Below are 57671 nucleotides of genomic sequence, written 5' to 3'. Positions count from 1 at the left end.
GCGGGCCTCGTCGGCGTGGCCGCGCTGCTGATCGGCATCCGCCTCGTCGCGGGCGGGCGTGGCGCCGCCACCGCCGCTGCGGCGGGCATCGTCGCGACCGTGGCCGTGCTCGCGCTGCCGGGCCCCGGCGGATCGGTGCTCGTGGCCGACGGCGTGGTCGGGATGGTGTGGGCGATCGGGCCGGCGATCATTTCCGTATTGGTCGTCGCGTGGCCCTCGCTGCCGACGCGCGACGCGCGCCGCGCATAGACTGGCAGTCCAGCATCACCGAAGGGACACCGACCCACCGTGACCTATGTCATCGCCCTGCCGTGCGTCGATGTGAAGGACCGTGCCTGCATCGACGAGTGCCCCGTCGACTGCATCTACGAGGGTGAGCGGTCGCTCTACATCCACCCCGACGAGTGCGTCGACTGCGGCGCCTGCGAGCCGGTGTGCCCGGTCGAGGCGATCTACTACGAGGACGACCTCCCCGACGAGTGGGCCGACTACTACAAGGCGAACGTCGAGTTCTTCGACGAGGTCGGCTCGCCCGGCGGCGCCGCGAAGGTCGGCGTCATCCCGAAGGACCACCCGCTGATCGCCGCGCTGCCCCCGCAGGGTCACTGACCATGGCGCTCGGGGCCCTGCCCGAGTACCCCTGGGACCTCATGGTCCCGTATCGCGATCGCGCCGCAGCGCATCGCGACGGCATCGTCGACCTGTCGATCGGCTCGCCGATCGATCCGACGCCGCAGCTCGTGCGCGAGGCCCTCGCTGCGGCGACGGATGCGCACTCCTACCCGACCACGGTCGGAACGACCGCGTTGCGCCGGGCGATCGTCGAGTGGTTCGCACGACGCCGCGGCGTCGAGGGCCTCGAGACGGATGGCGTGCTGCCGACGATCGGCTCCAAGGAACTCGTCGCGCTGCTCCCGTTCTTCCTCGGGGTGGGGGCCGGCGACGCGGTCGTGCACCCACGGGCGGCCTACCCGACGTACGAGATGGGCGCGATCTTCGCGGGCGCCGAGGCCGTGGCATCCGACGACCCGGCCGACTGGCCCGCGAACACCCGTCTCGTCTGGCTGAACTCGCCCGGCAATCCCGATGGTCGCGTGCTCGACGTCTCCGAGCTGCGCCGCGCGGTGGAGCGCGCTCGCGAGCTCGGCGCGGTCGTCGTGGGGGACGAGTGCTACGCGGAGCTCGGCTGGGAGTCGCCCTGGGAGGAGGGCGCCGTGCCGAGCGTGCTGCACCCCGAGGTCACGGGCGGCGACGCGCGCGGCGTGCTCGCGATCTACTCGCTCTCGAAGCAGTCGAACATGGCCGGCTACCGTGCGGCGTTCGTCGGCGGCGACGCCGACCTCATCGCACGGCTGACGACCGCCCGCAAGCACGCCGGGCTCATGGTCCCCGCGCCGCTCCAGGCGGCGATGACGGTCGCCCTCGCCGACGAGGCGCACGTGGCGGAGCAGAAGGCGCGCTACCGCGCGCGCCGCGAACTGTTGAAGCCCGCGCTCGAGGACGCGGGCTTCCGCATCGACCACAGCGAGGCGGGCCTCTACCTCTGGGCGACCGAGGGGCGCGACGCATGGGCGTCGATCGAGCGGCTCGCCGATCTCGGGATCCTCGCCGGCCCCGGGTACTTCTACGGGCCGCACTTCCCGGAGCACGTGCGGCTCTCGCTCACCGCGACCGACGAGCGCATCCGGCAGGCGGCGGCGCGGCTGCGCGCGACGGCGGTGCGCTGACCCGCCGATCGTGGCCGGATCGCAACCAGTTCTGTGGCATCGGGCCAAGTGATCCTGCGATCCGTTGGCGGATGCGACAGTGGCCGCCCGACCCGTCTAGGCTGTAGTCGGGCCGCGCGCGCCGACCGGTGCCGGGCTGGAGAGCAGGGAATCGCGAGACAGTGACGATCACAGGAGACGCCGTGAGCAACGCCGTGAACGAATCGACCGGGATCGACCCCGACACGGCGACGCTGGACTTCCCGGGTGGAACGGCCGAGTTCCCGATCCACCGCGCCGCACAGGGCTCCTCGAGCATCGACCTGTCGACGCTGACGCGGCAGACCGGTCTCACGGCACTCGACTACGGCTTCGTCAACACCGCATCGACCCGCTCCTCGATCACCTACATCGACGGCGAGCAGGGCATCCTCCGCTACCGGGGGTACCCGATCGAGCAGCTGGCCGAGCACTCGACCTACCTCGAGGTCGCCTGGCTCCTGATGTACGGCGAACTGCCCACTGCCGACCAGCTCGGCGAGTTCGACGAGAAGATCCGTCGCCACACGCTGCTGCATGAAGACCTCAAGCGCTTCTTCTCAGCACTGCCGCACACGGCGCACCCGATGGCCGTGCTCTCGAGCGCCGTCGCCGCGCTCTCGACCTACTACGAGGACTCGTCCGACCCGCACGATCCCGACCACGTCGAGCTCACCACCATCCGCCTGCTGGCGAAGCTGCCGGTGATCGCCGCGTACGCGCACAAGAAGAGCATCGGCCAGGCGTTCCTCTACCCGGACAACTCGCTGAACTTCGTCGAGAATTTCCTCCGCCTGAACTTCGGCAACATGGCGGAGCCGTACGAGATCGATCCGACGCTCGCCAAGGCGCTGGACCGCCTGCTGATCCTGCACGAGGACCACGAGCAGAACGCCTCGACCTCGACCGTCCGCCTCGTCGGCTCGACCGGCGCCAACCTGTACGCGTCGATCTCCGCCGGCATCCAAGCGCTCTCCGGGCCGCTGCACGGCGGCGCGAACGAGGCCGTCCTGCAGATGCTCGCGCAGATCCGCGACTCGGGCGAGGGCGTCGCCAAGTTCGTCGAGCGCGTCAAGCGCAAGGAGGACGGCGTCAAGCTGATGGGATTCGGCCACCGGGTCTACAAGAACTACGACCCGCGCGCGAAGATCGTGAAGACGAGTGCCGACGCCGTGCTCGAGGGCCTCGGCGTGAACGACCCGCTGCTCGACATCGCGAAGGAGCTCGAGCAGTTCGCGCTCGAGGACGACTACTTCAAGCAGCGCCGCCTGTACCCGAACGTCGACTTCTACACCGGCGTCATCTACAAGGCGATGGGCTTCCCGACCCGCATGTTCACCGTCCTCTTCGCGATCGGCCGCCTGCCCGGCTGGATCGCGCACTGGCGCGAGATGAACCTCGACCCCGCCACCAAGATCGGTCGCCCGCAGCAGCTGTACACCGGGTCGCACGAGCGCCACTACCCGGCGCGCTGAGCGCGTCGCAGCCCGGCGCGTCGCGCCCCGCGAAGGGCCCGTCCTCGGACGGGCCCTTCGTCGTCGGTGGATGCCGCTGCGCGTGTCAGAGCGCGGCGATCTCGTCGGCCGCGGCGTCGTCGACGGGCGCCGCGCGGTGCTCGACGAGTCCGGGGCGCGGGTCGAGGTGCACGCCCGCGAGCATGCAGCGCACCGATCCGCCCGCGAGCTCGATGGTCGGCACGTCGAGCGGGAGGAGGCGAGCGGAGCGCGCGATGCGCGCCCGCTGGTCGACGGTGAGCGCGTCGAAGGCGGTGCGCGAGAGGGCGAGCACGCGTCCCTGCGAGCCCCAGAGCTCGAGGGCGTTGCCGGCGAACGCATCGACCTGCGCGTTGTCGAGCGCGATGACGTCGCGCCGTCCGCGGGCCGCGAGTCGGTCGAGCACCTCCTGACGGCGTGCGGGGGAGACGAACATGTCGGCGGCGACGAGCGCGAACTCGGTCGCGATGCTCAGGATGACGTTCGTGTGGTAGACCGCGATCCCGCGGCCGTCGACGGCGTCGAAGACCATGGGCTCGTAGCCGAAGTTCGTGCAGAAGCGCTCGAGCGCGATCGGGTCGGCTCGATTCGACCGCGCGGCGTATGCGATGCGCGCCTCGTGGTCGAGCACCATGGCGCCCGTGCCCTCGAGGAACACGTCGTCGTACTCCAGGCCGGAGTAGTCGATGACGTCCTGCACGCGATACGTGGTCTTCAGCAGCTCCACGATGTCACTGCGTCGCTCGGTGCGCCGGTTCGGCGTGAACATCGGGAAGAGCGCGATGTGGCCGCCCGAGTGCGTCGAGATCCAGTTGTTCGGGAAGACGCTGTCCGGTCGGTGCGCGGTCTCGTCCTCGAAGAGGTGCACCGTGACGCCCGCCGTCTCGAGCTCGGCCGCGGCGCGCGTGACCTCGTCGTATGCGGACGCCGCGAGCCGCTCGGGGTCGAGGCCGTCGGATGCGGGCTGGAATCCGTTGTCGGCGAGCGTGTGCGGGTTGGGCGCGAAGTGGTGCGGTCGGACCATGACGACCGCTGATGGGGATTGCACCGACATCCGCTCAGCCCACCGGTGAGAACGCGCCGACGAGGCCGAAGAGGTCCTTCGGGTCGTCGGGATCCGCGACGAGATCGATCCGCTGCTCGAACCGCGTGCCGGCGACCTGGTCGCGCACGTACCGCAGTGCCGAGAAGTCCTCGATCGCGAACCCGACCGAGTCGAAGACCGTGATGGCGTCGGCGTCGGCGCGTCCGGGCTTCCGGTGGGTGAGCACCTCCCAGAGCTCCGTGACGGGGAAGTCGGCGGGCTTCGCCTGGATCTCGCCCTCGATGCGCGTCTGCGGGGTGTACTCGACGAAGACGTCGGCGCGGTCGAGGATCTCCGGGTCGAGCTCGGTCTTGCCGGGGCAGTCGCCGCCGATGGCGTTCAGGTGCATGCCGGGGCGGACCCATTCGTCGGCGACGACGGTCGCGCGCGCCTTGTCGGCCGTGCACGTCGTCACGATGTCGGCGCCGTCGAGTGCTTCGGCGGCGCTGCCGGCCACCTCGATCTCGAAGCCGAGCGGGAGCATGTTGCGGACGAACTTCGCGATCGCGTCGGGGTCGACGTCGTAGACGCGCAGCGACGTGATGCCGAACGCGTGACGGAACGCGAGCGCCTGGAACTCGGCCTGGCTGCCGGTGCCGATCATCGCCATGACCCGCGAGTCGGGTCGGGCGAGCAGCTTGGCGGCGAACGCGGACGTCGCGGCGGTCCGGAGCGCGGTGAGCACGGTCATCTCGGCGAGGAACGTGGGGTAGCCGTTGTGCACGTCGGCGAGGACGCCGAACGCGGTGACGGTCTGGTAGCCGCGCGCGGGGTTCGACGGGTGGCCGTTGACGTACTTGAAAGCGTAGGACTCGTGGTCGCTCGTCGGCATGAGCTCGATGACGCCGAACGGCGTGTGGCTGGCGACGCGCGGCGTCTTGTCGAAGCTCTCCCACCGCGCGATGTCCTGCTCGAGGTACTCCATGATCCCGGCGATGATGTGCTCGGGTCCGGTCCCGGCGACCCAGCCGACCATGTTGCGTACGTCGACGAAGCTCGTCATCTTCTTCCCTTCAGTTCGGTGATTCGAGCGTACGAGCCGTCGATATGCAACAGCAACGACCGCTCTGCTCACGGAATGTCGGCGAGGTGCGCAGTCTGACAAGTGCGACGGTACGATATGCGCATGGATGCCCTCGACGACCTCGACCGCCGCCTCCTGGCCCTCCTCCGCGAGGACGGACGCACCCCCGTGGCCGTGCTCTCGCGCCGCCTCGGGGTGGCTCGCGCGACCGTCACGGGGCGCATCGACCGGCTCGTGGCATCCGGCGTCATCGTCGGATTCTCGGTCCGCGTCCGCGACGAGACCGACCCGCTCGCGATCCACGCGATCTCGTTCATCGAGGTCGAGGGGCGCACGACCGACGACGTCATCCGACGGCTCCGCGGGTTCCCGGAGATCACGGCGCTGCACACGACGAACGGCGGCTGGGACCTCGTCGCCGAGCTTCGCACGGACACGCTCGGGGAGTTCGATCGCGTGCTCGGACGCATCCGATCGATCGACGGCGTCGTCAACAGCGAGACCAGCCTGCTGCTGAGCTCCGTCCTGCGCTAGCTCCCCGGCTGGAGGACGAGCGCATCGGTCGCCGCCCTCCGCACCGCCTCGATGCTGAACGGCCACTCGCGCGTCTCGCCGTGCTGCCAGAGCTCGGCCTGATCGTCGTAGTGGGGGTGGAACGCGTGCCCGGAGGCGCCGGTGAGGTTCACCCAGGTGGAGTCGTTGAAGTCCTCGAGGTCGACGACCATGCGCATCGACGGCACCCAGTTCACCTCGTAGCCGAGGGTCGCGTCCCACCCGTTCGCGTTCACGATCGCCGAGCCGCCGCCCGTCTCGTACGGTCCGCGATTGAAGAGCCACTCGATCGGCCCGATGCCCGACTCCCCGAACGTCTGGTTCGTCAGGGTCAGCGTGTGCAGGCCGCCCCAGCGCCAGTCGGCGGGGTCGTCGCCCATGAGCTCGGATGCCTCGGCCCACGCCGCCTCGAGCGCGGCCCCGAGCACCGCGTCGCGTCCGGTCGCGCCGGAGGCCCGGTCGGCCCACCACGGGTCCTCGGGCTGGCCGAGCAGCGACCCGACGACCGAGAACCAGCGGTCACCCCCGACCGGTCGGGTGGACTCGGGCAGTGCGCCGAACATGCCGTCGAGCAGGTTGCGCCAGAACACCGCGAAGTACGCCGCCTGGGCGCTGTCGACGTCGGCTGCCGCATCCCAGTCGGCGAGGAGCCGGGCGCCGCGTGCGGCGTCGCCGTCGAGGTCGAGTTCGGCGATCACGGGCAGGAACGCCTCGGCGTTCGCGTCGCGCGTGTCGAACTGGATGTCGCTCATGTGCTCGGCGGTGATCGGCTCGCCCGCCGCGATGAGCTCGCCGAGGCGCCGCTCGATGCCCTCGGCGCGGTACCCGAGGTCCCAGTCGCGGGTGAGCATGGGGCCGTCCCGCTCGACGGCGTTGTTCGCGGTCACGATGTAGCCGCGCTCGGGGTTCTCGACGGACGGCAGCTCGTCGTACGGCACGGTGCCGATCCATCCGTTCTCGCTCGTCCATCCCGGGAGCGGCACGGTGCCGTCGCCTGCGGCGCGGACGGGGATGCGCCCGGGCGCCTGGTAGCCGATGTTGCCGTCGACGTCGGCGTAGACGAGGTTCTGCGATGGCACCTCGAAGCGCTCGGCGGCCGCGCGGAACTCCGGCCAGTCCGCGGCCCGGTTCATCGCGAAGATCGCCTGCGGGGTGCGTCCCGGCTGCAGCGCGGTCCACTGCAGCGACACCTCGAGCTCGGCCGCGTCGCCCTCGGCCGCCGCCTCGCCCTCGGCGGGCTCCTCCGCAGACTCGGCGGCGCCCTCGGCGACGGCGGCGAAGTCCGACCCGATGCCGGTCACGATCGGCCCCCGGGCGGTCGCGCGGACGGAGATGGTCACGGCGTCGCCGCCGGCGACCTCGATGACCTCCTCGCGCGTCGTGAGCGGCACGAGTGCGCCGTCGAGCTCGTACGAGTCGTCGGTGACGCGCTCGAGGTAGAGGTCGGCGACATCGGGCCCGAGGTTCGTGAAGCCCCACGCGATGCGCTCGTTGTGGCCGATGATGATGCCGGGCAGCCCCGAGAAGCCGTACCCGGCGACGTCGAAGGTGCACGTCGAGTCGAGCTCCGCGCAGTGCAGCCCCATCTGCACCCAGATCGACGGCATCGCCGGCCCGAGGTGGGGGTCGTTCGCGAGCAGCGGCATGCCGGTGTCGGTGAGCGCCCCGGAGACGACCCACGAGTTCGACCCCAGGTCGCCGTCCTCCGGGCCGAGGAGCTGTGGCAGCGCGTCGAGGCTCGCGGCGAGCGATCCGTACAGGTCGGCGATGCCCGGGGCGACGGATGCCGCGGCCGCCGGGTCCTCCGGGGTCGCGGCCGCCGCCTCGACGGGCCGCGCTCCGAGACCGGCCGGAGCCGCCGGTGCGGGTCCGCCGACGATGGTCGGCTTCGCCGACCACGGGAAGTCCGGATGGAGCTGCGCGACCTGCTCGCTCGTGAGCCCCGAGGCGAGCAGGAGCGCGCGGTCGATCTCGTCGCCGAGGTTCGACCTGAGGTCCCACGCCATGGCCTTGAGCCAGGCGATGGAGTCGATCGGCGTCCACCGTTCGGGCTCGTAGCCCGGGTTCTGCAGGGCGAGCACGCCGTACTCCAGCGAGAGCTCGACGCCCGAGCGCTCCGCGAGGTACGCGTTCACGCCGTCGGCGTAGGCCTCGTAGAGCGCGCGGGACTCCTCGTCGAGCCCCTCGAACTCCTGCTCGGCGATGCCGCGCCAGTCGAGGGTCCGGATGAAGGCGTCGGTCGCGACCTGCGACTCGCCGAAGAGCTCGGCCACGCGGCCGGCCGTGACGTGGCGGCGGAAGTCCATCTCCCAGAAGCGGTCCTGCGCGTGCACGTAGCCCTGCGCGAACAGGAGGTCGTGGTCGGTCTCCGCGACGAGCTGCGGGATGCCCGCGTCGTCGCGGTACACCGTGACGGGGCTGTCGAGGCCGGCGACGCTGATGCGTCCCGACTCCGTCGGGAACGAGCGGTGGACGGTCCACCAGCCGAAGCCGACCGCGGCCACGCCGAGCACGAGCACGGTGACCAGGGCGCCGACGAGGAACTTCGCCCAGCCGTTCCGTCGGGTCCTCGGCGCGTCGGTTCCCACGTCACTCCTTCGTGTCGGCGCATGGCCGGGGCCGCCCGTCCGAGCGGCCCCGGGTCAACACTGTACCCCGGCCCCGTGGGTCGGGCGGGGTGCGGGGTCGGAGCTGTGGGATCAGGCGTGCAGGGCGGCGTTCAGCGCGATGCCCTCACCCGAACGGGAGAGCACCTCGACGCGACCGTCGAGCGAGTTGCGCCGGAAGAGCAGGTTCGGAAGCCCCGACAGCTCGACCGCCTTCACGATGCGGTCGCGCTCGCCGACGCCGCCGCGCAGGACCACCTTCGTGCCCGCCGTGACGTACAGCCCGGCCTCGACGACCGAGTCGTCGCCGATCGAGATGCCGATGCCCGAGTTCGCGCCGAGCAGCGCGCGCTCGCCGATGGCGACGCGCTGGGTGCCGCCGCCCGAGAGCGTGCCCATGATCGAGGCGCCGCCTCCGATGTCGCTCCCGTCGCCGACGACGACGCCCTGCGAGATGCGGCCCTCCACCATCGATGACCCGAGCGTGCCGGCGTTGAAGTTCACGAAGCCCTCGTGCATGACGGTCGTGCCCGGTGCCAGGTGCGCGCCGAGGCGGACCCGCGAGGCGTCGGCGACGCGCACGCGCTCGGGGATCACGTAGTCGAGCAGGCGCGGGAACTTGTCGAGGCCCGTCACGTGGATCCCCGCTCGCTGGAGGACCGGTCGCAGCCGGTCGAGGTCGTCGGGGTGGACGGGACCGGCGTTGGTCCAGGCGACGTTCGGCAGGTGGGCGAAGATCCCGTCGAGGTTCAGCCCGTTGGGCCGGACGAGGAGGTGCGACAGGAGGTGGAGGCGCAGGTACGCGTCCGACGTGCTCGCCGGGGCGTCCTCGAGGCGGATGGCGGTGCGCACCGCCTCGACGCGGACCCCGCGCCGGTCGTCCGGACCGACCGCTCCGGCCGGCGGCTCCCAGGCCGGTGCGTCGGCGGGCACGTCGCCGAGCCGCGGCGCCGGGTACCACGTGTCGAGGACCGTGCCGTCGCCGGCGATCGTGGCGAGGCCGTCGCCCCAGGCGGTGGCTGGCGCGGTCGGGTTCGGCGATTCGGCGGGCATGCCTCAAGGGTACCGAGCGCGACGCGAGGGCGACGGCGGATGACGCGGGGCGCGGGCCCGCGGCATCCGCCCCTCGTAGACTCGGGGACATGGCTGCACCCGCCGCACCCACGGCCGCGCTCGACCTGTCCGCCGACGTCGTCGCCATCACGCAGGCGATCTGCGACGTCCCGAGCGTCTCGGGCGAGGAGCGCCGGCTCGCCGACCTCGTGGTCGGTGCGCTGGAGGGTGCGGCGCACCTCGAGCTGTTCCGTGACGGCGACACCGTCGTGGCGCGCACGAACCTCGGTCGCGAGCGCCGCGTCGTGATCGCCGGGCACCTCGACACCGTGCCGATCAACGGCAACGTGCCGACTCGGTTCGAGGTCGACGGCGGGCGCACCGTGCTCTGGGGGCGCGGCACCGTCGACATGAAGGCCGGCGTCGCGGTGCAGCTGAAGCTCGCGCGCGAACTCGTCGCGCCCATCGTCGATGTGACCTGGATGTGGTACGACCACGAGGAGGTCGCGGCCGACCTGAACGGGCTGGGCCGCGTGCTCCGTGCGCGCCCCGACCTGTTCGAGGCCGACTTCGCGATCCTCGGCGAGCCGACGCGCGGCGAGGTCGAGGGCGGGTGCAACGGCACGCTCAGGGTCGAGCTGCGCGCGACGGGTCGCCGCGCGCACTCGGCGCGCAGCTGGGTCGGGGTGAACGCGATCCACCGGCTCGCGCCCGCGCTCGAGCGTCTCGCGAGCCATCATGCCGAGACGGTGCGGGTCGACGGGCTCGACTACCGGGAGGGCCTCAATGCCGTCTTCGTGCACGGCGGCATCGCGGGCAACGTGATCCCCGACGAGGCCGTGCTCACGCTGAACTACCGCTTCGCGCCGAGCCGGTCGGTCGCCGAGGCGACCGACCGCGTGCGGGCGCTCTTCCCCGAGTACGAGATCGCCGTCACCGATGCCTCCGAGGGCGCCCGGCCCGGCCTCGACGACCCGCTCGCGCAGGAGTTCGTGCGCGCCGTCGGCGCCGACGCGCAGCCCAAGTACGGCTGGACCGACGTGGCGCGCTTCAGCGCGCTCGGCATCCCCGCGGTGAACTTCGGGCCGGGCGACCCGCTGCTTGCGCATGCCGACGACGAGCGCGTGGACTGCGACGAGATCCTCGCGTGCGAGCGCGCGCTGCGCGACTGGCTGAGCGGAGCCGTGCGCTGAGCCGCGCCGTGGACGCCGAGGCCGAGGCGGCGCACCCGGAACCGCGGCGACCCGACCCGCACCGCGTCGAGCGGTGGTCGCCGCGCGTCCGCTGGCGTCTGCTGCCGTGGTGGGGCCGCGTGCTGCTCGTCTACCTCGCGGCCCGCGCGATCTCGATCGTCATCGTCCTGCAGTTCGCGCGCGAGCAGGCCGCCAGCGCGTGGACGGACGCCCGCCCCGGCTACCTCGAGTACGCCAACATCTGGGACGGCCGCTGGTACGAGTTCATCGCCGCCGCCGGGTACCCGACCGAGCTCCCGCTGACCGACGACGGCCACGTCGCCGAGAACGCGTGGGCGTTCCTGCCGGTCTTCCCCGGCATCGTGCGCATCCTCACCGTCGTCGGCGTCCCGTGGGACGCGGCATCCGTCCTCGTCGCGCTCGTGGCCGGCCTCGCGGCCGCGCTCGCCATGCACCGCCTGATGTCGCGGTTCCTCGACCCCGACCAGGCGCTGTTCGCCGTCGTGCTCTTCTGCGTCGCCCCGGTCTCGCCGATCATGGGGTTCGCCTACGCCGAGTCGCTCGGCTTCCTCTGGCTGGCCCTCGCGCTCCTCCTCCTCGTCGACCGGCGATACGGATGGCTCGTTCCCGTGATCGGCATCTGGGCCTTCACCCGGCCGGGCGCGCTGGCCTTCGCCCTGACGCTCGGACTGCACTGGATCGTGCGGTGGTTCACGCGCTCGCGCGACCCGTTCCCCGTGCGGGAGCGCGTGGTCGCGGCATCCGTCGCCCTGTTCGCCGGGCTCGTCGGGCTGGCCTGGCCGGCGATCGCGTGGGCCGCGACGGGGGAGCCGGCCGCGTACACCGACACGGAGCTCGCCTGGCGCGCGCCGTACATCGGCTATGCCGAGCTGGTGCCGCTGACGCCCTGGTTCCAGTCCGGCGACTGGTGGCTCGGGCAGCCGATGGGCACGATCCTGCCGATCGCGCTCGCCGCGGGCTTCGGGGTGCTGCTGTTCACGCCGTGGGTGCGCCGGCTCGGGGTCGACATCCGGCTGTGGCTCGCGAGCTACGCGCTCTACCTGTTCGCGGTGTTCTTCCCGCAGTCGAGCACGTTCCGGCTGCTCGCGCCGCTCTTCCCGATCGCGGGCGCGCTCGCGGTGCCGCGCTCGCGGTGGTGGCGCGGCGGGCTCGTCATCGCCTCGATCGCGCTGCAGGTCGTGTGGCTCCGGGTCGGCTGGTTCATCGACGGGTACGACTGGACGCCGCCCTGATCCGCCGCCGACGCCCGACGGTATCGCGCCCGGTGATCGGCGGGTGCACGGGCCGGGACCGGAGCGTGAACGACCGGCCTCGTCGTCCACAAACGGGGCCTCGTGTCCCGTTGCGTCGCGTGCATACGGGATAATGGAGATTCAGCCACGAAAGGGGTAGCTCAATGGCGGCCATGAAGCCACGCACTGGAGACGGACCGATGGAGGCTGTGAAGGAGGGGCGCCTCATCATCGTGCGCGTGCCCCTCGAGGGTGGCGGTCGCCTCGTCGTCTCGGTGAACGACGCTGAGGCCAAGGAGCTCTACGACGTCCTCGGCGGCGTCGTCAACGCAGCCTAGTCAGGCGCCCAGCTTCACGATCTGCAGCAGGCCGTCCCCGGCCGGCGAGATGGCGGTCACGACGGCGGACGATGCCGCGAGTTCCGAGATGAGCCCGCGGAAGGCCGTCGCCACGTCGTCTCGCCGGGCGGGGTCGGCCACTCGTCCCTTCCAGAGGGCACGCGCCACGAGCACGCTCCCGCCGGGCTTGGCCAGGCGCAGCCCGTGCTCGACGTACTCGATGACCGATGCGGCGTCCGCATCGACGACGACGACGTCGTACGACCGCTCGTTCATCCGTGGCAGCACCTCGCCGGCACGACCCGCGATGAGCCGGACCCGCGCCGGGGCGATCCCCGCGTCGGCGAAGTGCTCGCGCGCGTGCTGCTGGTACTCGGTCTCGGCGTCGATCGAGGTCAGGTGCGCCGAACGCGCGGCCTGCAGCATCCACAGGCCCGACACGCCGACGCCGGTGCCGACCTCGATGATCGCGCGTGCGTCGCATGCCGCGGCGATGACCGCGAGCTGGGCGCCGACCGCGGGGGAGACGGGCTCGATGCCGAGCTCGAGGGACTGCTGACGGGCCTTCGCGATCGATTCCGATTCGACGACGGATTCGTCGACGTACTTCCAGTTCAGGTCGTGTTCGGACACGTGGCGGCTCCCGGGGACTCTGTCGACCCCCAAGCCTAGGGGTCTGCTGAACGGTCGATCGAACGCCTCGCCGCCGACTATCCTTGAGCGCATGGGCGGCCTCACCTTCGACAAACTCCTCATCATCGGGGTGATCGCCGTCTTCGTGCTCGGCCCGGAGCGGCTCCCGCACTACGCGGCGCAGCTCGGCCGCTTCGTGCGCTCGTTGCGCGACATGGCGAACGGCGCGAAGGACCGCGTGCGCGAGGAGATGGGGCCCGACTTCGACGACGTCGACTGGCGCAAGCTCGACCCGCGCCAGTACGACCCGCGGCGGATCGTCCGCGAGGCGTTGAGCGAGGTCGACCCGTTCGCCGAGCCCGCGAAGCCGGTCGTCGCCCGGGCCGCGGTGAACGAGAACTCGGCCTACCTGCAGCGCAAGCGCCGGCTCGAGTCGATCGCGGCGGGCGAGCCCGCGCCGTTCGACTCCGAGGCGACCTGACCCGGATCTCGAAGCACTCCGGCGGTTGATCGCCGCCGGTCGCGGCGTGCGCCGGGTCGGTGCGCACCCTGTCCGTGCGTCCGGCCCGTGGGCCGTCGGCGTCGTCAGGCGCGGCGGATGGCGCGCAGCGCCCGCGCGAGCAGGACGAGCACGCCGCTCAGCCTCGCGTACTCGCGCCCGGTGTGCGGGAGCGGGATGACCCGCGTGTTCACCGACACCGTCACCGGGTCGACGAACCGCAGGAGGCCCTCGCGACCGTTGCGCCTGCCGATGCCGGACGCCTTGAGCCCGCCCATGGGCGCGTCGACCGAGCCGAAGCTGCCCCGGTAGCCCTCGTTGACGTTCACGCTGCCCGCGTCGAGCTGGTCGGCGACGCGGAGCGCACGACGGGTCGAACCCGAGAGCACCGACGCGTTGAGGCCGTACTCCGACGCGTTCGCGGCGAACACCGCCTCGAGCTCGTCGTCGACGACGTGGAGCGACGCGATCGCGCCGAACGTCTCCTCGTCGAGCACGCGCATGCCGGGGGCGACCTCGGTGAGCACCGTGGGTTCGAAGGCCCAGGGGCCGATCTCGGGCCGTGGGCGGCCGCCCACGAGGACCCTCGCGCCCTTGGCGAGCGCGTCGTCGAGGTGACCGCGGACGCGCTCCAGCTGCGCGGCCGTCGCGAGGCTGCCGTAGTCGGCGTCGTGGTCGAGGCCCGAGCCGATGCGCGGATCGGCGAGGCGAGCCGCGAGCGCCGCGGTGAACGCGTCGGCGACGCGCCGGTGCACGTAGATGCGCTCGACCGACACGCACAGCTGGCCCATCGACGAGAAGCACGCGTGCGCGGCATCCGCCGCCGCCTGCTCGACGTCGACGTCGTCGAGGACGATGAGGGCGTTCTTCCCGCCGAGCTCGAGCGAGGCGCCGACGAGGCGGCGGCCGGCCTTCTCGGCGATCCGGCGGCCGGTCGCGGTCGAGCCGGTGAAGCAGATGTAGTCGGCCTCGTCGGTCACGGCCTCGCCGACCTCGGCCGGATCGCCGGCGACGACGGCCCACAGCGCTTCCGGAAGCCCGGCGTCGATGAACGCGCGCCGCAGCGCGAGGACCGAGAGCGCGCCCTGGTCGTCGGCCTTCTGCACGACGGCGCAGCCGGCGGCGAGCGCCGGGATCACGTCCATCGCGGCGAGGCTGATCGCGTAGTTCCACGGCGTGATGACGCCGACGACGCCCTTGGAGCGGTAGCGGATGCGGGTCGAGAGCACGACCGGGATGCCGGCGCGGCGGCGACCGCCGCGGAGCACGTTCTGCGCCTTGAGCGCGTTCCACCGGGTCACCGACAGCGCCTGGAAGACCTCCTCGAAGGCCTGGCCCCGGGTCTTGCCGCTCTCGAGCTGCGTCAGGTCGAGGAGCTCCTCGCGACGGGCGACGATGAGGTCGTGCGCGCGGAGCAGGATGCGGCGACGGGCCGCGAAGCCGGCGCGGGCCCAGGCGACCTGCGCCAGGCGCGCGCGCGAGACCGCACCGCGCACGTCGTCGGCGCTCGACCGCGGGAGGTCGACGAGCGTCTCGCCCGTCGCCGGGGTGGGGATCGCCGCGGTCCGGCCGGTCGTGGCGATCAGGTCGCCGACGAGGGCGTCGCGTGCGGGGCTCTGGGGGACGGCCGCGGTTCGGGGAGCGGCCTGAGTTCGGGTGGCGGCGTTGGACACCCGGCCAGTCTAGGCGGGTGAGGACCGGGGGAGCCTGTCCGGATCGGCCTCCTCGAATGGGTATGCTTCCCCGCATGACTTCCCCGGAGCGACGGCTCCCGCGCGGCATCGTGGCCCGCTACGCCGTCGGATCGATCGGCACGGGCGGCTTCGCGACGCTGCCCGGTCTCGTGCTCGTCTTCTACCTCACCGACACCCTCGGGGTGACCGCGCTGCTCGCAGGCCTCGTCGTGACCGCGGCCAAGGTGTGGGACGTGCTCATCGATCCGTGGATCGGCGATCGCAGCGATCACGCCCTCGCCGTCTCGGGCACGCGCCGCACCTGGATGCGGATCGGCGCGCTCGCGCTCCCGGTCGCGTTCGTCGTCACGTTCGCAGCGCCGGCCGGGCTGGGCCCGCTCGTCGCCGGGGCCTGGGTCATGCTCGCGTTCCTCGCCACCGCGACCGCGTTCAGCCTGTTCCAGGTGCCCTACATCGCGCTGCCCGCCGAGCTCACCGACGACTACGACGCTCGCACGCGACTCCTGACCTGGCGCGTCGTCGTGCTGAGCCTCGCGATCCTGCTGTTCGGCGCCGGCGGGCCCGTGCTCCGTCGCGTCGGCGGCGACGACGAGGCGCTCGGCTACCTCGTCATGGCCGTCGTCGCCGGACTCGTGATCGGTCTCGGCATGCTCGTGGCCACGACGACCGCACCGACCGGCATGCTCGTCGAGGAGCGCGAGCGACGCAGCCTCGCCGCCGGCTACGCGGAGGGGCTCGGCGCGCTGCGCCGCAGCCGCCCGTTCCGCCTGCTGCTCTCGGGCTTCCTGCTGCAGGGACTCGCGACCGGCGTCATGCTCGCGGGGGCGAACTACGTGGCGGTCTGGGTGCTCGACTCCGAGGACGCGCTCACGTTCCTGTTCGTCGCGCTCATCGGTCCGGCGATCCTCTGCGCACCGCTCTGGGGCCGGCTCGCCCACCGGATCGGCAAGGAGCGTTCGTACGTCATCGCGAGCGCCCTGTTCGCCGTGGCATCCGCCGCCCTCGTCGGCATGCTCTGGGTGCCGGGCGCCTGGGTCTACGCGCCGGTCGCGATCGCGGGCGCCGCGTACGCGGGCATGCAGTCGCTGCCCATGGCGATGCTGCCGGACGTCGTCGCCCATGACGCCCGCACGAACGGGCCCGGCCGCGCCGGCACCTTCGGCGGTGTCTGGACCGCGGGGGAGACGACCGGCATGGCGCTCGGTGCGACGCTGCTCACGATCGTGCTCGCCGCGACCGGGTACCTCGAGTCGGTCGGGTCCGCGGTCGTCGCCCAGCCGGATGCCGCCGTCTCCGGCATCGCGCTGAGCTTCAGCCTGCTGCCCGCCGCGCTCGTGCTGGTGAGCCTGGTGCCGCTGCTGCGCTACCCGCTCCGGCGGGCCGATATCGACACCCCTGCCACCGCCGAGGAGATCGCCCGATGAACGCCTTCGCACGCGAGCCCGACGAGGTGCTCGCCGAGCTCGCCGCGCTGCGAGCGGGCGACGCGCCCACGCACGGCGGTCGCGTGCTCTCGTACGTGTACGACTCGGGGCTCGCCGAGCTCGACGACCTCGCGGCTCGCGCGGCGCGCCTCGTGCAGCCCGTGAACGGCCTGGATCCGACCACCTTCACCTCGGTCGCCGCGATGGAGGCCGGCGTCGTCGGCTTCGCGCGGCGCGTGTTCCACGGCGAGTCGCGAGGCGCGGCGGACGCGGACGCGGCCGAGGTCGTCGGGTCGGTCACCTCGGGCGGCACCGAGAGCTGCCTGCTCGCGGTGAAGACCGCGCGCGACGCGTGGCGCGCGGCGAACCCGGCCGATGGGCGGATGCCGCGGCTCGTCGCCCCGACGACCGTGCACGCCGCATTCCACAAGGCCGCGCACTACTTCGGGCTCGCGCTCGACCTCGTCCCCGTGTCCCCGGAGAGCGGCGCGCCCGACGTGGCCGAGGTCGTCGCACGCCTCGGCGACGACGTGGCCCTCGTCGTGGTGAGTGCGCCGTCGTACCCGTTCGCGACGCTCGACCCCGTCGCCGAGGTCGCGGCCGCGACCGCCGAGCGCGGGATCGCGCTGCACGTCGACGCGTGCATCGGCGGCTTCGCGCTCGCCTTCCAGCAGGGCCTGCCCGAGTGGGACTTCCGCGTGCCGGGCGTCACGAGCCTGTCGGCCGACCTGCACAAGTACGGCTACGCGCCGAAGGGCGTGTCGGTGCTCCTCCAGCGCGGCCGCGACCGGCAGCGCCGCCAGTACTTCGCGACGACCGCGTGGCCGGGCTACCCGGTCGTGAACCCGACGATGGCCGGCTCGAAGCCCGCCGGTCCGCTCGCCGCGGCGTGGGCGATCGTGCAGGTGCTCGGCGAGTCGGGCTTCGCCGACCTCACGGCCCGTGCGACGACCGCCGCGGCGACCCTCCGCGAGGCGATCGACCGCATCGAGGGCCTCGCCGTGGTGGGCGAACCGGTCGGGCCGCTGCTCGCGGTCCGCGCCGACGACACGGTGCCGGCCGGACGACGCGTCGACCCGCACCACTGGGCGGATGCCGCGCGCGGCGCCGGCTGGTACCTGCAGCTGCAGCCGGGCATGGTCCAGGCCGACGGCACCGCACTGCCGCACACGACCCACCTCACCGTCACGCCCGTCACCGACCACGTCGTCGGCGAGCTCGTGCCGGCGCTCGAGGCCGCGGCCGACGCGGTTCGCGGCGTGCCCGCGGTCGACGGCGGCGAGCTCGTCGCCGGGCTGGCGCAGCAGCTTCCCGGCGGCGCCGGCGCGCTCGCCGCGGCATCCGCCGGCTTCGACTCGGACACCGCCGCCGGCCTGCTCGGCGCGTTCGGGCTGCTCGGCGGCGAGGGCGCCGGCGGTGCCCTGCCCGACCGGATGGCGCCGGTCCTCGCCCTCGTCGAGGCGCTCCCCGGGCCGCTCACCGAGCGTCTGCTCGTGGAACTGCTCGCCAGGGTCGTCGAGCCGCGCGCCTGAGCCGGAGTCGCGTGAGGGTCCGCCTACAGCCCGCAGCGCTCCGCGTAGTAGGCGTAGAGGTCGGCCTTGAGCTCGGGGCCCGACGCGATCTCGAGCCGCCCCGCGCGGCCGTCGCCGGTCGCCACCGTGAACGGCAGGATGGTGCCGCGCTTGTCGTCGGCGAGCGCGTGCGCGTCGCACCGCGCGGGGCGCACCGCGAGCGGCACGTCGACCGGAGCGCCGCCCGCGGCGACCTCGATGCCGAGCGGCCAGTCCTGGCCGTCCTCGTTGCCGATGAGCGTCGTGGCCGACACGCCGTCGATCTCGAGCGTTCCGTCGCCGGATGCCACGGGCGCGACCGTCACGTCGATCCACGCGCGCTGATCGGTGCCGGTCCCGGTCGTGCGCAGGCGTTCCGGCAGTTCGATCGCGGCGACGGCGGCGACCGACTCGGCGAGGCAGTCGGCGTCGGCGATGCGCTGCATCGTGCCGAACGGGTCCTCGGGTGCGAGCGTGCCCTCGTGTTCCGCGCCGTCGGCGGTCGTCGCGCGCACGTCGATGCCGACCTCCGTGGGGTCGCCGTCGCAGACGCTGCCGGTGAGGTCGAGCCGGATGTCGATGGCGTCGTCCTCGTCGAGGTCGAACGGGCGGTCGCGGTCCATGCCCGGCTCGAGCGCGGGCGAGTCGACCGAGAGCGCGGTCACGGTCACCGGTTCGCCCGAGTTCTCGAAGTGCAGCACGAGCCGACCCTGCGGGACGTCCATCCGGCCCTGCTGGACCGTGACGGACAGCCCGTCGGGCAGTCCGTCACCGGACGCGCCGGCGTCGGTCCTGTCGGCCGCCGCGCACGACGCGAGCGCCCCGGCTGCGAGCGCCGCCACGACGAGGCACGCGGGTGCGAGCACCGCGGACCGGACGCGGCAGCGAGCGGGACGCGGCATCCGTCTCACCGCACCGAGACGTCGAGCCGTCGACCGGCGAGCGAGCGCGGTCGCCCGGCGAGGAAGTCGGCCGCCTGCTCGATGGCGCGCGCCGCGGGGTCGTCGGGTTCGGAGAGCACCACCGGGAGCCCGTCGTCGCCGCCGCGCCGCAGCGCGACGCTGAGCGGCACCGCGGCGACGAGCGGCACCGCGTCGGCGACGCCATCGGAGAGCCGCCGGGCGACCTCGTCGCCGCCGCCGGAGCCGAAGAGGTCGAGCAGCGACCCGTCGGGCTGTGCCAGCCCGGCCATGTTCTCGATCACGCCGACGACGCGCTGGCCGGTCTGGCGGGCGACGAGGCCCGAGCGCTCGGCGACGTCGGCGGCCGCCGGCTGCGGGGTCGTGACGACCACGACCTCGGCGTTCGGGAGCAGCTGGCCGAGCGAGATGGCGACGTCGCCGGTGCCCGGAGGCAGGTCGACGAGCAGCACGTCGAGGTCGCCGAAGTACACGTCGGTGAGGAACTGCTGGAGCGTCCGGTGCAGCATCGGCCCGCGCCAGGCGACCGCGACCGACGAGCCGCGCCCGCCGGGCTCGGTCGGCTCGACGAACATGCCGATCGAGATGACCTTCACGCCGTGCGCGACGGGCGGCAGGATCATCTCGTCGACGCGGGTCGGGCGCACCGCGGTGCCGTGCTCGTCGACGAGGCCGAGCAGGCCCGGGATCGAGAACCCGTGCACGTCGGCGTCGACGAGCCCGACGGAGAGCCCGCGTGCCGCGAGCGCGACCGCGAGGTTCGCCGTGAGCGTCGACTTGCCGACGCCGCCCTTGCCGCTCGTGACCGCGATGACGCGCGTGAGCGTGCCCGGACCGAACGGGTTGCCGCGTGCGGCCCGGCCGCCGCGCAGCCGCTCGGTGAGGGCGGCGCGCTGCTCGGGCGTCATGACGCCGAGCTCGACGACGGCGTTGCCCGTGCCGACGACCTGCTCGGCCGCCGCGCGCACGTCGCGTTCGATGCGATCGGACGCCGGGCAGCCGACGATCGTGAGGCGAACCCCGACCTCGACTCCGGCGTCGGTCGCCGTCACCCGCTCGACCATGTCGAGCTCGGTGATGGGCTTCCGGATCTCCGGGTCGATGACGCCCGCGAGCGCGGAGTGGACGGCGCGCTCGACCTCGTCCGCGTCAGGACGGGGCATTCGCGTCATCCTCCTCGTCGCGACGGTCGAGCTCCTCGAGCACCTGCCGCAGCTCCTGGCGGATGAACTCCTTCGACGCGAGGTCGCGCACCGCGAGCCGGAGCGCGACGACCTCGCGCGCGAGGTACTCGGTGTCGGCCAGGTTGCGCTCGGCGCGCTGACGGTCCTGCTCGATCTGCACGCGGTCGCGGTCGTCCTGGCGGTTCTGCGCGAGCAGGATCAGGGGCGCGGCGTAGGACGCCTGCAGCGAGAGCACGAGGGTCAGCGCGATGAAGCCGAGCTCGACCGAGTCGAATCGCCACGCCTCCGGCGCGAGCGTGTTCCAGAGGATCCAGAACGTGACGAAGAGCGTGAGGCCGAGGAGGAACCACGGCGTGCCCATGTTGCGCGCGACCCACTCGGTGAAGCGGCCGAAGCGATCGCGGTCGCCGGAGCGGCGCAGGGGGGCGGCGGATCGGCGGATGCCCTTCGGGGTGTCGAACCGACGGTCGTCGGCGTCAGTGCGTGCCATCTCCTGCCCTCCTTCCGGGTGCGATCGGGATGCTGCCGGTGGCCAGCTGGGCGCGGGCCGTGGCGCGTCTGCTCACCTCCGCCTCGTCGTCGGGATGACTCCTCCAGTCGTCCGGGAGCAGGTAGTCCAGCACGTCGTCGATCGTGACGACGCCGACGAGGCGATGCTTCTCGTCGACCACCGGGACGGACACGAGATCGTAGCTGGCCAGGATGCGGCTCACCTCGGCGGCCGACGTGTCGGCCTTCACGGGTTCCAGCCCCTGGTCGATGAGCGAGCCGAGGCGCTCGTGCGGCGGGTAGCGCAGCATCCGCTGGAAGTGCACGATGCCGAGGAAGCGGCCGGTCGGCGGCTCGTACGGCGGCAGCGTGACGCACACCGCGGCGCCGAGCGCGGGCGGGAGGTCGTGGCGGCGGATGAGGGCGAGGCCCTCGGCCACCGTGGCGTCCGCCGACACGATGATCGGCTCGGTCGTCATGAGTCCGCCCGCGGTGTCCGGACCGTAGGAGAGCAGGAACCGGACGTCCTCCGCCTCCTCGGGCTCCATGAGCTCGAGCAGGTGCTCGCCGCGCTCCTCGGGCAGTTGCGCGATGAGGTCGGCGGCGTCGTCGGGCGACATGTGGTCGAGCACGTCGGCCGCGCGGTCGTCGCCGAGCTTGGCGAGGATCTCGACCTGGTCGATCTCGGGCATCTCCTCGAGCACGTCCGCGAGGCGGTCGTCGGGGAGCTCGGCCGCGACCTCCTGCCTGCGCTGCGGCGGCAGGTCGAGCAGCGTGTTCGCGAGGTCGGCGGGCTTCAGCTCGGAGTAGGTCGCGATGAGCTGCTCGGCCGACTGGGCCTCGCCGGCCGCGGTGGTCTCGCGCACCTCGCGCCACGTGACGTACGCCGACGGCCCCTTCGCGAACGGCGACGCGCTCGTCTTCGGGCGGCGCACGAAGAGCTGGTCGACCTCCCACTCGCCGGGCTCGCGCTCCTCGATCGCGACGTCCTCGATGGTCGCCGAACCCGATCCGTCGTTGAACTCGACCTTGCGGCCGAGCATCTCGGCGATCACGCGCACCTCGCCGCCGCGCTGCTCGAAGCGGCGCAGGTTGATGAGCCCGGTCGTGATGATCTGGCCGCCGCCGATCGAGGTCACGCGCCCGATCGAGACGAACACCCGGCGCTTGCCGGGGATCTCGACGATGAGGCCGACGACGCGCGGAGGGTCGTCCTTGCGGTACACGACGAGCACGTCGCGCACCTTCCCGACGCGATCGCCCGCGGGGTCGAACACGGGGCACCCGGCGAGTCGGGCGACGAAGACTCTCGTGGCGCTCACGCCTCCCAACTTACCCCGCGCGGCCGGCTTCGGGCCGGGCGGGCGGGCGGCGTGGAAGAATGGCGGGGTGAGCTCCCAGTCGCCGTTCGGCGGTCGCATCGGCCGCACCTTCCCGACCCTGCCCAAGGGGGAGACGGTCGCGAGCTACGAGACCTACCAGGAGGCGCAGGCCGCGGTCGACCAGCTCGCCAAGGCCGAGTTCCCGGTCAAGGAACTCTCGATCGTCGGGCACGACCTCACGAGCGTCGAGCGCATCACGGGCACGCTGAGCTGGGGCCGTACGGCCGCGGCGGGTGCGCTCTCCGGGGCGTGGTTCGGCACCTTCCTGGGCCTGCTGTTCTTCATCTTCTCGCCGTCGGGCACGTCGCTCGGCATCCTCGGCGCCGCGATCCTCATCGGTGCGGGCTTCGGGATGATCTTCAGCCTCGTCTCGTACTCGGTGAACCGCCGCCGCCGCGACTTCACGTCGGTGATGCAGGTGCTCGCCACCCGCTACGCGATCATCGCCGAGCCCGCGCACGTCGTGCGTGCGCGTCAGGTGCTGGGGGTGACGGATGCCGCGGCGCCGCCGTCGCCCGCTGCGACGACGGTCGCGAGCCCACCCCCCGCACCCGCGCCCGCGCCCGAGCGACCGTCGGATGCCGCGGGCGCGGCGCCCTCGTCCGAGGGCGCGCCCGAGGAGGAGGCGCGGACGATCGACCCGTCGCGTCCGCTCACCTACGGCGAGGCGCAGGACGCCGCCCGCCGTGCCGCGCGGGAGCGCGGCGAGCAGTAGCCGCGCCGGTTCCGGCCGTCGTCGCGCTCACCCGGTGCGCGGGTCGGCCGGACGGCTCGGCACTCCGGCGACTCCCAGCGTGAGTGCCTACGGTGGCGTCATGTCCAGCGACCTCCGCCGTGAACCCGGCCGGCCGCCGAACGCGCACACGCGCCCCGAGCGGATGTCGGCCCAGCCGCCGACGGCAGAGCAGACCCCGCTCGAGCGCACCGTGCGTGCCGAGATCGTCGCGGCCGAGCGCCCCGACCGGCCGGTCCGCCGGTGGCTGCGCGGCATTCGCAGCTGGATCGACCGTCACCCGCGCCTGCGGTTCGCCTACCGGTTCGGCGTGGCGGTGCTCGGCGGCGTGATCGCGGTCGCCGGGCTCGCGCTCGTGCCGCTGCCCGGGCCGGGGTGGCTCGTCGTCTTCCTCGGTCTCGCGATCCTCGGCACCGAGTTCGCGTGGGCGCGGCGGCTCGCGGGATGGGTCAAGCGCCTGCTCGACCGCTTCTGGGCCTGGTGGAAGGCGCGCCGTGCGGCGCGCGGGGTCGGCTCGGAGAGCTGAATCCGCCGATTCGGGCGACGCGCCGGGACGACGCATCCGCCCCGGCACGCCCTCGGCTCAGCGGTGTGCGCCGCGGACCCAGGCCTCGACCTCATCGGCCGTGCGCGGGATGCCGGCGGAGAGGTTCTCGGCGCCGTCGGCGGTGACGAGGATGTCGTCCTCGATGCGAACACCGATGCCTCGGAACTCCTCGGGTACCGTGAGGTCGTCGGCCTGGAAGTAGAGGCCCGGCTCGATCGTGAAGACCATGCCCGCTTCGAGCACGCCGTCCATGTACATCGAGCGACGCGCCTGCGCGCAGTCGTGCACGTCGAGGCCGAGGTGGTGGCTCGTGCCGTGCACCATGTACCGGCGGTGGAACTGGTTCTCGGGCTGCAGCGACTCCTCGGCCGAGACGGGGAGGAATCCCCACTCGGCGGTGCGCTTCGCGATGACCTCCATCGCGGCGGCGTGGATCTCGCGGAAGACGATGCCGGGTCGCACGATGCGGAACGCGGCATCCGCGGCCTCGAGCACGGCCTCGTACACCTGGCGCTGCACGGGCGAGAAGGTGCCGTTCACCGGGAACGTCCGCGTGATGTCGGCCGTGTAGTAGCTGTCCATCTCCACGCCCGCATCGAGCAGCACGAGGTCGCCGGGCACGACCGGACCGTCGTTGCGCGTCCAGTGCAGGATGGTCGCGTGCGGGCCTGCCGCGGCGATCGAGGCGTAGCCGACGTCGTTGCCGTCGAGGCGCGCGCGGGTGGCGAACACGCCCTCGATGACGCGCTCGCCGCGAACCTCGCTCGTGATCCGGGGCAGCTCGGCGAGCACCTCGGCGAAGCCGCGCTCGGTCGCGTCGACCGCGGCGCGGAGCTCGGCGACCTCGAAGTCGTCCTTGACGAGCCGAAGCTCGGAGAGCACGCGCGCGAGCTCGGCGTCGGGCTCGTGCTCGGCGTTCACCTCGAGGCTGAACGGCGCGTCCGACGCGTTGGTCGACAGCGCCTCCTCGGCGGCGAAGCGCAGGCGCGCGTGGTCGATGCGCTCCGTGATCGCGGCGTCGGCCTCGCGCACGACGAGCGTCGCCGTGTCGACGGCGTTCACGACCGCGTCGAAGTCGGCGATGCCGCGCGTGCCGAGCTGCAGGTCGGCCGCGACGTGCGCGAGCGACGGCCGCGGTCCGATCCAGAACTCGCCGATCGCGGGGTTGGCGTAGAACTCCTCGCTGTCGCGCCCCGCGCGCTCGCGGAAGTAGACGGTCGCCTCGTGCCCGGCGTCGCCGGCCGGCTCCAGCACGAGCACCGCGCCGGGCTCGGAGTCCGAGCCCCAGCCGGTGAGGTGCGCGAAGGCGGAGTGCGCCCGGAACGGGTAGTCGGTGTCGTTCGCGCGCTGCTTCATGTCGCCCGCGGGGATCACGAGCCGCTGGCCGGGGAACTCGGCGGAGACCTTCGCACGTCGGGCCGCCGCGTGGGCGGCCTGCGGACGCGCGTCGGGCAGGCGCTCGTCGCGCTCGGCCCAACCGCCGCCGATGAAGTCCTTGAAGCCCTGCGATTCGGGAGTGGTCGAACGGTTCGCGTTCCGGCCGGTCTCCTCTGCGGTGGTCTCGTCGGTCGCGGCCTCATGGGCCGTCACGGTCGCGTCGCCGGTGTTCGTCATGGGCTCCATTCTCGCACCGGGCCGGCGGTGCCGGGAGCGACGGGGGATCAGCCCCCGGCGCGGGAGAGCGTCGCGACGATCGGACGGTGGTCGCTGCCCGAGTCGTCGAGCGCGTCGAGCACGCGGAACGACTCCACCGCCCAGGACGGGGTCGCGAGCACGTGGTCGATGGGGCTGCCGAAGAGCTCCGGAAGCGTGGTCGGCCAGGTGCCGAGCCCGCCCGCGCCGCCGGCGACCGCGGCATCCGCGCACCGGCCGAGGTCGCCGCCGTCGACGCCGCGCCCGGCGAAGTGGTCGACCGTGGCGTTGAAGTCGCCCGCCATGATGACGTCGTCGGCCGCGCACTGCTCGGCGAGCCAGTCGAGGTCGCTCCGCCAGTTGCGCAGCTCCCACCGGATCGGCGCGACCGCGTGCACCGCCACGATCCGGGGGCCGTCGCCGTCGACCGGTTCGGCGACGACGCTCGGCAGCGTGTTGGTGTTGCCCGGCGGGCCGGGCCACGGGTCGTTCACGACCTCGTAGTCGCCCAGGTCGGGAGAGATGAGGATCGTCGTCGAGCGCGCCTTGGCGATCTCGTCGAAGAGCTGCGTGTGCACCCACATCGGCCGGCCGCCCTCGCGCATCGCGATCGCGACCTCCTCGCCGAGCGGGGCGGTCGTCTCGGGCAGCGCGACCACGTCAGCCCCCTGCTCGAGTGCGAGGCTCGCGATCGTCGATGCGTCGGGCACCTCGCCGAGCGTGTTCCACGAGAGGACCGTGACCGATTCGGACGTCGCTGCGGACTCGCTCCCGGCGAGGCCGCGGGTCGCGAGGATGCCGAGGTTGCCCACGGCGAACAGCACGAGGACGGCGGCGAGCGCGCCGATCAGCCGGCGCCCGGGACCGAGCAGCAGCCCGATCGCGAGGAGGGCCGCGAGCAGCCCCGCGCCGGCGGCGGCCACGCCCCGCAGCGCGACGACGTGCGCCGCGATCCACTGGTTCTGCAGGCCGAACGCCTGCGGCCACAGCAGGATCGCCGCGAGCGCTGCGGTGCCGAGCACGACGGCCCAGCCGAGGATGCGGGGGAGCACCCGACCCAGCGTAGGCGAGCACGTGCGGCTCGGGCATCGCATCCACAGGGCGTCTGCTGGGAGTCCGCGGGGAACCGGCTGATCGCGCCCGCCTACGATGGGGTCATGGCCGACGCTCCGTTCGCCGTCGCAGCTGACCTGCACGCGCACACCACGGTCTCCGACGGCACGGACGCGCCCGCGGAGCTCGTGGCCGCGGCATCCGCTGCCGGCCTCGCGGCGCTCGCGATCACCGACCACGACTCGACCGCCGGCTGGCCGGAGGCGATCGAGACCGCACGTCGGCTCGGCATCGGACTGATCCCGGGCATCGAGCTGTCGACGCGCGAGCAGTTCACCAGCGTGCACGTGCTCGGCTACCTCATCGACCCGACCGACGCGGCGCTGCTGGCCGAGACCGCGCGCATCCGCGACTCCCGCCTCACCCGTGCCGAGGCGATCGTGCGTCGCATCGCCGCCGACTACGACCTCACGTGGGACGACGTGCTCGCGCAGACCAGCGACGGTGCCACGATCGGCCGCCCGCACATCGCCGACGCGCTCGTCGCGCGCGGGCACGCCACGACGCGTTCCGACGCGTTCGCCGGGATCCTCCACTGGCGCTCGGGGTACGCGCAGCCGCACTACGCGCCCGATCCGCTGACGGGCATCCGACTGATCCGCTCCGCGGGCGGCGTGCCGGTGCTCGCGCACCCCGGCACGCGCGGCGCGGAGGACGTCGTGCCCGACCGGCGCCTCGGGAGGTTCGCCGACGCCGGCCTCTTCGGCCTCGAGGTCGACCACCCCGAGAACACGGATGCCGCGAAGCCGCGCCTGCGCGAACTCGCAGGCCGCCACGGGCTCGCCATCACGGGATCGAGCGACTACCACGGGCGCGGCAAGGTCAACCGCCTCGGCCAGTACACGACCTCGCCGGAGATCGTGGCGCGCATCGTCGCCGAGGGCCGGGGGAGCGAGCCGGTCCCGCCGGCCGGCTGAGCCGGGCGGCGGACGCGGAACGGGCCGGATGCCACGCGGCATCCGGCCCGTTCGCGCGTCGTCGTGCGACTCGCGACGCGACGCGTCAGGCGGTGGGCGCCGTCGACGGCGCACCCGTGGCGCTGCCGCCCGAGCGGCCGCCGCGGCGGCGGCGCCGGCGGCGCGGGGCCGCGTTGCCGTCGTGGTGCTCCTTGCCCCTGCCGTCGTGCGTGCCCGCCCCCGGTTCCTTCTCGTGCGGCTCGTCCGAGCCCCCGGCGACGGCCTCGGTCGCCGCGGCGCCCTCGCCGACCGGCCTGCCGGCCCGCGTACGACGGCGCGGGCGCGTGCCGCGATCGCCGGAGGCATCCGCCCGCCCATCGCCCTCGTGACGGCCGGCGGTGCTGGACCGCGACGGCGCAGCGGTCGGCGCGGCCGGCTTCAGGCGGCCCTTCGTGCCCGCGGGGATGTCGAGGTCGGTGAACAGGTGCGGGCTCGACGAGTAGGTCTCGACGGGCTCGGGCTGGCCGAACTCGAGCGCGCGGTTGATGAGCGCCCACTTGTGCAGGTCGTCCCAGTCGACGAAGGTCACGGCGATGCCGGTCTTGCCGGCGCGGCCCGTGCGGCCCGCGCGGTGGAGGTACGCCTTGTCGTCGTCGGGGATGGTGTGGTTGATGACGTGCGTCACGTCGTCGACGTCGATGCCGCGCGCGGCGACATCCGTGGCGATCAGGACGTCCTTCTTGCCGGCCTTGAACGCGGCCATGGCGCGCTCGCGCTGGTCCTGGTTCAGGTCGCCGTGCACGGCCGCGGCGTTGAAGCCGCGGTCGTTGAGCTCCTCCACGAGCTTCGCGGCGGCGCGCTTCGTGCGCGTGAAGATCACGGTCTTGCCGCGGCCCTCGGCCTGCAGGATCCGGGCGATCACCTCGTCCTTGTCGAGCGAGTGCGCACGGTAGACGAGGTGCTTGATGTTCGCCTGCGTGAGCCCCTCGTCGGGATCGGTCGCGCGGATGTGGATGGGTCGGGTCATGAAGCGACGCGCCAGCGCCACGATCGGGCCCGGCATGGTGGCCGAGAACAACATCGTGTGGCGGGTCGGCGGGGTCTGCGAGAACAGCTTCTCGATGTCGGCGAGGAAGCCGAGGTCGAGCATCTTGTCGGCCTCGTCGAGCACCATCTCGGTGACGTTCTTGAGCGAGAGCAGGCGCTGCGAGGCGAGGTCCAGGAGCCGCCCCGGGGTGCCGACGACGATCTGGGCGCCGGCCTTGATCTGCTCGATCTGCCCCTCGTAGGCCTTGCCGCCGTAGATCGAGACGATCTTGGTGGGGCGATTCGAGGTGGCGAGCTCGAGGTCCTCGGTCACCTGCACGCACAGCTCGCGCGTGGGGACCACGACGAGCACCTTGACTCCGGGCTCGGGGTCGTCGCCGAGCCGCTGGATGATCGGCAGGCCGAACCCGAAGGTCTTGCCGGTGCCGGTCTTGGCCTGGCCGATGATGTCCTGCCCCGTGAGGGCGAGGGGGATGGTCTGCTCCTGGATGGGGAAGGCATCGATGATGCCCTTCCCGGCGAGGGCCTCGACGATGTCGGGCGCGATGCCGAGTTCGGTGAACGTGGTCAAATGTCTGCCTGTCCGTGATGCGGATTCCGGGTGCGCCCTGCTCCGATCGACAGGCGCACGGCCGCGGTTCCATCGCCCGCGGCGGCTCCCAGCCTATCCGAGCGCGCTGAGAGGCCCCGGATATGCTGTGCTCGTGGTCAATTGGTCGATGTCGCGCCGTGCCCGCCCGGAGACCCCGAGGCTGCGGCCGAGGGTCGCGCCGACCGACCTCACCCGCATCGACTTCACCGAGTTCACGCCCGAGCCGGTCCCGTTCCTCGGCCAGGCCGCGTACATCCAGCTCGAGTTCTTCGAGAGCCTCGCGAAGGCCGTCGCCACCGCCCCCGACCTCGCCGCGAAGGAGGGGCTGAGCGCCGCGGCCGGTGTCGCGCTGCGCAAGCACCACGAGCTCATCGCCGAACTGCGACGCCTCGGTGCCGAGCCCGCCGAGGTCATGGCGCCGTTCGCGCCCGCCGCCGACCGGTTCCGCCAGGCGACGTCCGGTGCGGACTGGTACGAACTGCTGCTCGGCATCCACATCACGTCGGGGATGCTCGACGACTACTTCATCCGCCTGGCGGCGGGGCTGCCCCACGAGGTCGGCGCGCGCGTGCGCGGCATCCTCGGCGAGTCGCGGTCGGCCGAGGTCATCGAGCGCGAGCTCGAGCAGGCCATCGCGGCCGACCCGACGCTCGACGACCGGCTCGCGCTGTGGGGCCGCAGCCTCGTCGGCGACACGCTCCTCATCGCGCGCTCGGCGGTCCGGCAGGCCGGGTCGGGCGAGCACGGGCCCGACGTCGAGCCGGTCTTCACCGAGCTCATCGCGGCGCACACGCGCCGGATGGACGCGCTCGGCCTCACGGCCTGAGTCGCGGGCGGCGGCCGTCAGCCGCGGGCGAGACCGAACTTCGCGAGGTGGGCGAACGTGCGGGCGTCGTCCTCTTCGCGCCGCCGGCCGATGAGCCAGGCGACGGCGGCAGCGGCCGCGCCGGATGCGACGAGCGCGATCACCCAGATCCACCCGCCGTCCCACGCCATGCCGAGCCACGTGAGGGCGACCCAGACGACGGCGGCGACAGCCGCGCCGACGGCGGGCACGAGCACGACGCCGCGGAACTCGCGCCGCGGAGCGGCGTAGTGCGCCGCGAGGCCGAGGATGGCGCCGCCGAGCGTGATGAAGAGGAGCTCCATCAGCCGACGAAGCCGATCTTGCGCGACTCCTCCGTGCCGATCTCGACATACGCGAGGGCGGCGGAGGGCACCACGTAGACCGTGCCCTTCGAGTCGGTCAGGCGCAGCACGGGCGACTGCCCGCTGAGCGCCGCCGAGACGGCCTGCTCGACCTCCGCCGCCGTCAGCGAGGTGTCGAAACCGAGCTCGCGGGGGGAGTTCTGGATGCCGATGCGAAGGTCCACGGTGCGCCTTTCTGTCGTTGACTCGACCCTACGACACGCGGGGGTGCGGGCCGGACGCGTTCACTGTCGGCGGACACGGATACCGTGGGCCGCATGCCCCGCTCCGCGACCACCGCACCCGCCGTCGTCGACCCGGTGCCGGCGCTCGCGGGGGGCGGCCATTCCGCCGTGTTCGGGGCACCGGGGTCGGGCAAGACGCGGCTCGCGATCGAGCTCGTCGCGCACCGGGTCGAGCACGGGCTCGACCCGGCCGAGGTCCTCGTGCTGTCGGCGACCCGTCGCACCGCGGCGGCCATGCGCGACGCGATCGCGATCCGGCTCGACCGCACGACGCGCGGCGCGCTCGCGCGCACCGCCAGCGCCGTCGCCTACGACCTCGTGCGAGCGCGCACCGGTCGATCGGTGACGCTGCTCACCGGGGCCGAGCACGACCAGGTCATCGGCGAGCTGCTCGAGGCGCAGGCGATCGACGGCGGCGGACCGGAGTGGCCCGAGGCGCTCGCACCCGACGTCCGCGAACTGCGCGGGTTCCGGTCCGAGCTGCGCGACCTCCTGATGCGCGCCGTCGAGCAGGGCATCGGGCCGGAGCAGCTCGCGCACCTCGGCGAGGCGGCGTCGCGTCCGGAGTGGAGCGCGGCCGCGGCGTTCCTCGCCGAGTACGCGGAGGTGAAGGAGCAGCTGCGGCCCACGCAGTTCGACTCGGCCGAGCTCGGCGCGTTCGCCGCGTCGATCGTGCGGCGGAGCCGTCACGACCCCGACGACGCCCTGGCCCTCGGCGCCCTGGCCGGGCTGCGCCTCATCGTGGTCGACGACGCGCAGGAGGCGACCGAGGCGACCGCGGGACTGCTCGGCGCGTTCGCTGCGCGCGGGGTCGAGATCGTGGCCCTCGGCGATCCGGATGTCGCGAGCAACGGGTTCCGCGGCGGTCGCGCCGACCTGCTGGGCTCGCTCGGGCAGGTGCTCGGCGGAGCCGAGGTCCGACGTGTCGTGCTCCCCGTCGTGCACCGCGGCCGGCCGGCGCACCGCGAGCTCCTGGGCCAGGTCACGGCGCACATCGGCGCGGCGCTCGGCGGCAGCCACCGCGCAGCCCGGATCGCCCGCGATCCGGCCGACGGCGCCACGGACGACGACCCGCTCGAGGCGGTCGTCGGCATCGAGGCGGCCTCGCCGGGGGCGGAGGGCGCGCAGATCGCAGGGCTGCTCCGCGAACGGCACCTGCTCGACGGCATCCCGTGGTCGGCGATGGCCGTCGTCGCGCGATCGGGTTCGGAGCTGCCGTCGCTCGCGCGGGCGCTCGCCGCGGCCGAGGTGCCCGTCTCTGGCGGCATCGTGCGGACGGCGCTCCGCGACGCTCCCGGCTCGGCGGCGCTCCTCGCGGCAGCCGCCGTCGTGCTCGACCTCCGCCCGCTCGATGCCGAGGCCGCGACCGCGCTGCTGACCGGTCCGCTCGGCCGTCTCGATCGGGTCGGTCTGCGTCGGCTCCGCCTGACCCTGCGCCACGAGGAGCTCGCGTCCGGGGGAGTGCGCAGCGCCGACGAACTGGTCGTCGAGGCGCTCGGCGCAGCCGGCGGGTTCGCGACGATCGACGCGCCGTCCGGTCGCCGCGCCTCGCGCCTCGCGCGACTGCTCGATGCGGCGCGACGCTCGACCGAGCGCGGCGCCACGGTCGAGGAGCTGCTCTGGCTGCTGTGGCACGACAGCGGGCTCGAGGCGGAGTGGGGGGCGCAGGCCGCGGGTTCCGGGGTGCTCGCCGACGAGGCGAATCGCTCGCTCGACGCGGTCGTCGCGCTCTTCGCCGCGGCGCGGCGCTTCGTCGAGCGCGAGCCTGGGGCGCCGGCTCGGCGGTTCGTCGACGAGGTGCTCCAGAACGCGCTGCCCGAGGACTCGCTGGCGCCCGAGCGAGGGTCGGAGGCGGTCGTGCTGGCGACCCCGCCGGCGCTCATCGGGCGGCAGTTCGACGTCGTCGTCGTGGCGGGCCTGCAGGACGGCGTCTGGCCGAACCTCCGGCCGCGCGGCACCCTGCTGCACGCCGGGGAGCTCGCCCGAGCGGCCGAGGCGGCGCGTTCGGGCCGGGCGGTCGGCGAGACCGAGCCGCCCGCCGCGGTGCGCGCCGCGGTGCGGGCCGACGAGCTGCGACTGTTCGCACTCGCGGTCTCGCGCGCGGCACGACAGGTGGTGCTGACCTGCACGTCGAACGACGACGAGCAGCCCTCGGTGCTCATGGGCCTCGCGCCGGCGCGCCTTCCGTCTCGTCGTCGCCGACCGCTGCACCTGCGCGGCATGGTCGGCGCGCTGCGCCGCGATGCCGGCGCGGGCGACCGGGAGGCCGCGGCGGCGATCGCGCTGCTCGCCGAGCAGGGCGTGCCCGGCGCCCACCCCGACGAGTGGTACGGCATGGCCGAGCCGACGACGACGGCTCCGCTCGTCGATCTCGACGGCGACCCGGAGGCGCTGGTGCCGGTCTCGCCGTCGCAGATCGACCGCGTGGAGGAGAGTCCGCTCGGCTGGTTCATCGATCACGTGGCGCAGCCGCCATCGGGGCTCGCCGCCTCGATCGGCACGATCGTCCACGCGGTCGTCGAGGAGGCGGCGCAGCGACCCGGTGACGTCGACGTCGAGACGCTGTGGGCGTCGGTCGAGCGCCGGTGGCGCGACCTGCGATTCGAGGCGGGTTGGGTCGCCGAGCGCGAACGACGCGGTGCCCGGGCGATGACCGAGGGGGCGGCCGACTACCTCCGCAACGCCCGCGACGACGGGGTGGTGGTGCTCGGCGCCGAAGGGCGCTTCACGCTCGTCAGCGGTCGCGTCCGCATCACGGGCACCATCGACCGGGTCGAGGCCTCGCCCGACGGCACGACCGTGATCGTCGACCTGAAGACCGGGCGCACTCCGCCCACCGCGGCGAAGACGGCCGAGCACCCGCAGCTCGCGGCGTACCAGCTCGCTGCGCGCGCCGGCGCACTGCCGAACGAGGGCCGCCTCGGCGGCGCGAAGCTCGTCTACGTCGCCCGCCCGGTCGGCGGCCGGCTCTACACCGAGCGCGCGCAGCAGCCGTTCGACGACGAGGCCGAGGCGGCGTTCCGCGCGCGGCTCGAGGAGGTGGCCCGCGTGATGGCCGGAGCCCGGTTCGACTCGCCCGTGGAGTTCGCGCACGGGTCGCGATTCGGCGACTGGCAGTACCGCGTCCACCTCGTGCCGGCGGTGAGCGCGTGAGCGCCGCCCGCATCGGCGCCGACGAGATCGCCGCCCGGCTGGGCCTGCACGCGCCGACGCCCGAGCAGCGCGCGGTGATCGAGGCCGACCCGCGCGGGCGCAGCATCGTCGTCGCCGGCGCGGGAAGCGGCAAGACCGAGACGATGGCGAACCGGGTGGTGTGGCTGCTCGCCAACGGCGCCGTCGGTGTGCCCGAGGTGCTCGGCCTGACGTTCACCCGGAAGGCCGCGGGCGAGCTCGCCGAGCGCGTGCGCGAGCGCGTCGCACAGCTCGTCGCCGAGGGCATCGCCGACGTGCGGCTCGATCCGCTCGAGTCGGCGGCGGTCTTCACGTACAACGCCTTCGCCGGGGCCATCTACCGCGAGCACGCACTGCGCATCGGGCGCGAGCCCGACGCGTCGATCCTCGGCGAGGCGGCCGCATGGCAGCTCGCGCGCGGCATCGTGTCGGCCGCCGCCGACCCGCGGCTCGTCGAGCTCGACGCCTCGCTCGATCGGGTCACGGGCGCCGTGCTCTCGCTGAGCCGGGCCCTCGCCGAGAACGTGACCGACAGCCGCGACGTGCACGCGTTCGCGCGCGAGTTCCTCGCCATGCACGACCTGCCGATCGAGGCGCCGCGCAAGCGGACGCCGTTCGACAGCTTCGTGTCGGCCCTCGGCGTCGTCGAGGCGCTGCCCCCGCTGCTCGAGCTCGCCGACGCGTACGCCGCCGAGAAGCAGCGCCGCGGCGTCGTCGAGTTCTCCGACCAGGTGGCGCTCGCGCTCCGGATCTGCACGGCGCACCCCGAGGTCGCCGACGAGCACCGCGAACGCTACGCGACCGTCCTCCTCGACGAGTACCAGGACACCAGCGTCGTCCAGACGCGCCTGCTCTCGACGCTGTTCCGCGACCATGCGGTCATGGCGGTCGGCGACCCCGACCAGTCGATCTACGGATGGCGCGGGGCGAGCGCCGCCAACCTGGCGCGCTTCGGCCGCGACTTCTCCGAGTCGGGCGAGGCGACCGCGTACGACCTCTCCACGAGCTGGCGGAACCCGGTGGTGGTGCTCGAGGCCGCCAACGCGCTCATCGCGCCGCTCGACGGCGGCATCCCGAAGGCACCGCTGCGGCCGTCGCCGTTCGCCGGCGCGGGCAGGCTCGACGTGTCCTGGTCCGAGACGATCGACGGGGAGGCGGCGTCGGTCGCCGACTGGCTCGCCGAGCGGATGCGACCCGGCGGGCGGACCGGCGCGCTCCTCTGCCGGACCTTCGCCCACGTCGACCTCTTCGCGACGGCGCTCCGCGACCGGGGGGTTCCGGTGCACGTCCTCGGCGTCGCGGGCCTGCTCGACCAGCCCGTCATCGCCGACCTGGTCTGCGCGCTCCGGGTCGTGCACGACCCGACCGCCGGATCGGAGCTCCTGCGGCTGCTCGGCGGCGCGCGCTGGCGCATCGGGCCGGCCGACCTCGCCGCGCTCGGTGTGCTCGGCAAGTGGCTGGCCGACCGCGACCTGTCGACGCGTCGACTCGCCGACGAGGTGCGCCGCGGCATCCGCGGTTCGATCGCCCCCGACGAGTCGCCGTCGATCGTCGACGCGCTCGACTTCGTCCTCACGGCGCCCGACGACCATCGCGCGCTCGCCGGGCTGAGCGAGGAGGGTCTCTCGCGCATGAGGCGTGCGGGCGCGCAGCTGCAGTCGCTGCGGCGCCGCGCCGGGCTCGGACTCGTCGACTTCGTGTCGCTCGTCCAGCAGGAGTTCCTGCTGGACATCGAGGTCGCGGCGAACCCGGCGCAGCCGCTCGGCGCGGCGAGCCTGGAGTCGTTCGACGACCTCGTGGCGAGCTTCGTCGACTCCGCCGAGCAGCCGACGCTCGGCGCGTTCCTCGGCTGGCTGACCGAGGCGGAGCAGCGGGATCGGCTGAGCCCCCGGCAGGACGAGCCCGAGCCGGGCGCCGTGCAGGTGCTCTCCATCCACGGTTCGAAGGGGCTCGAGTGGGACGTGGTCGCGATCCCGCGCATGGTCGACGACGAGCTTCCGTCGAAGCCGCGGAGCAATCGCGGATGGCTCGCCTTCGGCGTGCTGCCCGACGAGTTCCGCGGCGACGCCGACGAGATCCCCCAGCTGATGTGGCGGGGCGTGCAGAGCCAGGCCGAGTTCGACGAGGCCGTCAGGGCGTATGCCGACGAGAACCGCGAGCGCCACGCCGAGGAGGAGCGCCGGCTCGCCTACGTGGGGCTCACCCGAGCGCGCTCGGAGCTGCTGCTCTCGGGATCGTGGTGGGCGACGCAGCGCGCGCCGCGCGCGCCGAGCCCGTTCCTGCGCGAACTCGTCGTCGCTGGGATCGTCGACGCGGCGGCCCTGCCCTCGACGCCGGTCGAGGCCGAGAACCCGCGCTCAGCCGAGGCCGCCCGGGTGAGCTGGCCGCTCGACCCGCTCGGTGCCCGCCGGCCCGCCGTGGTGCGCGCCGCGGATGCGGTCCGCGAGGCGGCGTCGATGCCGTCCGGCACGGGGATCGGCCCGGCGCTCGCGGACGAGCTGCGGATGCTGCTCGAGGAACGCCGGCGCCGGGGCGAGTCGCGAGGGGGAGCGGGCGTGCCCGTCCGCGTGCCCGCGTCGCGGTTCAAGGACTACGTCGACGACCCCGACGCCGTCGCGGCCGAACTCGCCCGTCCGATGCCGCAGCGCCCCTACCGGGCGACGCGGATCGGCACGCTCTTCCACGCCTGGGTCGAGGAGCGCTCCGGTGGTTCCTCACCTCGCCCTGCGGGGCCGAGCTCCGCGCAGGGCGCCCTCGGTGGGTCAACCGACCTCGATGCGCTGGATTTCGAGCTCGACGACGCGCGCGGTGCCGACACGGCGGTCGACGATCCGGTGGAGGCTCGCCTCGAACGCCTGCGGGCGACGTTCGCCGCGTCGGAGTGGGGCGACCTGCGGCCCGTCGCCGTCGAGCTCGAGCTGCACCTGCCGCTCGACGAGCAGGTGTTCGTCTGCAAGCTCGATGCCGTCTACGATGTCGAGCCCGGCTCGGAGCTCGGGCGCCGCGGCATCCGTGCGCAGGTCGTCGACTGGAAGACGGGCGGCGCCCCGCGCGACGCCCGCGAACTCGAGCTGCGGCAGACGCAGCTCGCGCTGTACCGCCTCGCGTACGCGCGGTGGTCCGGGCTGGCGCCGGAGCAGATCGACGCGGTCTTCTACTACGTCGAGGACGACCTCGTGCTCCGGCCGGACGAGCTCTACGACGAGGCCGCGCTCCGGCGGGCCTGGGCCGGGGTCACCGCCGGCTCGGGCACGTCGACCGCCGACGGAGCGGCCGGCGGCGAGACCTCGGCCGTTCCCGAGGAGGTGCGCACGGCGATCTCGCCCGGTTGAGCTGCGCGGAGCGCCCGAGGAGGGAGGAGCGGAGCCGAGGCGGCCGACGAGACGCGACGGGCGTGCGAGGGCAGCCGACGAGGCGCGAGCAGCCTTCGCTACGCGGACGGCCCGTGCGTTCCCGTTCCCCGGGCGGCCCTCGCGGCATCGGCCGACGCATCATCCGACTGCGGCGACGCGTCGCCCCAGTCGCTGAGATCGAGCGGGATCGGTGCCGTCAGGCCGAGGTCGCGCTCGTCATCGCCCGAGCCGTTGCGGCCATCCTCGACGTGCCGACGCAGCTCGGAGACGTCGTAGCTGTCGGTCAGCATCGTCGCGCCCGACTCGCGGGGGACGTGATCGCGCGGCGTCCGGTCGAGCATGCGCTCGACGTCGGCCACCGCGAGCACCGGGCCGGTGTCGGTCGTGAGCGATTCCGACGAGTGGTCGTGAACGCTCGCCACGAGCCCGTCGAGGAGCCCCACGGCATCCTCGATCACCTCGTCGTCGTGCGTGTCGATGCCGTGCAGGAGCCAGCGGGCGAGCTCGAGTTCGCCGTAGAGGAGTGCCCGGCGGGCGAGCTCCGCGTCGGCACCGCCCGCGCGCGCCTCGAGGTAGGCAGCGAGGGTGCGCTCGGCCGACATGCCCGTCGACGTGAGGACCCAGTGGAGGTCGTGAGCGGGGTCGTCGTGGGCGAGGCCCGACCAGCCGATGACGCCGGTCACCCGGTCGCCCTCGACGAGGAACGAGTCGGCGCCGAGCTGTCCGTTCACGACGGTCGGCGCGAAGCGCCAGAGCGTGTCATCGTCGGTCGCCTCTTCCCAGCGGCGCACGAGCGCAGCCGGCAGCCGGCCGGTGTCGGAGGCGCGGTCGATGACCGCGACCGCGGCCTCGCGCGCCCCGGCCGCCGTGCGGCGGGGGAGCCCCGCGTCGCCGATGAATCCCGAGGGGAGCGCGTGGACGGCGGCGATCGCGCGCCCGACGTCGGCCGCGAGCTCGGGTGATCCCGTGAGCTCCTCGGCGGTGCGCCCCGCTCCGGGGATGAACTCGGTCACGACCGCTCGGGTCGGGCCGATCGGCGCCTGGCCGACGAACTGCGGCACCGCGAAGGGCAGCCGCGAGCGGATGCCGGGCGTGAGCGCCCGCAGCGCGACGAGGTCGGCCGACTGCTCGGACTCGGCCGTCTGCGACCGCGGTGCGCGGATCAGCAGGTGCCGACCGTCGGTGGAGTGGAGCTCGACGGCATCGAACGCCCCGCCCGCTCCGCGGGAGTGCGCCCGGGCCGCCCGCACCTCGAGTCCGGCCACCGCGGCCGTGGCCAACGCGGCTAGAGTGAGTGGGGGTCTGGCCATGGCACACAGCCTAAGCAGGTCATCCGGCATGCCCGGGACCGCCACGCCTTCCCGACGACTCCGGCTCCGACGAGAGGTGCACCGTGCTCCAGCCCGACGTGCCGAACCCGGCCGGCGCATCGCAGGCCGCGACCCCGCCGCCGCTCGCACGCGAGCACCTCGACCGCGACGCCGTGACGCGAACGCTCGAGGGTCGTGCCGAGGCGTTCGACGCCGACCCGAACGCGCGGGTGCTCGCCGTTCACTCGGGCCGGGTGCTGCTCGCCGAGTCCATGGCCGGCGACCGTGCGCCGCGGCTCGAGCTGCGGCATCCGTCGATGCTGCCCGAGCCCGAGGTGCGGTGCTACCTGGGGCGCACGCTCGATGCGGGGGCGGATGCCGCGGGGGCGGCCGTTCCCGCCGGAAGCCCGATCGAGGCCTGGATCTACGAGGCGGCCGCTGCCGAGTCGATCGCCGACGAGGCCCGCTGGGTCGGGCTCAGGCGGGTCGCGACCGGGCTCGACGACCGCGACGCCGGGCTGGCACTCGAGGCCGTCGCGCTCGCGAACTGGCACGCCACGCACCGGTTCTGCCCCGCATGCGGGAGCCCGACCGAGGTCGTGAGCTCGGGTTGGGCGCGGCGATGCCTCGAGGAGGACCGCCTGCGTTTCCCGCGCACCGACCCGGCCGTGATCGTGCTCGTGACCGACGACGAGGACCGCGTGCTGCTCGGCTCGAACGCGATGTGGGAGCAGGACCGGTTCTCGGTGCTGGCCGGCTTCGTCGAGCCCGGCGAGTCGCTCGAGGCCGCCGTCGTCCGCGAACTCGTCGAGGAGACCGGGCTCGCGGTCGACCGGGTCGAGTACCTCGGGTCGCAGCCGTGGCCGTTCCCGGCGAGCCTCATGTGCGCGTACCGCGCGCGCGTCGTGCACGGTGCATCGACCGTGCCGGTGCCCGACGGCGAGGAGATCCTCGAACTCCGCTGGTTCGACCGCGACGAGCTCCGCGACGCGCTCGGCCGCGTCGCCCTGCCCGGAGAGACCTCGATCGCGCGCTGGATGCTGGAGGAGTGGTACGGCGGACCGCTCGCCTCGTCGATGCCGTGGTCGACGTCGTGACGGGCGACCCGCTCCTCACCGCGCTCGACGACGAGCAACGCGTCGCCGCCGAGGCACTGATCGGCCCCGTGTGCGTGCTCGCCGGCGCCGGCACGGGCAAGACGCGTGCGATCACGCATCGCATCGCGTACGGCGTGGCCTCCGGCTCGTACGATCCCGCACGCGTCATGGCGCTCACCTTCACCTCGCGCGCGGCCGCGGAACTCCGCACCCGGCTCCGCGCGCTCGGTGCCGGTGCCGTCGCCGCCCGCACGTTCCATGCGGCGGCGCTCGCCCAGCTGAACCACTTCTGGCCCATCGTCGTCGGCGGCCCCGCGCCGCGCGTGCTCGAGTTCAAGGGCCGACTGCTCGGGCTCGCGGCCGAGCGCTGCCGGGTGAAGGTCGACACCGCGACGCTCCGCGACGTCGCGGCCGAGATCGAATGGCGCAAGGTCGGGCTCGTCGGCATGGACGACTTCCGCGTCCGGCTCGCGTCCCGCGGCGCGCCCGGCGCGCTCACCGCCGAGCAGATGCTCGCGCTCGTCGAGGCGTACGAGGAGCTCAAGGACGAGCGCCGCGCGATGGACTTCGAGGACGTGCTGCTCGCGACCGCGGGCATGATCGAGTCGGAGCCGGCGGTCGCGATGCAGGTGCGCGAGGCGTACCGCCACTTCGTCATCGACGAGTACCAGGACGTCTCGCCCGCGCAGGAGCACCTCCTCGACCAGTGGCTCGGGGGCCGGCGCGACGTGTGCGTGGTCGGCGACGCGAGCCAGACCATCTACTCCTTCGCCGGCGCGAGCGCCGAGTTCCTCCTCGGCTTCGAGCGCAGGTACCCGGATGCCACGATCGTCCGACTCGAGCGCAACTACCGGTCGACGCCGGAGATCGTCGAGGTCGCGAACCGGCTCATGCGCGGCCGGCCCGGCGCCCTGCGGCTCGAGGCCGCCGCGCCCGACGGCGGCGACCCGGCGGCATCCGCGGAACCCACTGAGGGCGGGAGGCCGGGCTCGACGCCCGGCGACGCCGGGACCGCCGGGCCCACCGGGCCGGCCGGGCCGGCCGGCACGGCCGACCGACAGGCCGCCCGCGTGCCGCACGGGCCCGCGCCCGTCGTGCTCGAGTTCCCCGACGAGCTCGCGGAGGCGCGCGGCGTCGCAACGCGCATCCGGCAGCGCATCGATGCGGGTGTTCCCCCCGAGACCATCGCGGTGCTCCTCCGCGTGAACTCGCAGTCCGCGCTGTTCGAGCAGGCGCTCGGCGACGTCGGCGTGCCCGTGCGGGTGCGCGGTGCGCAGCGCTTCTTCGACCGCCCCGAGGTGCGCGAGGCGGTGCACGCGATCCGCGCCGCGGCGCTCGCGATCGCCGACGAGCCGCTGTTCAAGTCGGTGAGCGACGTGCTGCGTTCCCTCGGCTGGACCGTGGAGCCGCCGGCCGGCCCGGGCGCGGTGCGCGACCGATGGGAGTCGCTCAACGCGATCGCGCGACTCGTCGACGACCAGCCCGCGGGCACCACGTTCCGCGCGTTCGCCGACGATCTCCGCACCCGCGCCGAGACCCACCACGAGCCGGCGGTCGCCGCGGTCACGATCGCGACCCTGCACTCCGCGAAGGGCCTCGAGTGGGACGAGGTGCACCTGCCCGGGCTGGCCGAGGGCATGCTGCCCATCGCCTACGCGAACGGGCTCGACGCGATCGACGAGGAGCGCCGGTTGCTCTACGTCGGCATCACGCGGGCACGGCGACGGCTGACGCTGAGCTTCGCGAGGTGGGCTGCCGGTCGCCGAGCCGAACGGGAGCCGTCGCGCTTCCTGCGGGAGCTCGACAGCCGCAGTCCGGGTGCATCCCGACCGGCGCCGGCCGCGGGAGCGCCCGCCCGGGCGCGTCGCTGACCACGACGGTCGCGGCGTCGAGCGCCGTCCGTCCGGCGCGCAGCAGGTCGTCGACGACGGATGCCGCGAGCGCGAGCGCCTCGTGGCGAGCCCGCCCGCGGTGCGGCGGTGGCGGAGCGACGGCGAGCTGAGCGGCGATCGCCGGCCACGCGGCATCCGCATCACGCCGGGCCAGGTGCAGGCAGCGCACGCACGGCCCGCGGCCCGGCCGCACGAACGGCCCGACCTCGGCGCCGCGCTCGTCGAGCACGACGGGGAGATGCGGGACGTCGGCCGCGAGCCACGGCAGGTGGGACGACGGCGGCATGACGCGTGCCGCGACGAGCACCGCGGCATCCGTCTTCTGGGGGTCGGCCTCCGCCGCCGCCACCGGGCGGTGCCCGAGGCGGAGGAGCGCGGTGCCGAGGTCGTCGACGAGCGCCGGGGGCCCGGCGAGGGCGACGACGCCGGACGCCGCGGGGCTGTCGTCGTCGACGAAGGCGGGCTCGAGCCGGTCGAGCAGCGCATCGATGCGTGCGGGGTCGCCGTCGAGGGCCGAGCCGATGACGTGGAGCGTGGCGCGCGACGCGCCCGCGGCGAGCGCCTGCAGCAGGCCCGTCTCGAGCGCGCCGGGCTCGTCGATCAGCGCGGCGGGACGGATGCCGCCGAGCTGGAGGGTGCTCGGCGAGCGCCACACGATGGGAAGCGAGGGGTCCAGTCGCGGCGTCATGCGGGAAGCATGCCGCAGGGGTCGACGGGGCGTCGGCGCGCGTCCACAGGCGCACGGCGACGCGCGCTCAGGGTCGTGACGCCCGCCGGGCGTCGAGGACGCGGAGCGTCGGCGTCAGGACGAGCGCGGGCCGTCGTCGTCGGTTCCGGCCGAGCCCTCCGCGTCGCCCGCATCCGCGCCATCCGCCGAGTCGGAGTCGTCCGCGGCGGGGAAGTCGCCGCGCAGCAGGGCCTCCAACGCCTCGTCGAACTCCGCGTCGGCGTCGCCGCCGGCCTGGCCGCCTGCTGCGAGCCGGGCCGCGAGCGGCGCCGGGTCGTCGAGGTCGGCCGCCGTGGGCAGCAGGTCGGGGTGCGCCCACAGGGCGTCGCGCCGGGCGACGCCGACGGCGTCGGTCACCGCGCGCCACATCGCCGCGGCCTCGCGCATGCGGCGCGGGCGCAGCTCGAGGCCGACGAGGGTGGCGAGCGCGGACTCCGCCGGACCGCCCGTCGCGCGGCGACGTCGGATGGTCTCGGCCACGGCGTCCGACTTCGGCAGCCGCGACGTGGCATCCGCGGTCACGATGTCGACCCAGCCCTCGACCAGCGCCAGCATCGTCTCGAGGCGGTCGAGCGCGGCCTCCTGCTCGGCGCTCTTCGGCCGGAGCAGCGCGCCGTTCGCGACCGCGTCGCGCAGCTCGTCGGTGTTGGACGGGTCGAAGCCCTCGGCGAGCTGCTCGAGGCGTTCGACGTCGACGTCGATGCCGCGCGCGAACGCGGTGATCGCGGTGATCAGGTGCAGCCGAAGCCACCGGGCGTGGCGGAAGAGCCGCGCGTGCGCGAGTTCGCGCACCGCGAGGTAGAGCTCGACCTGGTCGGAGGGGATGTCGAGCCCCTCGCCGAACTCGACCACGTTCTCGGGCAGGAGCGCGGCGCGGCCGTCTTCGAGCAGGGGGAGCCCGACGTCGCCGCCCGAGACGACCTCGGTCGCGAGCTGGCCGACGACCTGGCCGAGCTGCATCGCGAACATCGCGCCGCCGATGCCGCGCATCATGCGGCTCGCGCCCTGCACCATCGATCGGAGCTCCTCGGGAGCCTGCTCGCTCATCACGCGGGTGAGCGAGTCGGCGATGCTCAGCGCGACCGGCTCGGCGAGCTGGGTCCAGATCGGCATGGTCGCCGCGGCCCACGAGCGGCGGGTGAGCAGTTCGGGCGTACCCGGCAGGGCGGAGATGTCGACCGCCTCGTCGAGCCACAGCGCGGCGAGGTCGAAGGCGCGGTCGAGGCGTTCGGTCTCGGACGACTGGATCTGGCGCTGCCCGGTCGAGGCGCGCTGCTCGGCCTGGCGGAGCGCGAGCGACCAGTCGATGCCCTCCTCCTCGGACCGCTGCATCGCCTGCTGGAGCTGGCTGAACAGTGCCGCGAGGCTCGCGGGATCGTTCGGCAGACCGGCGGCACCGGCGAGCTTCGACGGGTCGATGCCGCCCGATCCGGACAGCAGTTCCCGCAGCATGTCGCGGAACTCGTCCTCGGGGTCGCGGTCGGGCTCCTGGTCGCGTTCGGCCACTCGGGCCACCTCCCTCGCTTCGCGCTCCACGCTACCGCCGCTGGTCTGCGTCCTCGCCGGGAAATGGCCTAGGCTGACCCCTCGGGTGTCCGCCCGTCGCGAACAGCGCCGGGTTCCCCGCGGGCGCTCGGGAAGGACCACGGCGGATGACGCTCTTCGGCGGCCCTGGCGACGATCGACCGGCGCTCGATCGCGTCGAGCCGGCCACGGCGCTGCGTCGCTCGCGGCGCGAGCGCATCGGCTGGGCCGCCATCTCCACCGCGGCCGTCATCGGCGTCGGGCTCGCGCTGCTGCCGACGCCGTACGTCATCCAGCAGGCCGGCCCCGTCTACGACACGCTCGGCACGACCGAGGTCGACGGCGAGGAGGTCCCGCTCATCGAGGTCCCCGGCGAGGAGACCTACCCGACGGACGGATCGCTCGACCTGCTGACGGTGTCCGCGATCGGTCGGCCCGGCCGCACGCCCGGGTGGCTGGATGTCGCGGCCGCCTGGGTCGACCCGCGCCGCGCCGTGCTGCCGATCGAGGTGCTCTACCCGCCCGGCCTCAGCAGCGAGGACCGCGACGCGGTGAACGAGGCGCAGATGGTCGACTCGCAGCAGGACGCGATCGCGGCGGCGCTCGTCGAGCTCGGCTACGACTTCCCGCGCGACGTGGTCGTGCAGGGCGTCGGCGACGGGACGCCGGCCGACGGCGTGATCGAGGAGGGCGACGTCATCCGCTCGGTCGACGGCACCGAGGTCGACTCGGTCGACGAGCTCCGCGGCGCGCTGAAGGAGCACGGGACCGAGACGCCCGCCGAGATCGGCGTCGTCCGCGACGGGGAGGAGCTCACCGTCGAGGCGACGCCCGTCGCGAACGGCGACAACGCCGTGCTCGGCGTCGGGGTGCGGATGGAGTACGAGTTCCCGATCGACGTGGAGATCCAGTTGAACGACGTCGGCGGCCCGAGCGCGGGGCTGATGTTCGCGCTCGGCATCGTCGACACCCTCACGCCGGGTGCCATGACCGGCGGCCAGAGCGTCGCGGGGACGGGGACCATCGACCCCGACGGCGCCGTCGGCCCCATCGGCGGCATCCGCCAGAAGCTCTGGGGTGCCCTCGACTCGGGCGCCGACTGGATGCTCGCGCCCGAGAGCAACTGCGACGAGGTGGTCGGCAACGTGCCCGACGGGCTCGAGGTGGTCGCCGTGGCGACGCTCGAGGAGGCCCGCGACGTCATCGAGACGATCGGCGAGGGCGGCGACACGTCCGCCTTCCGCACCTGCGACGTCGTCGTCGGCTGAAGTTCCGCCCCGCGGCATCCGTTCGGTTCGGCGACGGATGCCGGGCACCCGCGTTCGCCCGGAGCGGAGCCGCGCACCCGCCTCGCCAGCAGTTTCATAGTCAGCCGAACGTAGGATGGGAATCCGATCCCGTCCCGACCCCGAATGAGGCCGAGAAGTGTCCACAGCACAGTCGCAGGAACCGAGGTCGACGCGCCGACGCGCGCCGATCGCGATCACGATCGGCATCGTCGGTGCCCTCGTCATCGCGTTCTTCGTGTTCGCCGGAATCTACGCGGATATCCGCTGGTATCAGCAGCTCGGGTACATCGAGGTGCTGACGACCGAGTGGATCTCGCGGCTCGTGCTGTTCCTCATCGGGTTCCTGGCGATGGCCGTGCCCGTGTGGTTGTCGATCCAGATCGCCTATCGGACGCGTCCGGTGTACGCGAAGCTCAATTCGCAACTCGATCGTTATCAAGAGATCTTCGAGCCGCTCCGCCGCCTCGCGATGTACGGCATCCCGGCCGTGCTCGGCATCTTCGCGGGCGTCTCGACGGCGAGCCGGTGGGACTCGGTGCTCGCGTGGCTGAACCGCACGCCGTTCGGCTCGGTCGACCCCCAGTTCCAGTTCGACATCGGGTTCTACGTCTTCGAGCTGCCGTTCTACCGGTCGGTCGTCGGCTTCGCCTCGGCGGTCGTGCTGCTCTCCGGTCTGCTCGTCATCGCGACGAACTACCTCTACGGCGCCATCCGCGTGAACGGCCGCGAGGTCGTCATCTCCAAGGCCGCGCGCATCCAGATCGCCATCACCGCGGGTCTCTACCTGCTGCTCCAGGCGGTGAGCATCTGGCTCGACCAGTACGCCACCGTCACCGAGCAGGGATCGCTCATCACCGGTGCCTCGTACACCGACGTCTTCGCGACGATCCCGGGTCGGCAGATCCTCTCGGTCATCGCCGCCGTGGTGGCCGTGCTCTTCTTCATCACCGCGATCCTCGGCCGGTGGCGCCTGCCGCTCGTCGGCGCGGTGCTCCTCATCGTGTCGAGCCTGCTCATCGGCTCGCTCTACCCCTGGGTCGTGCAGCGCTTCCAGGTCGACCCGAGTGCGCGTGCACTCGAGGCGCCGTACATCGAGCGGAACATCGACGAGACGCGCGATGCCTTCGGCGTCGCCGACATCGAGGAGATCCAGTACGAGGCCGTGACGGATGCCGAGCCGGGCGCGCTCCGCGCCGACGCGGCGACGACCGCGAGCATCCGCCTCATGGACCCGGCCGTGATCAGCCCGGCGTTCCGGCAGCTCGAGCAGTTCCGCCAGTACTACCAGTTCCCCGAGACCCTCGACGTCGACCGGTACGAGATCGACGGCCAGTCGCAGGACACCGTCGTCGCGATCCGGGACCTCAACCTCGAGGGACTCAACGACGCGCAGACCTGGTTCAACTCGCACCTCGTCTACACCCACGGCTACGGCCTCGTCGCCGCGGCCGGCAACCAGCGCCAGAGCGACGGCCAGCCCGTGTTCCTCGAGTCGGGCATCCCGTCGAGCGGAACCCTGCCCGAGTTCGAGCCTCGCGTGTACTTCGGCGAGAACTCGCCCGACTACTCCATCGTCGGCGCACCCGAGGGCGACGCTCCCATCGAGCTCGACTTCCCCGCGGGCGGCGACGGAGAACCGCAGCAGACCACGTTCACGGGCGACGGCGGGCCGGTGCTCGACAACGTGTTCACGAAGCTCGTCTACGCCCTGAAGTTCCAGTCGGAGCAGATCTTCCTCTCCGACCAGGTCTCGAACGACTCCCAGATCCTGTACGACCGCAACCCGCTCGACCGGGTGCAGAAGGTCGCGCCCTACCTGACGCTCGACAGCGACCCGTACCCGTCGGTCGTCGACGGGCGCGTCGTGTGGATCGTCGACGGGTACACGCTCTCCGACCAGTACCCGTACTCGAACAAGGTGAGCTACAGCGAGGCCATCTCCGACAGCGAGGCGGTGCAGCAGCCGCTCGCGTTCGACGAGGTGAACTACATCCGCAACTCGGTCAAGGCGACGGTCGACGCGTACGACGGCAAGGTGACGCTGTACGCGTGGGATGCCGAGGACCCGATCCTGCAGACCTGGCAGAAGGTCTTCCCGACGGCGATCGAGCCGATGAGCGAGATGTCGGGCGAGCTGATGAGCCACGTGCGATACCCGGCCGACCTGTTCAAGATGCAGCGCGCCGTGCTGGGTCGCTACCACGTGACCGATCCCGTGACCTTCTACTCGCGCGAGGACGCGTGGACGACGCCGCTCGACCCGACGCAGAGCGCAGCGACGTCGTTCCTGCAGCCGCCGTACTACCTGACGATGCAGATGCCCGGGCAGGACGAACCGGCGTACTCGATCTACTCGACGTTCATCCCTGAGGCACGAGGCAGCGCGAGCCGCAACGTGCTCCGCGGCTACCTCGCGGTCGACTCGGATGCCGGTTCGACCGACGGCGAACGCGCCGAGGGCTACGGCAAGTTGAGGCTGCTCTCACTTCCGGAGGACGACAACGTGCCGGGCCCCGGTCAGGTGCAGAACACGTTCAACTCCGACCCGACGGTGTCGCAGTCCCTGAACCTGCTGAAGCAGGGCCAGTCCGACGTGATCAACGGCAACCTCCTCACGGTGCCCGTCGGCGGCGGGCTGCTCTACGTGCAGCCGGTCTACGTGCAGTCGACCGGTGAGACGAGCTACCCGCTGCTGCAGAAGGTGCTGGTCGCCTTCGGCGACGAGATCGCGTTCCAGGACACGCTCGACGAGGCGCTCAACGTGCTCTTCGGCGGTGACTCGGGCGCAGCCGCGGGTGACGAGGAGGTCGAGCCGACCACGCCCGACGGCGGCGAGACCGGCGGCGAGGGCGAGGCCGAGGGCGAGGCGCCCCCGACGACGGAGGACACCGAGCTGCAGTCGCTGCTGAACCGCGCGCGGCAGGCGATCGAGGACAAGCAGCAGGCGCTGCAGGACGGCGACTGGGTGGCGTACGGTGCGGCCGATGCTGAACTCGCCGAGATCATCTCGGAGCTGATCGTCCTCGCGGACGACGGTGCGAGCTCGACGGAGACCCCGTCGACCGAGGCGCCGTCGACCGAGGAACCTTCGAACGGCTGACGGCTGATGTCCGTCGACCTCGCTTCGGGCGACTGGCTCGAGGAGAACCGCGCGAACTGGGACGAGCGGGTGGCCCTGCACGTCGCGTCGCCGTTCTACGACCGCAGCCGGCTGCGCGCGGGCGGCAGCGTGCTCGACCCGATCGCGCAGGCCGCCATCGACCGGCTGTACCCCGACGGGCTCGACGGCGTGCGGGCGCTGCACCTGCAGTGCCACTTCGGCTCCGACACGCTCTCGCTCGTGAACCTCGGGGCGAGCGCGATCGGCGTCGACTTCTCCCGGCCCGCCGTCGAGGAGGCGCGGCGCATGGCCGGCGAACTCGGCGTCGCCGACCGCGCGCGGTTCGTCGAGGCCAACGTCTACGACGCGCGCCACCGCCTGCCCGAGCCCGAGTCGTTCGACCTGGTGTTCACGACCTGGGGCACGATCGGGTGGCTTCCGGATGTCGCGGAGTGGGCGCGCATCATCGCCTGGTTCCTGAAGCCCGGCGGCCGGCTGTTCTTCGCCGACGGCCACCCCGCCGCGTACGTGTTCGACGGCGACGCCGGTCCGGGCGGGCTGCCCGCGTTCGCGTACCCGTATCGCGGCACGGGGCCGGACATCATCGACGACCCGAGCGACTACGCCGACCCCGAGGCGCGGCTGGTGAACGCACGCACCTGGGAGTGGATGCATCCGCTCGGCGAGGTCGTCGGAGCCCTGCGCGACGCGGGGCTCTCGGTCGACCACTTCGCCGAGCACTACGAGCTGCCCTGGCGGATGTTCCCCATCACGGTGTCGAAGGGCGACGGCATGTTCGGCTGGCCCGACCGCCAATGGCTGCCACTGGGGTACGAGCTCGTGGCGTCGCGGCCTGGCACGGCGGTGGGGGAATAGGTGCGCAGCGCCGTATCGAGACCCGACCCGCCCGGGATGCGGCCTCGATTCGACGGCCCTCGGAACGCATGCTAGTGTTATCTCTTGTGCCGCGGGGTGGAGCAGTTCGGTAGCTCGCTGGGCTCATAACCCAGAGGTCGTAGGTTCAAATCCTGCCCCCGCAACCACGTAAGGCCCGGTCAGAAGGAATTCTGACCGGGCCTTTCCTTTGCGCTCGCATGGGGTCATCACAACCAATCTGCCCGCTCGAGCCGAGAACTGACCTGTGACGGCACGGCGAACCTCATCGGTGGCTTCTCTGGCCTCGCACTCGGGTGATGATCGAGGACTCGATCACGGCCGAGCGCCGCCTCGCTCCGCCAAAGTGACAGCGGGCGATCGCGGTTCAGCCGGCCGCGCCTTCGCGCGTCGCGATGAGGCGCATGAACGTCTCGAGCAGGGGCAGTGTCTCGCGCGACGGGTCGAGCAAGGCCTGGATGCGGAGGCCGTCGATCATGGCCAGCATCATTGTGACCTTCTCGTCGGCGGTCAGTTCCTCGCCGTCGTCTGCGGTGCCGAGTCGACCGCTCGAGAAGTGCGAGCGCATGCGCTCTCGACGGGCGATGAAGAATTCGTGCGCCGGATGGTCGGGATTCGTCGCGGCGACGGTGATCGCGAGCCAGTTTCGCTGCCGATCGGGGTGCGCGAACTCTTCGGCGAACACGCTGGAGAGCACACGCTCGGCTGGAGCCTTCGACTGCATCAGACGCATGGCGAGCTGCTCGTCGTCCGCGTCGCGCTGCGCGAGCGCCGCGAGGAGCAGTTCGTCCTTGCTGGCGAAGTGCCGGAGGAGTGCGGCGTGGGTGACGTTTGCGCGGGCCGCGATGTCGCGGATGGAGGCGCGCTCGTAGCCATGCTCGGCGAAGCTCGCCAATGCGGCTCGGACGATCTCGGCGCGTCGTGCGGGAGTCGTGGAGTAGGGCCCGCGCCGCGCGTGGCGCCCAGAGGCGTCGGGATCCCGCAAGGGTTCGGATGCCGCGCTACCCGACGGCGCCGCCCCCGGCTCCCCGGTCTCGGATTCCTGCATCACGTTTCCCCGTTCCGTCCGCCTGCCCGAAGTTGGAGTCGGGGGCTCACGGCGACCTCGACTTGTCAAGAGTAACCGAAGTGGTTACAGTTGGGCGCAACGTAACCACAGTGGTTACATTTGGCTTCCCCAGCATGACCGCCCGGACGATCGTGTGGTCGGGGTTCCCCATGAAGGAGTCGATGGTGACGAAGTACGAGCCTGACGCGGAGCAGCTGACCTCGGGCATGTCGGGAGGCGCGGCCGTCGGCATCGCCGCGCCCGACGCGGAGACGCCCCCCTCGGCGCCGATCGGGGGAGCGGACGCCGCGGAGCCGACGCAGCCGATGAGCCGGAGCTACATCGTCTGGCTGATGCTCGCCAGCTTCGGCGCGTCGATGGCGATGATGGTGCCCTTGGCGTACGGCATCGCGGTGCGCATCACCGAGCTCGCACCCGGCCACGAAGAGATCCTCGGCTACATCACGGGCATCGCGCAGGCGGCCTACCTGCTGATCAGCCCCATCGTCGGCATCTGGAGCGACCGCACCCGGTCGCGGTTCGGTCGACGCGGACCGTTCATCTTCCTCGGCACGGCGATCGGCTTCCTGGGCCTGGTGGTCATCGGCGTCGCGCCGAACATGCTGGTGGTGGGTGCCGGCTGGGTTCTCGGGATGTCGGGCTGGTCCATCGCCGGTGCTGCGCTGCAGACGCTGCAGGCCGACAAGCTGCCCGAGCGGCAGCGCGGCAAGGTCTCCGCGCTTACCAGTCTCATGACGCAGATCGCCCCCGTTCTCGGCATCGGCGTCGCCTACGCCGTCTCGTCGACCACACTCCTCGTGTTCGTCGTCCCGGGCCTCATCGGCGCCGTGCTGCTCGTGCTGTTCCCGATCCTCAAGCCCGAGGGCAGCTCGAAGCACCTCGCTCCCGCCACGCACGTGACGCTGAAGTCCGTCGTCACCAGCTACGGCTTCAACGTCCGCATGTACCCCGACTTCGCGTGGAACTGGCTCGGTCGCTTCGTCTTCTTCATCGGCCTGTACTTCAACACCACGTTCGGCACCTTCTTCTACGCGCAGCGGCTCGACCTGCCCGTGCGCGAGGTGGCCGGCATCGTCGCGACCGTCGGCATGGTCGGCGTGCTCGCCGCAGCGATCGGAGCGATCGCCGGCGGCTTCCTGTCGGACCGGCTCCAGCGGCGCCGTCTCTTCGTGATGCTCGCCGCCCTGCTGTTCGTCGCGGGCGCCGTCGTCGAGGCCACTGCGTGGTCGCTGCCGCAGATCATCGTCGGTGCCGTGCTCATGCAGCTCGCCATCGCAGTGTTCGCCACGGTCGACCAGGCCATCATCTTCGCCATCATCCCCGAGCGCAGCGAGGCCGGCCGGTACATGGCGGTCACGCAATTCGCTCAGAAGATCCCGAGCGCGATCGCGCCGCTGCTGGCCGGAGTCGTGATCACGATCGGCGCGGTCGGCGACGTGAAGAACTACACGCTGCTCTACCTCTCCGGCGCGGTCTTCGCGCTCATCGGCGGACTCGTGATCCTGCTCAAGGTGAAGGCGGTCCGCTAACGGGCTCCCGGCACCCCGCACTGCGACCGAACGTCACGACCATCGAACGGAATCGATCGACCATGCGCACTGCACCCTACGACCTCGGCGTCGACTACGGCGGAGACGGATTCACCGTCACCGGTGCCACCCCACGGCTGTCGTGGAAGGATCCGCAGGACCGCGACATCCGCTTCGCCTACGTCGTGGAGGCCGCGATCGACGGCGAGGATCCCGTCGCCGCCGAAACGGCGGGCCGTCGCCTCGTCGCATGGCCTTTCGCAGCACTGCGCAGCGGGCGGCGGGTGCGGTGGCGCGTGCGCGCCGCGGCGCCGGAGGCAGCGTGGTCGGCGTGGGCGGCCTTCGAGGCCGGCCTGCTTGAAGGGGACTGGACGGCAGCGTGGATCTCGCCGGCCGAACCGACGGTCGGGTCCGACGGAGATCCGGGCTTCGGCCGGCGCGGGGCGCACCTCCTCAGCGGTGGGTTCACGCTCACCGGCGAGGTCGTCTCCGCGCGGCTCTACTCGACGGCACTCGGCGTCTACACGGCGACCGTGAACGGCGAGCGCGTCGGAACGACCGAGCTCGCGCCCGGCTCGACGTCGTACGACCGCACCCTGTACGCGCAGGCCGCGGACGTGACGACGGCGCTGCGCGCGGGCGAGAACCGGATCGAGATCGAGCTGTCGGACGGTTGGTACCGCGGCCAGGTCGGCGCATTCCGCCTCCCCGCAGGGTGGGGGACCGAGCTCGCGGCACGCGTCGAACTGCACCTCGAACTCGCCGACGGTATACGGCGGGTCGTCGTCAGCGACGACTCGTGGACCAGTGCACCCTCGCGCATGACCCGGGCCGACCTGATGGACGGGCAGACCGTCGACCTCTCGGATGCCTGGGAGGATGCCGCCGCCGAGGCGCAGCCGGTTCGCATCGATGCCGTCGAGGCGCCGCCGATCGACTGGTCACCGGCCCCGCCCGTGCGGGTCGTCGAGAGCCGCGAGCCGCAGTCGCTGCGCCCGCTCGCCGATGGTGTCTGGATCGCCGACTTCGGCCAGAACGCCTCCGGGTGGGTCCGGCTCGCCGACCTCGGCGAGCCCGGCACCCGCACGGTCATCGAGTACGGCGAAGCGCTCGACCGCGACGGCGACCTGACGACCGCCCACCTCGACTCGGAACGGCCGGGCGAGGCGCCGAAGCGGTTCGTCCAGCGGGACGAGGTCATCGCCGGGCCGGCCGATGACGCGTTCGAACCTCGTCACACCGTGCACGGCTTCCGATACGCGCGGATCACCCGGCACACGGCATCCGGTGCCCCCGGGACGATGGACGCGCCATCCGTGACCATGCAGGTCGTCCACAGCGACCTCCGACGCGCGAACGCGTTCGCCTGTAGCGACGATGACCTGAATCGCCTGCACGAGATCGTCGACTGGAGCTTCCGCGGCAACGCCGTCGACGTGCCCACCGACTGCCCGACGCGCGAGCGCCTGGCCTGGACGGGTGACTATCAGGTGTTCGCGCCCACCGCGACCCGCCTGTACGACGTGCACGGCTTCAGCCGCAAGTGGCTGCGTTCGGTGCGCGACGACCAGCTCGACGACGGGCGCGTCGCGAACTTCTCGCCCGATGGGCGCCGCATCAAGCACCACCTCGACGACCAGTTCGCGATGATGACCGGCTCATCCGGCTGGGGCGACGCGATCGTCGCCGTGCCGTGGGAGCTGTACGAGTCGTACGGCGACGAGCAGGTGCTCGCCGAGAACTGGGACGCGATGGCGCGCTGGGTCGAGTGGGCCCTCGAAAAGGCGCGCACCAGCCGGCACCATGCCCGGGTGCAGGCCTCGCCGGAGCCGCAGCAGTTCGAACAGTACCTCTGGGACGGCACGTTCCACTGGGGCGAATGGACCGAGCCTCGTGAGCGCGACGCCGACGGCCGCCGCATCGACCCGATCAAGGACAACCCGATGGCCTGGTTCATGGCCGACAAGGGCGAGGTCGGCACGGCCTATCTGCACCGGTCGACCGCGACGCTCGCACGCGTCGCCCGCATCCTCGGCAGAGACGAGGATGCCTCCCGCTACGCGGAACTCGCCGATCGCATCGCTGTCGCCTGGCGGCAGGCGTACCTGCACGCCGACGGCACGACGGCCACCGACACGCAGGCCGCGTACGTCCGCGCGCTCGCGTTCGGCCTCATCCCCGACGAACTCCGCGAGCGCGCCGCCGACCGGCTCGTCGAACTCATCCGCGACGCCGGCACGCACGTCGGCACCGGGTTCCTCGCGACCGGGCACCTGCTGCCCGCGCTCGCCGAGACCGGGCACGCGGATGTCGCCTACGACCTCCTGGCACAGCGCACCGCGCCGAGCTGGGGCTACATGCTCGACCGCGGCGCGACGACGATCTGGGAGGACTGGGAGGGCATCGACGAACACGGCGATGCCCACGAGTCCCTGAACCACTACAGCAAGGGCGCCGCCATCCGGTTCCTGCACACCCACACGCTCGGGCTCCGACAGGCCGAGGGATCGACCGGCTGGGAGCAGGTCGTGATCGCGCCCGTGCCCGGCGGCGGACTCACCTGGGCTCGCGGGTCGCACGACGGCCCGCAGGGCACCATCGCGGTCGAGTGGCGCATCGAGGGCGAGCGGATGCGTCTGCGCGCCGAGATCCCGTCGGGCACGACCGCACTCGTGGTGCTGCCGGACGGCGACGAACACCGGATCGGCGCGGGCGTCTTCGAGACATCCGCGCAGCTCATCGAGACATTCCATGCACTGAACGAGAGGACGAACGCATGACCAACACCTTCCCCGACGGCTTCCTCTGGGGCGCCGCGACCGCCGGCCACCAGATCGAGGGCAACAACGTCAACAGCGACTGGTGGGCCCGCGAGCAGATGATGCCCGGCATGGAGCTCTCCGGCGACGCCGTCGACAGCTACCACCGCTACGCCGAGGACATCCGCCTGCTCGCCGAGGCCGGCCTCACCTCGTACCGCTTCAGCTTCGAGTGGTCGCGGATCGAGCCCGTCCGCGGGCACTTCTCGAAGGCCGAGCTCGCGCACTACCGCCGCATGATCGACACCTGCCTCGAGCACGGCGTCACCCCGGTCGTGACGCTCCAGCACTTCACCACACCGCAGTGGTTCGCCGCGCTCGGCGGCTGGGACGGCCCCGACGCGCAGGAGCTGTTCTGCGCGTACGTCGAGCAGGCGTGCACGATCCTGGACGGGGTCGAGTGGGTCGCGACGATGAACGAGCCGAACATGCAGGCCGCGATCATGACGGCGATGCGCCACCTCGCCGCCTCCGGCGGCGACTGGACCAGCCCGACCGTCGAAGCCGACGGCGACGAGAAGAAGAAGCAGACGCACAGCGAGTTCCTCACGTACGCCGACCCCGAGATCGGCCGCATGTTCACCCGCATCCACCACGCCGCGCGGGAGATCGTCCGCGCCCGCACCAACGCGAAGGTCGGCTGGACCATCGCAGCCGGCGCGCTCACCGCGGCGCCCGGCGGCGAGGACAAGCTTCAGCAGATCCGCTACGGCAAGGAGGACGTCTACTGGGAGGGCAGCCGCGGCGACGACTTCGTCGGCGTGCAGGCCTACTCGAGCCAGCAGGTCGACGCGAACGGCCTCGTGCCGCACCCGCCGCACCCCGACAACACCCTCGTCGGCACCGCGTTCCGCCCCGACTCGCTCGCCATGGCCGTGCGCCACGCCTGGGAGGTGAGCGAGCACACCCCGATCCTCATCACCGAGAACGGCATCGCGACCGCCGACGACGCCCAGCGCATCCGCTATACGCAGCTGGCCCTCGAGGGCCTCGCCGGCACCATCGCCGACGGCATCGACGTGCGCGGCTACCTCCACTGGTCGCTGCTCGACAACTTCGAGTGGGGTCACTGGGAGCCCACGTTCGGCCTCATCGCGGTCGACCGCGACACCTTCGTGCGCACGCCGAAGCCGAGCCTCGCCTGGCTCGGTGCGGTCGCGCAGCGCAACGCGCTCGAGACGGTGGAGGTATCGGCGTGAGCTTCCCGTTCGCCGACGTCTCCGAACGTCCGATCGCCGACCTGCTGTCGCTCCGCGGTCGCCGCGCCGTCGTCACCGGCGGCGCCCAGGGCCTCGGCCGGGCCATCGCGGCACGACTGGCCGAAGCCGGCGCCGACCTGCTGATCCTCGACCTGAACGAGGATGCCGCGAGCAGCGCGGCCGCGGACCTCGCCGAGCAGCACGGGGTGCGAGGGCTCGCCGCACGGGCCGATGTCACCGACACGGCATCCGTGGCCGCCGCCGCCGACCTCGCGGTCGCCGAGCTCGGCGGCATCGACGTGTGGGTGAACAACGCCGGGATCTTCCCGAACGCACCCGTCACGATGATGCCCGACGAGATGTGGGACGCGACGTTCGCGGTCAACGCCCGAGGCGTGTTCCTCGGCTCCCGCGAGGCGGCCCGACGGATGTCGGCCGACGGATCGGGCGGCGTGATCATCAACATCATCTCGACCGCAGGCGTGCAGGTCGCGTTCCCCGGCATGGCCGCCTACGTCGGGTCGAAGCACGCCGCACTCGGCATGACCAAGTCGCTCGCGGTCGACCTGGCCCCGCTCGGCATCCGCGTCCTGGGGGTCGCACCGAGCTTCGTGCCGACCGAGGGCAACATCGCCGCGGCGAAGGCAGGCGCCGAGGCTGCGGCCGCCGCCGGCATCGAGATGCCGCCGCTCGAGGTGATGAACCAGAGCATGATCGGCCGGATGGGAACTCCCGACGACATCGCTCGCGTGGTGCTGTTCGCGGCGAGCGACCTGTCCGTGATCATGACGGGCAGCACCCTCATGGCCGACGCCGGCGAGACGGTCTGACCGCGATGAGCGATGCCCGCGTCTCGCTGCAGCTGTACAGCCTGCGCGAGCACACCGCCGACCTCGACGCCCTCTTCGGGCGGATCGCGGATCTCGGGATCTCACGTGTCGAGCCGTTCTCGATCTTCGACCGCACGATGGAGTTCGTTCCGGCGCTGCGGCGCCACGGCTTGACTGCGCCGACCGGGCATGCCCCGTTCCTGTCGGATGAGCTCGAGGTGCGGGGCGAGCGCGTGTCGCTGCCGCCTGCCTCGGTGGCGTTCCAGGCGGCGACCGCCCTCGGGCTCGAGGTGCTCATCGACCCGATGGTGCCCGCGGACCGCTGGCGCACCGCCGACGAGGTCGAGCGAACGGCCGACCGCCTCAACGGCGCGGCGGAGCAGGCCGCCGAGATCGGACTGCGCGTCGGCTACCACAACCACTCGTTCGAGTTCCATCACGACATCGATGGGCAGTCGGCGTACGAGCACTTCGTGTCGCTGCTCGACCCACGCGTGGTGCTCGAGGTCGACGTGTACTGGGCCGCGATCGGCGGGCAGGATGTCCCGGCCCTCCTCGGGCGCCTCGGCGAACGGGTCGCGGCGCTGCACCTGAAGAACGGCCCGATCGACATCGACCCGTTCGCGCCGGGCTCCGGCGTACGTTCCTATGAGCTCGACCAGACGCCCCTCGGCGAGGGTGCGCTCGACATCGCGGCGATCCTCGATGCCGCACCGGCCGACCGGCTCGACGTCATCGAGTTCGACCACGTTGACGACGATATGTTCGCCGCGATCGCGGACTCGCTCCGCTACCTCGAGGAGCGGACCGATGGCGCTCGCTGAGTCGACCGCCGTCCGCATGGACTGACCCGTCGACGCATCCGCATCCACCACCCCTCAGAGTCAGGATTCCCGAATGGACATCAGCAACAAGGTCTTCGTCGTCACCGGTGCGGGCAACGGCATCGGGCGGGAGACGACGCTCCGCCTCCTTGCGCAGGGCGCGAGCGTCGCGGGCGTCGACCTCAGCGAGGCCGGTCTCGCCGAGACCGCGCGTCTCGCCGATGCGGGCGCGCGCTTCTCGCAGCACCCCGTGAACATCACCGACCGTGAGGCGGTCGCCGGCCTTCCGGGCGCCGTCGAGGCCGCCCACGGTGCGGCCGACGGGATCGTCAACATCGCCGGAGTGATCCAGCAGTTCGTGAAGGTGGTCGACTTGCCGTTCTCCGAGATCGACAAGGTCATGAACGTGAACTTCGGCGGCGTGATGAACATGTGCAAGGCGTTCCTGCCCACGCTGCTCGCGCGCCCAGAGGCCGCGATCCTCAATGTGGCGAGCATGGGGTCGTACGCACCGGTTCCCGGCCAGGCCGTCTACGGGGCGTCCAAGGCCGCGGTGAAGCTCCTGACGGAGGCGCTCTACGCGGAACTGCTCGACACGAATGTCAAGGTCACGGTCGTCTTTCCCGGTGCGATCGGCACCGACATCGCTGCCAACTCGGGCGTGAGCCTCGCTGGGGAGGCGTCGACCGACACTGCCGCCTACAAGACGACGAGCCCGGCGATCGCCGCCGACGTCATCGTCGGTGCGATCGAGAAGGGCCGGTTCCGTGCGACGATCGGCTCGGATGCGGCCGCCATGGACCGGCTGTCGCGCCTCAATCCGCGCTTCGCGACCACGCTCATCGCGAAGCAGATGGGCGCCCTGCTGGCGGATTCGTGAGGACCGTGGCAGGGTCGGACGAGCCGGATCTCGTCACCGAGGGTGAGTCCGACGA

46 protein-coding genes and 1 tRNA gene (1 of these 47 cut by a window edge) are annotated in these 57671 nt (G+C 72.7%); 29 read left to right on the top strand and 18 right to left on the bottom strand.

Annotated elements, in window-relative coordinates; translation table 11 throughout:
- The 4 genes from ACULK2_RS11945 to ACULK2_RS11930 all read left to right on the top strand — a co-directional run.
- A protein-coding gene (locus ACULK2_RS11945) for a hypothetical protein (RefSeq protein ID WP_445967453.1) crosses the window boundary here: on the top strand, nt 1–249 show its 3' portion. Its footprint begins 153 nt before the window's first position; 249 of the gene's 402 nt are visible here — the last part of the coding sequence; the start codon falls outside the window, past its left edge; the stop codon is at nt 247–249.
- A 39-nt stretch (nt 250–288) separates the two neighbouring features.
- Nucleotides 289–609: a ferredoxin gene (gene fdxA / locus ACULK2_RS11940; protein ID WP_129235541.1), complete on the top strand. Its 321-nt coding sequence runs from the start codon at nt 289–291 to the stop codon at nt 607–609.
- Nucleotides 610–611: 2 nt separating this feature from the next.
- A complete protein-coding gene (dapC, locus tag ACULK2_RS11935) occupies nt 612–1727 on the top strand; it encodes a succinyldiaminopimelate transaminase (RefSeq protein WP_445967452.1) in 1116 nt (371 codons plus the stop codon).
- A gap of 194 nt (nt 1728–1921) precedes the next feature.
- Complete coding sequence (locus tag ACULK2_RS11930; protein WP_445967597.1) at nt 1922–3220, top strand: citrate synthase; 1299 nt, start codon at nt 1922–1924, stop codon at nt 3218–3220.
- 85 nt (nt 3221–3305) lie between these two features.
- On the opposite strand, the gene ctlX is transcribed toward ACULK2_RS11930, so the two are convergent.
- Complete coding sequence (gene ctlX / locus ACULK2_RS11925) at nt 3306–4262, bottom strand: citrulline utilization hydrolase CtlX (protein WP_445967451.1); 957 nt, start codon at nt 4260–4262, stop codon at nt 3306–3308.
- A gap of 34 nt (nt 4263–4296) precedes the next feature.
- Complete coding sequence (gene ocd, locus ACULK2_RS11920; protein ID WP_445967450.1) at nt 4297–5325, bottom strand: ornithine cyclodeaminase; 1029 nt, start codon at nt 5323–5325, stop codon at nt 4297–4299.
- A gap of 123 nt (nt 5326–5448) precedes the next feature.
- Between ocd and ACULK2_RS11915 the strand changes: the two genes are divergently transcribed.
- Nucleotides 5449–5880, top strand: a complete 432-nt coding sequence (locus ACULK2_RS11915) for an Lrp/AsnC family transcriptional regulator (protein WP_445967449.1) — start codon at nt 5449–5451, stop codon at nt 5878–5880.
- On the opposite strand, the gene ACULK2_RS11910 is transcribed toward ACULK2_RS11915, so the two are convergent.
- Together ACULK2_RS11910 and dapD are read right to left on the bottom strand one after the other, a co-directional pair.
- A complete protein-coding gene (locus ACULK2_RS11910; RefSeq protein ID WP_445967448.1) occupies nt 5877–8486 on the bottom strand; it encodes a penicillin acylase family protein in 2610 nt (869 codons plus the stop codon). The genes ACULK2_RS11915 and ACULK2_RS11910 overlap by 4 nt on opposite strands.
- Nucleotides 8487–8597: 111 nt before the next feature.
- The gene (dapD, locus tag ACULK2_RS11905) at nt 8598–9557 is read right to left on the bottom strand and encodes a 2,3,4,5-tetrahydropyridine-2,6-dicarboxylate N-succinyltransferase (RefSeq protein WP_445967447.1); all 960 of its coding nucleotides are present in this window, start codon (nt 9555–9557) and stop codon (nt 8598–8600) included.
- 89 nt (nt 9558–9646) lie between these two features.
- On the opposite strand from dapD, the gene dapE reads away from it, so the two are divergent.
- The 3 genes from dapE (at nt 9647) to ACULK2_RS11890 (ending at nt 12341) form a co-directional block, all read left to right on the top strand.
- Nucleotides 9647–10750 carry a succinyl-diaminopimelate desuccinylase gene (dapE, locus tag ACULK2_RS11900; protein WP_445967446.1) on the top strand — a complete coding sequence of 368 codons (1104 nt, stop codon included), beginning with the start codon at nt 9647–9649 and terminating at the stop codon, nt 10748–10750.
- A complete protein-coding gene (locus tag ACULK2_RS11895) occupies nt 10705–12003 on the top strand; it encodes a hypothetical protein (protein WP_501044926.1) in 1299 nt (432 codons plus the stop codon). The genes dapE and ACULK2_RS11895 overlap by 46 nt, the downstream gene beginning before the upstream one ends.
- A gap of 164 nt (nt 12004–12167) precedes the next feature.
- Entirely contained in the window at nt 12168–12341 is a 174-nt protein-coding gene (locus ACULK2_RS11890) for a DUF3117 domain-containing protein (RefSeq protein WP_019179788.1), read from the top strand.
- Here ACULK2_RS11890 and ACULK2_RS11885 read toward each other — a convergent pair whose 3' ends face one another.
- Nucleotides 12342–12974, bottom strand: a complete 633-nt coding sequence (locus ACULK2_RS11885) for an O-methyltransferase (RefSeq protein WP_445967444.1) — start codon at nt 12972–12974, stop codon at nt 12342–12344.
- Nucleotides 12975–13065: 91 nt separating this feature from the next.
- On the opposite strand from ACULK2_RS11885, the gene ACULK2_RS11880 reads away from it, so the two are divergent.
- A complete protein-coding gene (locus ACULK2_RS11880; RefSeq protein ID WP_445967443.1) occupies nt 13066–13455 on the top strand; it encodes a twin-arginine translocase TatA/TatE family subunit in 390 nt (129 codons plus the stop codon).
- Between the two features lie 104 nt (nt 13456–13559).
- Here the strand turns inward: ACULK2_RS11880 and ACULK2_RS11875 are convergent, their stop codons facing one another.
- Nucleotides 13560–15146 (bottom strand): succinic semialdehyde dehydrogenase, encoded by a 1587-nt coding sequence (locus tag ACULK2_RS11875; protein ID WP_445967442.1) that lies wholly within the window; start codon nt 15144–15146, stop codon nt 13560–13562.
- 74 nt (nt 15147–15220) lie between these two features.
- Here ACULK2_RS11875 and ACULK2_RS11870 point away from each other — a divergent pair, with 74 nt between their 5' ends.
- Nucleotides 15221–16591, top strand: a complete 1371-nt coding sequence (locus tag ACULK2_RS11870) for an MFS transporter (protein WP_445967441.1) — start codon at nt 15221–15223, stop codon at nt 16589–16591.
- The gene (locus ACULK2_RS11865; RefSeq protein WP_445967440.1) at nt 16588–18123 is read left to right on the top strand and encodes a pyridoxal phosphate-dependent decarboxylase family protein; all 1536 of its coding nucleotides are present in this window, start codon (nt 16588–16590) and stop codon (nt 18121–18123) included. The genes ACULK2_RS11870 and ACULK2_RS11865 overlap by 4 nt, the downstream gene beginning before the upstream one ends.
- 23 nt (nt 18124–18146) lie before the next feature.
- Here the strand turns inward: ACULK2_RS11865 and ACULK2_RS11860 are convergent, their stop codons facing one another.
- From ACULK2_RS11860 to ACULK2_RS11845, 4 genes are read right to left on the bottom strand one after another with little or no spacing between them, the layout of a single operon-like run.
- Complete coding sequence (locus tag ACULK2_RS11860) at nt 18147–19007, bottom strand: hypothetical protein (RefSeq protein WP_445967439.1); 861 nt, start codon at nt 19005–19007, stop codon at nt 18147–18149.
- 41 nt (nt 19008–19048) lie between these two features.
- On the bottom strand, nt 19049–20224 hold the full coding sequence (locus ACULK2_RS11855; protein WP_445967438.1) for an Mrp/NBP35 family ATP-binding protein: 1176 nt from the start codon (nt 20222–20224) through the stop codon (nt 19049–19051).
- The gene (locus ACULK2_RS11850) at nt 20211–20735 is read right to left on the bottom strand and encodes a DUF1003 domain-containing protein (protein ID WP_445967437.1); all 525 of its coding nucleotides are present in this window, start codon (nt 20733–20735) and stop codon (nt 20211–20213) included. Before ACULK2_RS11850 ends, ACULK2_RS11855 begins: the two co-directional genes overlap by 14 nt.
- The gene (locus tag ACULK2_RS11845) at nt 20722–22056 is read right to left on the bottom strand and encodes a magnesium transporter MgtE N-terminal domain-containing protein (protein WP_445967436.1); all 1335 of its coding nucleotides are present in this window, start codon (nt 22054–22056) and stop codon (nt 20722–20724) included. The genes ACULK2_RS11850 and ACULK2_RS11845 overlap by 14 nt, the downstream gene beginning before the upstream one ends.
- Nucleotides 22057–22123: 67 nt before the next feature.
- On the opposite strand from ACULK2_RS11845, the gene ACULK2_RS11840 reads away from it, so the two are divergent.
- Nucleotides 22124–22831, top strand: a complete 708-nt coding sequence (locus tag ACULK2_RS11840) for a YflT domain-containing protein (protein WP_445967435.1) — start codon at nt 22124–22126, stop codon at nt 22829–22831.
- Between the two features lie 100 nt (nt 22832–22931).
- A complete protein-coding gene (locus ACULK2_RS11835; RefSeq protein WP_445967434.1) occupies nt 22932–23375 on the top strand; it encodes a TIGR02611 family protein in 444 nt (147 codons plus the stop codon).
- 57 nt (nt 23376–23432) lie between these two features.
- On the opposite strand, the gene ACULK2_RS11830 is transcribed toward ACULK2_RS11835, so the two are convergent.
- On the bottom strand, nt 23433–25010 hold the full coding sequence (locus ACULK2_RS11830) for an aminopeptidase P family protein (RefSeq protein WP_445967433.1): 1578 nt from the start codon (nt 25008–25010) through the stop codon (nt 23433–23435).
- A gap of 47 nt (nt 25011–25057) precedes the next feature.
- Nucleotides 25058–26080, bottom strand: a complete 1023-nt coding sequence (locus ACULK2_RS11825; RefSeq protein WP_445967432.1) for an endonuclease/exonuclease/phosphatase family protein — start codon at nt 26078–26080, stop codon at nt 25058–25060.
- A 105-nt stretch (nt 26081–26185) separates the two neighbouring features.
- Between ACULK2_RS11825 and ACULK2_RS11820 the strand changes: the two genes are divergently transcribed.
- A complete protein-coding gene (locus ACULK2_RS11820) occupies nt 26186–27058 on the top strand; it encodes a PHP domain-containing protein (protein WP_445967431.1) in 873 nt (290 codons plus the stop codon).
- 85 nt (nt 27059–27143) lie between these two features.
- On the opposite strand, the gene ACULK2_RS11815 is transcribed toward ACULK2_RS11820, so the two are convergent.
- The gene (locus tag ACULK2_RS11815; protein WP_445967430.1) at nt 27144–28655 is read right to left on the bottom strand and encodes a DEAD/DEAH box helicase; all 1512 of its coding nucleotides are present in this window, start codon (nt 28653–28655) and stop codon (nt 27144–27146) included.
- A gap of 133 nt (nt 28656–28788) precedes the next feature.
- Between ACULK2_RS11815 and ACULK2_RS11810 the strand changes: the two genes are divergently transcribed.
- Nucleotides 28789–29502 carry a ferritin-like fold-containing protein gene (locus ACULK2_RS11810; protein WP_445967429.1) on the top strand — a complete coding sequence of 238 codons (714 nt, stop codon included), beginning with the start codon at nt 28789–28791 and terminating at the stop codon, nt 29500–29502.
- 17 nt (nt 29503–29519) lie between these two features.
- Here the strand turns inward: ACULK2_RS11810 and ACULK2_RS11805 are convergent, their stop codons facing one another.
- Nucleotides 29520–29825 (bottom strand): hypothetical protein, encoded by a 306-nt coding sequence (locus ACULK2_RS11805; RefSeq protein WP_445967428.1) that lies wholly within the window; start codon nt 29823–29825, stop codon nt 29520–29522.
- Complete coding sequence (locus tag ACULK2_RS11800) at nt 29825–30049, bottom strand: DUF3107 domain-containing protein (RefSeq protein WP_445967427.1); 225 nt, start codon at nt 30047–30049, stop codon at nt 29825–29827. The genes ACULK2_RS11805 and ACULK2_RS11800 overlap by 1 nt, the downstream gene beginning before the upstream one ends.
- Before the next feature lie 93 nt (nt 30050–30142).
- Here ACULK2_RS11800 and ACULK2_RS11795 point away from each other — a divergent pair, with 93 nt between their 5' ends.
- Together ACULK2_RS11795 and ACULK2_RS11790 are read left to right on the top strand one after the other, a co-directional pair.
- Entirely contained in the window at nt 30143–33262 is a 3120-nt protein-coding gene (locus ACULK2_RS11795) for a PD-(D/E)XK nuclease family protein (protein ID WP_445967426.1), read from the top strand.
- Nucleotides 33259–36612 carry an ATP-dependent helicase gene (locus tag ACULK2_RS11790; RefSeq protein ID WP_445967425.1) on the top strand — a complete coding sequence of 1118 codons (3354 nt, stop codon included), beginning with the start codon at nt 33259–33261 and terminating at the stop codon, nt 36610–36612. Before ACULK2_RS11795 ends, ACULK2_RS11790 begins: the two co-directional genes overlap by 4 nt.
- Nucleotides 36613–36710: 98 nt before the next feature.
- Here ACULK2_RS11790 and ACULK2_RS11785 read toward each other — a convergent pair whose 3' ends face one another.
- Nucleotides 36711–37913 carry a phosphotransferase gene (locus ACULK2_RS11785; RefSeq protein WP_501044925.1) on the bottom strand — a complete coding sequence of 401 codons (1203 nt, stop codon included), beginning with the start codon at nt 37911–37913 and terminating at the stop codon, nt 36711–36713.
- A gap of 113 nt (nt 37914–38026) precedes the next feature.
- On the opposite strand from ACULK2_RS11785, the gene nudC reads away from it, so the two are divergent.
- Both nudC and ACULK2_RS11775 read left to right on the top strand, forming a co-directional pair.
- Nucleotides 38027–39040, top strand: a complete 1014-nt coding sequence (nudC, locus tag ACULK2_RS11780; protein ID WP_445967423.1) for an NAD(+) diphosphatase — start codon at nt 38027–38029, stop codon at nt 39038–39040.
- Nucleotides 38992–40911 (top strand): ATP-dependent helicase, encoded by a 1920-nt coding sequence (locus ACULK2_RS11775; protein ID WP_445967422.1) that lies wholly within the window; start codon nt 38992–38994, stop codon nt 40909–40911. The genes nudC and ACULK2_RS11775 overlap by 49 nt, the downstream gene beginning before the upstream one ends.
- 823 nt (nt 40912–41734) lie before the next feature.
- Here ACULK2_RS11775 and ACULK2_RS11770 read toward each other — a convergent pair.
- On the bottom strand, nt 41735–43111 hold the full coding sequence (locus tag ACULK2_RS11770) for a zinc-dependent metalloprotease (RefSeq protein WP_445967596.1): 1377 nt from the start codon (nt 43109–43111) through the stop codon (nt 41735–41737).
- A 200-nt stretch (nt 43112–43311) separates the two neighbouring features.
- Here ACULK2_RS11770 and ACULK2_RS11765 point away from each other — a divergent pair, with 200 nt between their 5' ends.
- The 4 genes from ACULK2_RS11765 to ACULK2_RS11750 all read left to right on the top strand — a co-directional run bounded on the left by ACULK2_RS11765 (nt 43312) and on the right by ACULK2_RS11750 (nt 48615).
- Nucleotides 43312–44451: a YlbL family protein gene (locus tag ACULK2_RS11765; RefSeq protein ID WP_445967421.1), complete on the top strand. Its 1140-nt coding sequence runs from the start codon at nt 43312–43314 to the stop codon at nt 44449–44451.
- Nucleotides 44452–44608: 157 nt separating this feature from the next.
- Nucleotides 44609–47572 carry a UPF0182 family membrane protein gene (locus ACULK2_RS11760; RefSeq protein WP_445967420.1) on the top strand — a complete coding sequence of 988 codons (2964 nt, stop codon included), beginning with the start codon at nt 44609–44611 and terminating at the stop codon, nt 47570–47572.
- A gap of 6 nt (nt 47573–47578) precedes the next feature.
- Nucleotides 47579–48448 (top strand): class I SAM-dependent methyltransferase, encoded by an 870-nt coding sequence (locus ACULK2_RS11755; protein ID WP_445967419.1) that lies wholly within the window; start codon nt 47579–47581, stop codon nt 48446–48448.
- A 90-nt stretch (nt 48449–48538) separates the two neighbouring features.
- Nucleotides 48539–48615: transfer RNA gene (locus tag ACULK2_RS11750), tRNA-Met, on the top strand.
- A gap of 218 nt (nt 48616–48833) precedes the next feature.
- Here the strand turns inward: ACULK2_RS11750 and ACULK2_RS11745 are convergent.
- Complete coding sequence (locus ACULK2_RS11745; protein WP_501044924.1) at nt 48834–49583, bottom strand: TetR family transcriptional regulator; 750 nt, start codon at nt 49581–49583, stop codon at nt 48834–48836.
- 65 nt (nt 49584–49648) lie between these two features.
- On the opposite strand from ACULK2_RS11745, the gene ACULK2_RS11740 reads away from it, so the two are divergent.
- From ACULK2_RS11740 to ACULK2_RS11715, 6 genes are all read left to right on the top strand, one after another.
- Complete coding sequence (locus ACULK2_RS11740; protein ID WP_445967418.1) at nt 49649–51064, top strand: MFS transporter; 1416 nt, start codon at nt 49649–49651, stop codon at nt 51062–51064.
- A 62-nt stretch (nt 51065–51126) separates the two neighbouring features.
- On the top strand, nt 51127–53844 hold the full coding sequence (locus tag ACULK2_RS11735; protein ID WP_445967417.1) for a family 78 glycoside hydrolase catalytic domain: 2718 nt from the start codon (nt 51127–51129) through the stop codon (nt 53842–53844).
- On the top strand, nt 53841–55082 hold the full coding sequence (locus ACULK2_RS11730; protein ID WP_445967416.1) for a glycoside hydrolase family 1 protein: 1242 nt from the start codon (nt 53841–53843) through the stop codon (nt 55080–55082). Before ACULK2_RS11735 ends, ACULK2_RS11730 begins: the two co-directional genes overlap by 4 nt.
- Entirely contained in the window at nt 55079–55912 is an 834-nt protein-coding gene (locus ACULK2_RS11725) for an SDR family NAD(P)-dependent oxidoreductase (RefSeq protein WP_445967415.1), read from the top strand. Before ACULK2_RS11730 ends, ACULK2_RS11725 begins: the two co-directional genes overlap by 4 nt.
- Nucleotides 55913–55917: 5 nt before the next feature.
- Complete coding sequence (locus ACULK2_RS11720) at nt 55918–56736, top strand: sugar phosphate isomerase/epimerase family protein (RefSeq protein ID WP_445967414.1); 819 nt, start codon at nt 55918–55920, stop codon at nt 56734–56736.
- Nucleotides 56737–56809: 73 nt separating this feature from the next.
- On the top strand, nt 56810–57616 hold the full coding sequence (locus tag ACULK2_RS11715) for an SDR family NAD(P)-dependent oxidoreductase (protein WP_445967413.1): 807 nt from the start codon (nt 56810–56812) through the stop codon (nt 57614–57616).
- Nucleotides 57617–57671: the final 55 nt, after the last annotated feature.

This window comes from Agromyces molybdatiresistens, assembly GCF_052748445.2.
The sequence above is the reverse complement of the archived record's forward strand: the minus strand, read 5'-3'. Positions and strand labels throughout refer to the sequence as shown.

Bases quoted from the DNA above. Each gene is read 5' to 3' on its own strand.
- ACULK2_RS11890 (WP_019179788.1), top strand. From the start codon at position 12,168: ATGGCGGCCATGAAGCCACGCACTGGAGACGGACCGATGGAGGCTGTG.
- ACULK2_RS11805 (WP_445967428.1), bottom strand. From the start codon at position 29,825: ATGGAGCTCCTCTTCATCACGCTCGGCGGCGCCATCCTCGGCCTCGCG.
- ACULK2_RS11870 (WP_445967441.1), top strand. From the start codon at position 15,221: ATGACTTCCCCGGAGCGACGGCTCCCGCGCGGCATCGTGGCCCGCTAC.
- ACULK2_RS11715 (WP_445967413.1), top strand. From the start codon at position 56,810: ATGGACATCAGCAACAAGGTCTTCGTCGTCACCGGTGCGGGCAACGGC.
- ACULK2_RS11765 (WP_445967421.1), top strand. From the start codon at position 43,312: ATGACGCTCTTCGGCGGCCCTGGCGACGATCGACCGGCGCTCGATCGC.
- ACULK2_RS11880 (WP_445967443.1), top strand. From the start codon at position 13,066: ATGGGCGGCCTCACCTTCGACAAACTCCTCATCATCGGGGTGATCGCC.
- ACULK2_RS11795 (WP_445967426.1), top strand. From the start codon at position 30,143: ATGCCCCGCTCCGCGACCACCGCACCCGCCGTCGTCGACCCGGTGCCG.
- ctlX (WP_445967451.1), bottom strand. From the start codon at position 4,262: ATGGTCCGACCGCACCACTTCGCGCCCAACCCGCACACGCTCGCCGAC.
- dapD (WP_445967447.1), bottom strand. From the start codon at position 9,557: ATGCCCGCCGAATCGCCGAACCCGACCGCGCCAGCCACCGCCTGGGGC.
- dapE (WP_445967446.1), top strand. From the start codon at position 9,647: ATGGCTGCACCCGCCGCACCCACGGCCGCGCTCGACCTGTCCGCCGAC.
- dapC (WP_445967452.1), top strand. From the start codon at position 612: ATGGCGCTCGGGGCCCTGCCCGAGTACCCCTGGGACCTCATGGTCCCG.
- ACULK2_RS11915 (WP_445967449.1), top strand. From the start codon at position 5,449: ATGGATGCCCTCGACGACCTCGACCGCCGCCTCCTGGCCCTCCTCCGC.
- ACULK2_RS11740 (WP_445967418.1), top strand. From the start codon at position 49,649: ATGACCGCCCGGACGATCGTGTGGTCGGGGTTCCCCATGAAGGAGTCG.
- ACULK2_RS11820 (WP_445967431.1), top strand. From the start codon at position 26,186: ATGGCCGACGCTCCGTTCGCCGTCGCAGCTGACCTGCACGCGCACACC.
- ACULK2_RS11720 (WP_445967414.1), top strand. From the start codon at position 55,918: ATGAGCGATGCCCGCGTCTCGCTGCAGCTGTACAGCCTGCGCGAGCAC.
- ACULK2_RS11755 (WP_445967419.1), top strand. From the start codon at position 47,579: ATGTCCGTCGACCTCGCTTCGGGCGACTGGCTCGAGGAGAACCGCGCG.
- ACULK2_RS11735 (WP_445967417.1), top strand. From the start codon at position 51,127: ATGCGCACTGCACCCTACGACCTCGGCGTCGACTACGGCGGAGACGGA.
- ACULK2_RS11730 (WP_445967416.1), top strand. From the start codon at position 53,841: ATGACCAACACCTTCCCCGACGGCTTCCTCTGGGGCGCCGCGACCGCC.
- ACULK2_RS11865 (WP_445967440.1), top strand. From the start codon at position 16,588: ATGAACGCCTTCGCACGCGAGCCCGACGAGGTGCTCGCCGAGCTCGCC.
- ACULK2_RS11855 (WP_445967438.1), bottom strand. From the start codon at position 20,224: ATGCCCCGTCCTGACGCGGACGAGGTCGAGCGCGCCGTCCACTCCGCG.
- ocd (WP_445967450.1), bottom strand. From the start codon at position 5,325: ATGACGAGCTTCGTCGACGTACGCAACATGGTCGGCTGGGTCGCCGGG.
- ACULK2_RS11770 (WP_445967596.1), bottom strand. From the start codon at position 43,111: ATGCTGCGGGAACTGCTGTCCGGATCGGGCGGCATCGACCCGTCGAAG.
- ACULK2_RS11850 (WP_445967437.1), bottom strand. From the start codon at position 20,735: ATGGCACGCACTGACGCCGACGACCGTCGGTTCGACACCCCGAAGGGC.
- ACULK2_RS11835 (WP_445967434.1), top strand. From the start codon at position 22,932: ATGTCCAGCGACCTCCGCCGTGAACCCGGCCGGCCGCCGAACGCGCAC.
- ACULK2_RS11830 (WP_445967433.1), bottom strand. From the start codon at position 25,010: ATGACGAACACCGGCGACGCGACCGTGACGGCCCATGAGGCCGCGACC.